We start from the raw sequence: 56,539 nt of genomic DNA on the forward strand, positions 1-56,539 counted from the left end.
TCCGGAACCACCTGACTCCATCCCGAACTCAGAAGTGAAACGGTCCAGCGCCGATGGTAGTGTGGGGTCTCCCCATGTGAGAGTAGGTCATCGCCAAGCGCCTTATCCTGAGAAACCCCCGGCACACCGTGCCGGGGGTTTTTCGTTTGGGGCTCGGTAGGGTCTGATACGGTGGGCTTTTGCGCCTTTACGTTGGTCCCGGTGGTTTGAGAAAATTCCCGGAGCGGCGAGGAACAAATTTTCTCGAGTCGCGGTCTCGGTCTTGCGTTTCCCAAAATCTGTGAAATAATACTGGGCAAATATACAGTGTCTGGTCCTAGGTGATCTTTACTTTCTCGGGGTGTATTGATGGACGAAAACAAGAAAAAAGCGCTGGCGGCGGCGCTTGGGCAGATTGAGCGACAGTTCGGTAAGGGCGCGGTGATGCGCATGGGCGATCAGCCCCGTGAGGCGATTCCGTCCGTCTCCACTGGCTCTCTTGGGCTGGATATCGCGTTGGGTATCGGTGGGCTGCCCTTTGGCCGGATCGTCGAAATCTACGGTCCGGAGTCCTCCGGTAAGACCACGCTCACCCTGCAGGTAATCGCCGAAGCCCAGAAGCTGGGCAAGACCTGTGCCTTCGTGGATGCCGAGCACGCCCTGGATCCTATCTACGCCGAGAAGCTGGGGGTCAACACGGACGACCTGCTGGTCTCGCAGCCGGATACCGGTGAACAGGCGCTGGAGATCACCGACATGCTGGTGCGCTCCAACGCGGTGGATGTGCTGGTGATCGACTCGGTCGCGGCCTTGGTGCCCCGGGCGGAAATCGAAGGCGAGATGGGGGATTCCCACGTCGGCCTGCAGGCGCGCCTGATGTCCCAGGCGCTGCGGAAGATCACCGGCAACGTGAAGAACGCCAATACCCTGGTGATCTTTATCAACCAGATCCGAATGAAGATCGGGGTCATGTTCGGCAACCCCGAGACCACTACCGGCGGTAACGCCCTGAAGTTCTACTCCTCCGTGCGCCTGGATATTCGCCGTACCGGTGCGGTCAAGGACAAGGACGAGGTGATCGGCAATGAGACCCGGGTCAAGGTGGTGAAGAACAAGGTCTCCCCGCCTTTCCGTCAGGCCGAGTTCCAGATCATGTACGGCAAGGGTATCTATCACATGGGCGAGGTGATTGACCTGGGCGTTAAGCAGGGGCTGGTGGACAAGTCCGGCGCCTGGTACGCCTACCAGGGCAATAAGATCGGCCAAGGCAAGGCTAATGCCGCCAAGTATCTGGAGGAGAACCCGGCGGTGGCCGAGGAGATCGAAAGCCAGATTCGCGAGCAGTTGCTCAACCTTCCGGTGAAGGAAAACGTGGCCGACGAGTCGGCCGGCGAGCTGGAATTTTAACCGGACCTAGCTTTTTGCAGTGAAGAAAGCGGCCTCTCAGGCCGCTTTTTTTATTGCCCGCTGACAGCTTCTGACGGCGTTTGGCTGGCCTGCGTCGTTCTGCTTACTCCGCGTTCCTATGGTGTTTTCTGGCGCTTCTGTTCTGCGGCGATATGCCTGGAATGTCTCACTGCTCAAGTGCCTCCGCGCGCCGGCAGATCTCCCGGGTGAGGCCTTTGAAAATGACTAGGTGGGCCGGTTGCAGCGAAAACCAGTACGCCAGCCCCAGGGCGCCTGCAGGGTGCCAGTAGGCCGTGGCGGTGACCTGGTGGAGCTGAGCTTCCAATGGCTCGATCTCTATCTCCAGCACCCCCGCCCCGGGGGCCTTCATACCGAACGCCAGGGTTAGCCGACGCTCGTGCTCCATGCCGATCACTTCCCAGCTGTCCACCCGGTCGCCGACGCGCAGTTCTGTGGGATGGCGCCGCTGGCGCCGCATCCCCGGTCCACCGACCAGCCAGTCGAGCAGTTCGCGCAGGGCCCAGAGGCTGTTGAAGTAGTAGTAGCGGTTCTCGCCGCCAATTGCAGTGATCACCCGCCACAGCGCATCGGCCGATGCGCAGGAGGTAGCGTGGCCTGCGGCGCGCTTGGCGTAGTAGGCGTAATCGTTGCGTTGCCGACGGATACTGTAGGCGCCTTCCACCCAGCGGGCTTCGACGTCGTGCTGGCGTTCCCTGGCCAGGGCGGCGGCGACGCTGGCCCTAAAGTCCAGGCGCTCCAGGGGAACCAACGCCTGCAGGGGCTCTGTTTCGGCGCTGAAGTCGTACTTCAGCCCTTCGATCAGGGCCCGGGCCACGTTGGTGGGCACCGAGGTGACGAACTTGAGCCAGTAGGAGGAGAACCGCGGGGATAGCACGGGGGCGGCGAGAATACGCGGCGGGGGCTTGCCCGCCTCCTCCGCCAGGATCCGCATCATCGCCTCGTAGGTGAGCTGTTGCGGTCCGCCGGCTTCGAAGATCCCGCCTTGTGCCGCCGGCTGGTCTGGCAGGCGGATCAGGTATTCGAGCAGGTTATCCAGGGCGATGGGCGGCGATTTCGCCCGAACCCAGCGCGGTGTCACCATGACCGGCAGGTGGAGAACCAGATCGCGCATCACCTCAAAGGCAGCCGAACCCGGTCCGACGATGATTGCCGCCCGCAGCTCGATGACCGGCACCTGGCCCCGGCGCAGTGCCTCCCCGGTGTCGCGGCGGGAGAGAATATGGGCCGAATCCGCCCCTTCGGGCACCAGGGCGCCCAGGTAGACGATCTGGCGGACGCCTGCGGCAGCCGCGGCGTCAGCGAAGTGGGTGGCGGCCTGGCGTTCCAGGGAGGCAAAATCGGCGCCCGCCGTCATGGAGTGGATCAGGTAGTAGGCGGTATCCACACCCTCCAGCGCCGGGGCCAGGGTCGAAGGCGCCAGGGCGTCGGCCCCGACGACTTCTACTCCGGACCAGTCCCGAGCCCGCAGTACTTCGGGACGACGGGAGCAGGCGCGCACCGGGATGTTGTGGCGTAGGAGCGCCGGGACCAGATTGGAGCCGATGTAGCCGCTGGCGCCGAACACTAGGCGCAGGCCGGATTGGGGTGAGGCCGAGGGTGGGCTTCCGTCGCTGCTTGTTATCGTTCTACTGGCCATGGTGCTCTTCTCGGCTTCGCCCTTTGCGTTGGAGGAGGGGGAGGGCGGCCAATAGGTCACCGCTGTTGTATTCCGTGTTGCCAAGCATAGACCAGGGGGTGCGATGCTAGCCTGGAGGGGGAGCCGCGGACGGCCCTGGCTGTGGGCAGCAACTAGGTGGCGGAAGTAGGCGTGGAAGCCAGGTTGATCCCCCTCCGGTACGCTTGCAAGCGACTCCCGGGCGCTGCTTCAAAAAGCGATCGCAACGTATGCCGCCAGCTACTACAATGCGCTTTTTCCAACGGAATGTTCCCGTGCTCAGCTACCGTCACGCCTTTCATGCCGGCAATTATGCCGACCTGCTAAAGCATCTGATCCAGATCGAGATTCTTGACTACCTGGGCGAAAAGCCAAAGGGGTTCACTTACATCGACACCCACGCGGGCGCCGGAGGCTACCGCCTGGACAGTGCGCAGGCCAACAAAACCGAAGAGTACCGCGAAGGGGTTGGTCGTTGGTTCGGCCCGACAGCGCTGAAGCGAAAGAACTGGCCGGAGCTGGCCCGGTATCTTGAGCGGGTGGAACAATTCAATCCACAGGCGCGGTTGACGCACTACCCCGGCTCACCGGTCATCGCCGCCAACTGCCTGCGCCCGCAAGACAGCGCCTGGCTGTTTGAACTCCACCCCAGCGACTTCCCGCTGCTGGCCGAGCGTTTCAAAAACAATCGCCGCATCCGGGTCAGTCAGCAGGATGGCTTTCAGGGGGTGTTGGGGCTGTTGCCCTGCCCCTCGCGTCGTGCGCTGGTGCTGATCGACCCGCCCTACGAGCAGAAAGGCGACTATCAGAAGGTGGTCGCCACCGTCGGCAAAATCCACCGCAAAATGGCCAACACCATCGTTGCCCTCTGGTATCCGGTGGTGCAACGGGCGCAGATCAATCAGCTGGAAAAACAGCTGGTCGACAGCGGGGTTCGCCGGGTGCAGTTGTTTGAACTGGGCGTGCGCCAGGACAGCGACGGCCACGGCATGACATCGGCGGGAATGATCGTGATCAACCCGCCCTGGACCCTGTTCGCCAAAATGGAGCAACTGCTACCGCGACTGGCCGAGGCGCTCAGTCAGGACGGTCGCCCTCACTGGCGCTGCCAGCAGTTGGTGGCGGAGTAACACAGCGGGTGCCAGCCCGGAGGCCACCGGCGGCTCGCTATTGGCCCCGGCTTAGCGCCGTCCCCAGCCGGCTGAAATAATCCTGGAACGCCGCGTTGATTCGCGCTCTCTCGTCCCCCTGTGGGTACAACCCCCGTTTGGCTTCCTCGCTGGCCCGGGTGCCGGCCACCAGAAAGTTGTTGCGAATGCCCGCATCCTGGACAAAGGCTTCAAAAGCCCGGGCACAGACTTCCTCGGGTTGGCTGAAGTAGCGTTGTCTCAGGCGGCGGTCGGTGTCGACGGCGGTGCGAAACAGGGTGCTGGGGTTGTCCCCCGCGGCGTCCAGCAGGATGGCCCGAAAGCAGGCGAACAGGCGGTCATTGAGCGGGTGCACCACCGGGGTCGCATCCGATAGCCAGGCCTTGGAGGCAAACATACTGGTGGGGGTGTCGCTGAACGCCTTGTTTCCCAGGTAGTGGTCCAGGGCGTGAAACCATTCGTGGGCGATGCTTCCGGGGCCTGCGTTCTTGGCCAGGGAGAAACATCGCATGCCGGGCTGGTAGTGGGCGGCGACCCCGGGCTGCCCACCGATGCCGTACTTCAGGGAGAGGCTGCCCCTGAGGGAGATCAGCGCTTCAGGTCCTTGCAGGATATGCATCAGGTCGACCAGGGCGTCGTAGAAAAGGCCGCTGGCTCGGTCCCGCTCGGCCTCCGTGACCCAGCGGCCGATGCGGATCGAGCGGAAGTCGAACCGCCGGCGCACATCTGCGAAGGTGACCGGCTGCCCCCGGCGGGTATCGGGGCCGCGGCGGTAAAACTGGCGGGGTGGGGGCATGGATCTTGTTCGGCTTGAAGAGGGGAAAGGAGGGCTCGGGTGTCGCCGCAGCCTAACGGATTGGCGAGTGCAAAAAAAGTCCGGTGCGGCTCAGTCGGCTGCGGTCCCGGCCCGGCTTTCTCGAATAATGCGTATTCCCGTGCGCGCGACCACCCCGGCGATCAGGGCGCCGATGACCAGGTCTGGCCAGGGCGTACCGGTCCAGGCTACCAGCAGGCCCGCGGCGATCACCCCGAGGTTGGCCAGCACGTCGCTGGCGGAAAACAGCCAGCTTGCCCGCAGGTGGATCTCTCCATGACGGTGACGGTTGAGAAGGGTCAGGCAGGTGAGGTTGACCGCCAGCGCCAGCGCGGCGGTGGCCATCATCAGCAGTGACTGTGGCTCGCTGCCGTAGACCGTTCTGCGCAGCACTTCGGCGATGACTGCCAGCGCCAGCAGGAGCTGTGCGCCGCCGCTGAGTGCCGCGGCGCGGTTTTTCAGCGTCTCGGAGCGGCCCACGGCATAGAGGGCCAGGCCATAGACGCTGGCATCGGCCAGCATATCCAGTGCATCGGCGATCAGGCCGGTGGACTGGGCCAGCAGTCCGAGGCTGCCCTCGACGGCGAACATCAGGCCGTTCAGTCCCAGGAGCAGCCCCAGCAACCGACGCTGTCCTTCCAGTTCCCGGGCGTTTTGCCGGCATTCACAGTCACTCATGGTTTGGCAGCGTAGCAACCTCCGATCGTTGTATTTATATATTAGGGTAATCTTAATTAAAATTAGTCGGGGAACAGGGAACAGGGAACAGGGAACAGGGAACAGGGAACAGGGAACAGGGAACAGGGAACAGGGAACAGGGAACAGGGAACAGGGAACGGGGAACGGGGAACGGGGAACGGGGAACGGGGAACGGGGAACGGGGAACGGGGAACGGGGAACGGGGAACGGGGAACGGGGAACGGGGAACGGGGAACGGGGAACGGGGAACAGGGAACGGGGAACAGGGAACGGGGCGCTGGTCGGGGAATTACCTTTTGTTACCGGTGCTTTCGGTCAAATCGGCGGGGATGCGTGCCCCGGGCATGAGAACGCCTGGCCCCCTTGCAACCAACCCCATCGACAAAGAGTAATCCTGTTTTGTGCTTTACGTTAACGTAAACGGGATTTATTCTAGGCGCTTGTTCACATCGATCTATAACCCTCTCCCATGTCCGGGCTTGGCGTGGGGGAGAAGGAGGCAAGAGCCCTATGCAACTGACGTTGACCGAAGAGCAGGCATTGATTCAGGACACGGCGCGGCGTTTCGCCCAGAGCGAGCTGGCGCCCAATGCCGAGCGTCTCGATCAGACCAAGGACCGCGATATTCTCACCGGCCACTGCCGCCAGCTGGCCGAGCTGGGCTTCATGGGTCTCAACATCGACGGCCAGTACGGCGGCACGGAAGCGGGTCCGGTGGCCTTCAGCCTGGCCATCACCGAGCTGGCCAAGGGCTGCGCCTCCACCGCCGTGACCGTCTCCGTGACCAACATGGTGGCCGAGGTGATCCAGGCCAAGGGCAGCGAGGCGCAGAAGAGCGCCTGCCTGCCCAAACTCTGTGACGGCACCTGGCTGGCCGGTAGCTTTTGCCTCACCGAGGCGGGCGCGGGCTCTGACCCCGCCGGAATGCGCACCCAGGCGCGCCGTGACGGTGATGGCTGGATCATCGACGGGGTCAAGCAGTGGATCACCAGCGCCGAATTTGCCGGCGTGTTCGTGGTCTGGGCGGTGACCGACAAGGACGCGCCCAAGGGGCGCGGCATCACCTGTTTCCTGGTGGAGGCCGACACCCCCGGTATCACCGTCAACAAGGCGGAGAAGAAGATGGGGCAGCACGGCTCGGCCACCAACGAGGTGGTTTTTGAGGGGTGCCGGGTGCCCGACAGCGCCATCCTGGGCGAGCTTAACCAGGGCTTCAAGCTGGCGGTCACCGAGCTGGCCGGCGGGCGCATCGGTATCGGCTCGCTGGCCCTGGGCGTGGGCCAGGCGGCGATGGAGTACGCGGTCGACTACGTCAAGGAGCGCAAGCAGTTCGGCCAGCCGCTGGCGGATTTCCAGGGGCTGCAGTGGATGATCGCTGACCGGATGACCGAGCTTGAGGCGGCCCGGCTGCTGCTGATGAGCGCCGCCAGCCGTAAGGAAGCGGGGCTGACCTACGCGAAGGAGGCCTCCATGGCCAAGCTGTTTGCCTCTGAAAAAGCCAACGACGCCTGCTACACCGCGCTGCAGCTGCTGGGCGGCTACGGCTATATGCAGGAGTACCCCCTGGAGCGCTATGCCCGGGATGTGCGCATCACCTCCATTTACGAGGGTACCAGCGAGGTGCAGCGACTGATCATCGCCCGCGAAGTGCTCAACGGCCAGCGAGGCTGAGCGTGTCCGCGAAGCCGCTGAAGGGGCTGCGGGTGCTGGATTTCAGCACCCTCTTGCCCGGCCCCTACGCGACCCTCAACCTGGCGGACCTGGGGGCCCGGGTGCTGCGGGTGGAGTCGCCCACCCGGGCCGACCTGGTGCGCGAGTTCGAACCCCAGGTGGCAGGTCAGTCCGCCGCCTTTCAATACCTTAACCGGGGCAAGGCGTCCCTGGCCCTGGACCTCAAGCACCCGCAAGCGAGCGAGGTGATCGAGCGACTGCTAGCAGATTACGACATCCTGGTGGAGCAGTTCCGGCCCGGGGTGATGGCGCGGCTGGGGCTCGATTACGATACCCTCAAGGCGCGCCACCCGGGGCTGATCTACTGCTCCCTCACCGGCTACGGCCAGGACGGCCCCTACGCCCAGCGCGCCGGGCACGATATCAACTACCTGGCCCTGGCCGGGATCAGCGGCTACAGCGGGCGTAGTGGGGAAGCGCCCGCGCCCTGCGGCATCCAGATTGCCGACCTCGCCGCCGGGGCGCAGAACGCCACCATCGCCATTCTGGCCGCGGTGATCGAGCGGCAGCAGACCGGGCAGGGGCAGTGGCTGGATATCAGCATGCTGGATGGCAGCCTGGCCCTCAACGCCCTGTTCGGTCCCGGCGCCCTGACCGAATGCCGTGACCCCGCCCCCGAAGGCAACCTGCTCAATGGCGGCGGAATCTATGATCATTACCGTACCGCCGATGGGCGCTACCTGGCGGTGGGGAGCCTGGAGCCGGTGTTTCGCCGGCGCCTGTGCGATGCGCTGGAGATCGAGAACGGTGCCGCCATGCTGGACGGAGAACTCAAGCCGCGGCTGGCCGAGTGCATCGCGGCTCGCCCCCTGGAACACTGGCAACAGGTTTTCGCCGATGTCGATGCCTGTGTGGAGCCGGTGCTGACCCTCAACGAGCTCGAATCGCACCCGCAGGTTCGGGCCCGGGGGCTGCTGGAAACCCGACAAGTGGGCGAGCAGGCCCTGACCCGCATCGCCAGTCCTTTCCGTTTCGACGGCGAGCGTCCCGGCAGGCAAGGTTTGGCGCCTAGGTGCGGAGCGCAGAACCGGGCGGTGATGAACGAGCTGGGTTACAGCGAGGCACAACTGGAAGCTTTTGGTCGGGACGGACTCTTCGGCCCCAGCAGCGATTGAAGCCCACCGATTAACGGGCCGCGTTAAACCGTCGCTTCCGGCGCCTGGATGCGTTCGAAATAGCGCCGGTACTCGGCGGGAATCTCGATACTCTTGAAACTGTCGGCATCGATGCAGACGGTGGTGGTGCGGGCATCCACGCACACCTTGCCGTCGACCTCGAAGACGTAGCGCAGCTTCAGCGAGGCGCGGCCGATCTTCAGGCAGCTCACCTTCACCAGGGGGCGATCGCCGAACTGCAGCGGGTGAGTAAAATCCACATCGGAATGGGCCATGGGAAAGGCCACCCGCTCGTTCTGGATCAGATGGTAATAGCGTACCCCGATATACTCTTCCCAGAGGTTCTCAAAGGACTCGTGGATGAAATTGTGAATCCGCGGGAAGTAGGCGATGCCGGCCGGGTCCACGTCGCCGAAGCGCACCAGGTGGCGGGTGATAAAGACCTCGTGGTCGCCGTCGCAGGCCAGGCTGAGAATATCGCTCATGCTGGGGGCTCCGTTAAGCGCCGGGCTGAAGCGCGGCAATGGCCGGGTCGTAGGCCGGCTCGCGGGTGATCTCGGGGACCAGCTCGGTGTACACGACCCGGTCGGCTTCATCCAGCACCACCACTGCCCGCGCGGTCAGCCCCGCCAGGGGGCCGTCAGCCAGCAACACGCCATAAGCTTCGGCGAAGGCCTTGGAGCGCATCATGGAAAGCGGGTGCAACTGGTCAAGCCCCTCGGTGGCACAGAAACGGTTCTGGGCAAAGGGCAGGTCGGCGGAGATGACCAGCACGGCCGTGTTCTCCAGCTGGCCAGCGCGGCGGTTGAACTGGCGCGCCGACTCCGCGCACAGGGGGGTATCGAGGCTGGGAACGATGTTGAGCAGCTTTCGCTGCCCGGCGAAGTCGGCGAGGCTCACATCCTGCAGCTGCCGGTTCACCAGCACAAAATCCGGGGCGGGTGCGCCGATAGCGGGTAGCTCGCCCACCGTGTGCAGCGGCTCGCCCTTGAGGGTTACATTGGCCATACGCGTTTCTATCGTCCTTGATCGGGATAGGGAAGCGCTTTCATAGTGCCAGAGGGGCCGATGCTTGGGAATGCTTAGTTGGGCTAAGGTGAGGGGCGAAAACAGGTGCGGGGAAAAAGAGGTGCGGGGAAAAAGAGGTGCGGGGAAAAAGTGGGCGGGGTAAAAAAGGGCGCTGCGGCGAGCGCCCCTTGGGCTGAGCGCTTCAGCCGCGCTTGTCCACCACCCGGACCGCCTTGCCCTCGGACCGGGGCACCTCGCCGGGCGCTTTGATGATCACCTTGCAGCTGATGCCGACGATGGACTTGATATGCCGCTGCACCTTCTCGGCCACCGCCGGGTACTGGTCGGCGTTCAACTCCGGCGCGGCTTCAACCTCGGCGTCCAGGGTGTCCATGACGCCCTCGCGACGGATCACTAGTTGGTAGTGGGGGGCGATATTGGGGAAGCCCACCAGCACCGCTTCGATCTGCGACGGATAGACGTTGACGCCGCGGATGATCATCATGTCGTCGTTGCGGCCGGTGACCCGCATGATCCGCACGTGGGTGCGTCCGCAGCTGCAGGGCTCGGCGCTGAGTCGGGTGATATCGCGGGTGCGATAGCGGATCATCGGCAGCGCTTCCTTGGTCAGGGTGGTAATCACCAGCTCACCGGTCTCACCCATGGGCAGCGGGATGCCGGTATCGGGATCAATCACCTCGAAGAGGAAGTGATCCTCCCAGCCGTGCAGCCCCGCCTGGGCCTCGCAGCACTCCACCGCCACCCCGGGCCCCATGATTTCCGACAGCCCGTAGATATCCACCGCCTTGATGTTGAGGCGCTGCTCGAGCTCCGCCCGCATCGCTTCGGTCCAGGGCTCGGCGCCGAAAATGCCGATCCGCAACTCGCTATTGCGCAGGTCGATACCCTGGCGCTCGGCGTGGTCGGCCAGGTTGAGGGCGAAGGAGGGGGTGGCGCAGAGCACGTTGGCGCCGAAATCCCGCAGCACGATGTTCTGTTTTTCCGTGTTGCCCCCGGACATGGGGGTCACCATGCAACCCAGTTTCTCGGCGCCGTAGTGGGCGCCCAGACCGCCGGTAAAGAGCCCGTAGCCATAGGCGTTGTGCAGGGCGTCGTCCGGGGTGCCGCCGGCGCAGGCGATGGAGCGCGCCATCAGCTCGCCCCAGCGATCCAGGTCGCCCTGGGTGTAGCCGACCACCGTGGGTTTGCCGGTGGTGCCGCTGGAGGCATGCACCCTCGCCACCTGTTTGCGGGGCACGGCGAACATGCCGAAGGGGTAGTTATCCCTCAGGTCGGTCTTGACCGTAAATGGAAACCGGGCGATATCCTCCAGGCTCTTGAGGTCCTCGGGGCTGACCCCGGCCTCGTCAAAGCGACGGCGGAAGTGGGGGACCTTCTCGTAGGCGCGGCGCAGGGTATCCTTCAGCCGGTCCAGTTGCAGCGCGGCCAACTGGTCCCGCGGCAGGGTTTCGATCTCCGGCTGGTACATGTAGGTCGAAGTTTTGTAGGTCGAAGTGCTGGTGACAACGGCCTCGGCGGCCAGACTGTTCGCGACACTCATCGGGGCGTCTCCCTGTTATTTTTGTTTGAATACGACTCACACCACGTAAGGTAAAAAGCCTCAGTGCGGCATCCCGGCCCAGTGCGCCGGGGCCTGTTCAGCCGGCGGCGCTCATGTGGGTGAACGCCTGCAGGCTCCTGACCTGATCCTCGACCCGGCGCTGCAGGTGGTCGACCTGGGCCTGGTCCAGATGTTTGTACTTGCCGATCTGCTTGAGATAGACGCTGATCGGCGCCGGCCGCTCCACCGATCGGGTGAAGCGCAGTCCCTGCTCCGGGGTGAAATCCCAGAGGGTGACAAAATTGGTTTCTACCTGCTTGCGGCAGACCTCGATGGTGTCCGAGGCGGGAAAGCGCCAGCCCGTGGGACAGGGCGCGTAGACATGCAGGTAGGCGAAGCCGCGGCGGGAGGCCTCCAGGGCCTTGTCCAGCTTCTCGTAGTAATCATCCATGAAGGCGAGAGAGGCGGTGGCCACGTACTCGCAGTTATGCATCATCATGATCTTGGCCATGTTCTTGGCATCGGTGCGCTTGCCCTGCATCGCCTCGCCCACCGGGGTGGTGGAGGTCCAGGAGCCGGCGGGGGTGGAGCCGGAGCTCTGCATGCCGGTGTTCATGTAGCCTTCATTGTCGACGCACAGAAACAGTTGCTGCTCGTTACGCTCGGCGGCCCCGGAGAGGGACTGGAAGCCAACGTCGCCCACGCCCCCGTCACCGGCCAGGGCCAGCATGGTGACGTCGCGCCCCAGGCGGTTGTACTGCTTCTTGAGCCCCGCCAGCATGGAGGCGGTGTTGGTCAGCAGGGGGTGAAAGACGGGCACCTTGGTGCCGGTCCTGCCGTTGTAGCCCACGGTGCCCATGCCCGGAATACACCCGGGGGGCGTCGCCACCACCACATTGGAGCCCACGTTGCGCAGGGTGTGGCGGATCAGCAGTTCCGAGTTGCAACCCTGGCAGGCGGAGAGGCCGGGTACGAAGAGGTCTTCCCGCTCGCTGATACGCCGGTAGAGGCTGCCGGCGGTGCTGTATTCAAGGGCGCCGGTGGGGCAGACCTTGACGCAGGCGGGGTCGCCGTCGCAGCCGTCGCACTTGCTGACGTGGCCCACCGCGGCATCAAAGGTGATGCCCCCGTAGGCGCAGCCGACGGTGCAGAGCAGGCAGTTGACGCACTTGTTTGCGTCCCAGTCGATGACGCCGGATTCCGGGTTCTTGTTGAGGGCCCCGGCGGGGCAGTTGGAAACACACTTGGGGTCGCCGCACTGCCGGCACATGGCCAGCTCCACCGGGGCGTCCTCCCGGGCCAGAATCTGGATCCGCGCGTGAATCAGGTCCTCGGAGCCCGCCTTGGCCTGGGCGCAGGCGCGCATGCAGTCGCCGCAGCCGTCGCACTTGGCCTGGTTGAATGTGATGCTGTTGTACGCTGTACCCACGTTGCTCTCCCCTTTAGCGCCAGGTGTCGGACATAAGGCGGCGACCGGTTTCCAGGGGCTGGGCGAGAAATTCCGCCTTCACCTCGCTCAGGTCGGTGCGACGCAGGATCAGCTGCCAGAGAATACCGGGGTCCAGGGCGGCGTTGATCGCTGAAATGCCCTGCAGGCGGCCGTCCTTGAGAATGATCTTCTGGAAATATCCCCGCTCGGCGTCGAAGTCCACCGCGACCTGCGCCGCCGTATCCGCGGTGTCGCTGATTCCCACGGAGATCGCCTGCTGTCCGTAGAAGGTATAGGTGTTGATCGGCACGCCGCCCCGGTAGGGCTGAAGGGCGGGATCCTCCACCATGGCCATGCCGGCGATTCGCCCCTGTTCCACCGCATCGGGCAGAATCCCGGTGACCACCTTGGCATCGCTGTAAAAGTCCCGGGCCTGGGCGACATCGCCCGCGGCCCATATATTCGGCAGGTTGGTGGCCATGTGATCGTCCACCAGGATGCCCTGGTCCAGGTCCAAGCCGCTGCCCTGGCAGTAGTCGGTGACCGGACGCACCCCGGTGCCGACCAGGAGCAGATCCGCGTTCAGAACCTCCCCGTTGTCCAGGTGCACTCGGCAGCCGTCCGCTTGGGGCTCCACCCGTTGTGCCCGGCGGCCCATCTTCATGGTGACCCCCTGGCGGTCAAAGGCGGCTCGAATCAGCTCGGCGGCCTGTGCATCGAAATAGCCGGGCAGCACCTGCGACTGCATCTCCACCACGCTCACCGCGATGCCGGCCTCAGCCAGGTTCTCGGCCCCGTGCATGCCTACCAGTCCCGCGCCCAGCACTACGGCGTTGGCGGCCTTGCCCGCCGCGTCGCGCAGGGCAATCGCATCATCAAGGGTGCGCAGGACCCGGTAGTCGATGCGATCAAGGCCCGGCACCGGCGGGATCACCGGGGTGGCGCCGGTGGCCAGCAGCAGCTTTTCATAATGCCAGCGTTGCCCATCCTCCAGTTCCACCGCCTGCTCGGCGGGCAGGAGTCGGGTCAGGGCCTGGCCGGTCACCCGGTTGATGGCCTCTGCCTGGAAGTAGTCCGGTGTCCGCAGGCTGACACGGTCGGCGCTGGAGCGCCCGGACACCACGTAAGGCAGTACCGTGGGCGAGTAGGGGGCGTGGGTATCCCGGCTGATCAGGGTGATGCTCCCCGCGTCATCCTGCATGCGGATGGCCCTGGCCGCCTCCAGGGCGGCGTGGGAGCTGCCGACTATCAGATATTTACTGGCGTTCATGACCTCTCCCAGGGTTAATCGTTGCGGTTGATCCAGCGGGGGCCGTCAAAGCGGTGCCCCTGCAGCAGTCGGGCGGTGTCTTGAATGACCCCGCTGAAGTCGTCGACGGTGATGTCCGCTCCCGCCAGGCCGCCGATAAAGCTGGCGGCGGGCAGGAAGCGCTCGGTACTGTGCAGTGCGGCGAGGGTCTCCTGGTAGAGGGGGCCGGCATTCCAGCCGAAGGCGACCGAGCGGTCCACCACCCCGATCGCCCGCACCTTGCTCAGCGCCCGGGCCATGGCCTTGACCGGGAAGGGGCGGAAGGTCTTGACCTTGATCAGGCCCACCGCTTCGCCGCGGTCGCGGGCGGCGTCCACGGCGTCCTTGGCGGCCCCGGTCATGCTGCCGATGGTCACCAGGGCGTAGTCGGCATCCTCCAGGCGGTACTCCTCCACCAGGGGGGCATAGTGACGGCCGATTCGATCGCCCCAGTCCCGGTGCGTCTCTTCGATGATATCCAGGGCTTTTTGCATGGCATCGCACTGCCCTTGGCGGTAACCGACGAACAGGCCCGGTCCCGGGCCGCCGGCGCCGCCGGTGAGCGGATCCACCGCCATCGGCCGCTCCGGGTCCAGGGCTGCGTGCCAGTTGATGTTGCGCTCTCCCAGGAAGGCATCCACCAGCACCGGGGGCGGCACCTCGATGCCGGTGACCCCGTAGGAGAGGTAGTTGCCGTCGCTGTTGACGTTCACCGGCAGCATCACCTGCGGGTGTTCCCCGATGCGGTAGGCCATGACGGTGGTGTCCAGCACCTCCTGCACGGTCTCGCAGTACATCTGAATCCAGCCAGCTTCCTTGACCAGCATGGCGTCCTGGTGGCCACCCCAGACGCACTGGGGGGTGAGGGTGTCCCGGGTCACCAGGTTGGCCACCAGGGGCAGGCGCAGGCCGGGGGTGCGGATATAGGGCTCGAACATGAAGGCCAGACCGGGACCGCAGGTGGCGGTGTAGGTGCGCGCGCCGGCCAGGGCCGCGCCCTGCAACGCGGAGAGGACGCTGTGCTCCCCCTCCACGTTCATCAGTTCGGCGTCGATAATGCCCTCGGCTACGAACTGGGAGACGTACTCCACCAGAGATGACTGGGGCGTGATCGGGTAGACGGCGATGACGTCCGGGCGGGCCAGGGCGACGCCCCAGGCCGCGGCCTCGTTGCCGTCGCAGACCAGGGAACGGCTTTGATAGCGAGGGTCGATGGCGGTTTCAATAGCGGTCATGGCTTACTTTCCCCGCTCTTCAATCATGGTAATGGCGCCGTGGGGGCACTCGTGGGCGCAGATGCCGCAGCCCTTGCAGGTGGCCAGGTTGATGTCGAACCAGGCGGTTTTTTCGACGATGCACTGCACCGGGCAGTAGAGCCAGCAGGTGGCGCACTTCACGCATTTTTCCCGGTTCACCAGGGGGCGCTCGGCGCGCCAGTCCCCGGGCAGCATGGTGGTGCATTCGGTGGCGACCGGGCAGAGGTTGTCGGGCACCTTGTCCGGATAAACGGGGCGGTAGGGAATCAGCTGTTCCGGTTTGATGGAGCTGCTCATCAGCACGCCTCCCTGTCCGGTTGGGCCAGATGGTGTACCCGGGTCTCTGCGTAACCCCGCTCCACGGCAAGCAGGTTCTGCTTGAGCCCGGCATCGCGGAAATTGGCCGACGCCAGGCCCCGCTTCAGCGCGTCCAGGGAGACCGCTCCGGTGGTTTTGGCGAAGGCGCCCAGCATAATGGTGTTGGTGATGGGCCGGCCGAATACCTCCATGGCGATCCCCACGGCGTCGCACAACCCCAGGGTGTCGATATGCTCGGGCACATCCAGCTGCTCGGCGGAGTCTCTGGTGGTATGAACCCAGGTGCCGCCCGGCTGCATGCCCTCGAAAATGTCGACGGCGCGGATCACCGAGGGATCGATGCTGATCACCGTGTTGGGGGTGTAGATATTGTTGATGCGGCGGATGGGAGCCTCGTCGAAGCGCATGAAGGCGGCGACCGGGGCACCGCGCCGCTCAAAGCCAAAGGCGGGAATGGCGGTGACGAACTTGCCTTCCTCGACCAGCGCCTTGGCCAGGATCTTGGAGGCGATCACCGCCCCCTGGCCACCGCGTCCGTGAATACGAATTTCGTGCATCGGGAGGTCCTCTGCTGTGAGTCCCGGGTGGTCGGCAGCCTGCGCTGCGCTCACGCCGGGACAACGGCTACCGGTGGGATCTAAGCCGGCAGCGCGGCAACCTTGGCCGCTTTGGCTTGCAGGCGCTGGGCGGTCTGCTGCACATCCACCACGAAGCGGTTGTGTTTGCCCATGGCGACTTTTTCCAGGGGATCGCTGACCAGGATATCGAAACTGACCGCGCGTCCTTTCACCTCGGTGACGGTGACCTGGATATCGACCCACATGCCTTCCAGGGTGGCGCCGATGTGATCCAGCTCGATACGGGTGCCCACCGAGTCCTCGCCGGGGTCGGAGAATTCCAAGAGCAAGTCGCGGCAGGCCATCTCGATGTCGTAGAGCAGGTTGGGGGTGGAGTAGACGCGTCCCTCGTCACCCATGAATTCGATGGTGCGGTCGCGATCGACGTGGACGCGGCAGGTTGAGGTGGTGCCGGTGGTAAGCGTGTCCTTCACAGTCGTGCCCTCTTTTATTCTTGTTGGCAGGGTCGGTGGCCGACGTTCGAATCCAGGAACGGAGGCGACGCGGCTTATGCTGTTTAATGCACGTTAATAAATTGTGTGTTTTATAGTGCATACTCGTTTCCGGTGTTGCAATATAAACGGAACGGCAATGTTCCATCAGGTGGAACTGGCAGCGGGGCGGCTTGACCCAGGGAGGAGCGGTATGGAGACGGTAATTCGGGCGCTGGCCCGGGGGCTAGAGCTGATCGAGCATCTGCAGGACCACTCACCGGCCTCGCTGGCCGCGCTTCACGCGGACCTGGGGTTGCCCAAGGTGACCTTGTTGCGGCTGTTGCACACCTTGCAGGAGGAGGGCTGGGTCTATCGCAGCCTCGGGGATGACCGCTACCGCCTCTCCTGTCATCTGCAGCACATCGGCGACAACCTGGTGATGGTGGACGCCCTGGTCGAGGCCGCCGGGCCGGTGCTGGATAGTCTGCAATACACCCTGGGATGCCCCTGCGAGGTGGCCGTGCGCAAGGGGTTGAGCATGGAAATCGTGGAGACCACCGGCAAAAAATCCCGGGTGGGTACGCTGCTCAAGGGGGTGGAGGAGCGCCCCTCCTTGCTCTCATCTGCCGTGGGCCAGGCCTATGTCGCCTTCTGTTCCCAGACCGAGCGGGAGGAGATTCTGGAGCGGCTGGCCCGGCTGCCGGGGGAGCCGGGCCGGCTCGCCCGCGACAGCGAGCGGGTGGCGCAGGCGCTGGAGGCCGTGCGCCGGCGCGGCTACGGGGAGCAGCAGGCAGCGGATGCGGAGCCGGGCTGGATCATCGCCGTGCCGGTGTTTGTGGAGGGGCGCATCAAGGCCTGTATCAGCCTGCACGGTGTGGGCTCGGCGGCAGCCGGTCAGTCGCCCGGTGAGCGCTTTTATTCAAGGCTCGAGGTCGCCGCCCGCACCCTGTCCTGGGAAGTGGAGGCGGCCTGCTACGGGGAGCAAGTCCTGGCGCAAGGGGCGCAGGCTCTGGGGCAAGGGGAGGGGTGACCAAATGGAAAAGAAAATTCGCGTACTCTCCCGTGGTTTGCAGATCATCGAGTGCCTGGGTAGCGAGAGCCGGGTCTCGCTGGCGCAGCTGAACCGGGTGACCGGGCTGCCCAAGAGCACACTGCTGCGGATTCTGCATACCCTTCAGGTGCTGGGCTGGGTCTACCGCAGCCGTCGTGACGACTGTTACCGGCTCTCCTACCGGCTGCAAGGACTCGGGGATGGTTTGCTGGCCGCCGATGCCCTGGCCGAAGCCTCCGGTCCGATTCTCGACGAGCTGCAGCGCCGCCTCTTCTGGCCTTCCTACCTGGCGGTGCGCCGGGGCCTGGCCATGGAAGTGGTGGAACGCACCCGCACCAAGCGGGTGCTGGTGGTGAACCCCGAGGTGCTGGGGGTGCGGGCGGAGATGCTGCGTTCAGCCATCGGCCACGCCTACCTGGGCCACTGCAGCGAGACCGAGCGTGAGGAGATTCTGGAGCGCCTGGCCAGCGGGGGCGGCGAAGCGGGGCGCCTGGCGCGGGACCGGATCTGGGTGGAGGAGACCCTGGCCCAGGTCCGTAAACGCGGCTACGGGCGACGTGAGCCCAACCAGTGGCCGGCTCCGGCCACGGATCTCTGCGCCATTGCGGTGCCGGTTTTCGTGCAGGGCCGGGTCAAGGCCTGTCTTAACCTGGTCTGGCCGGAGGGCGCGGTCGAATCCGGGCGGGAACGCACCCATCTCTTCCCCCAGTTGCGCGCGGCGGCTGACCGCCTGGCCGAGGCCCTTGAGCAAAGCGCGCTCGCCTTCTGAGAACACCCCGCCCCCTTCAAGCCCTGTTCCCCGCGTCGACCCGCTTTACGCGGGGAAATCGCGCTGCGCATGGGATATGTCAACGCATGCCGGCATGGAATTCCGCCTAGTGGAATAGTGCACGGAAGGCGCCTTCACTTTATTTAAAGCCTGATGCACTATAAATCACGTTGCGCACCGTATTGGTCAGAAGGACCTGTCTCAAAGAGGAGGTTTTGAAAAGGTTCTGAATTATATTTCCTGTTTCGAGTTGTATTACAAAAATAAATAACCACTCAAGTAAGGATTAGAATCATGAGAAAGCCCAGCAAGTGCCTGATCGGGATGGCGGCTGCCGCCATGACTACCACCCTGGTTGTGTCCCCGACCCAGGCCGCCAGCGACGCGATCAAGGTCGGCACCTTTCTAGCCGTGACCGGACCGGCCTCCTTCCTGGGGGACCCGGAGCTGAAAACCCTGCAGCTCTATATTGACGAGGTGAACGCCCAGGGCGGCGTGGATGGCCGTCCCGTGGAGCTGATTCACTACGATACCGGCGGCAACGCCAAAAAGGCCGTTAGCTTCGCCAAGCGGCTGATCAAGAACGACAAGGTGGATGTCATCGTTGGGGGCTCCACCTCGGGCAGCACCCTGGCTGCGATGCCAGAGATCTCCAAGTCCGGCGTGCCCTTCATCTCCCTGGCGGGCTCGGTGAAGATCATCGACCCGGTCGACAAGTGGACCTTCAAAACCCCCCACACCGACCGCATGGCAGCGGCCAAGGTGTTTGACGACATGCGCAAGCGTGGCATCAGCAAGGTGGCCTTGATCAGCGGCGACGGCGGCTTCGGCAAGTCCGGCCGGGCCCAGTCCCTGGCGCTGGCGTCGGAATATGGCATCGAGATCGTGGCAGACGAGTCCTACGGTAGCAAGGACACCGACATGACCACCCAGCTGACCAAGATCCGCGCCACCGGCGCCGAGGCGATCCTCAATTTCGGTTTCGGTTCGGGGCCGGCCATCGTCACCAAGAATATTCGCCAGCTGGGCATCGAGTTGCCGGTCTACCAGTCCCACGGCGTCGCTTCCAAGAAATACATCGAGCTGGCCGGTGATGCCGCCGAAGGGGTGCGCCTGCCTGCCGCCGCACTGCTGGTGGCCGACAAGCTTGATGACGGTGACGCCCAGAAACCGGTGTTGATCTCCTACAAGACCAACTACGAATCCAAGCACGGCCCGGTCTCCACCTTTGGTGGGCACGCCTACGACGGACTCAAAATCGCCCTGGAGGCGATCGACCGCGCCGACTCCACCGACAAGGAGCGGGTGCGCAGCGAGATCGAGGCAACCCAGGGCTTCGTCGGTACCGGCGGCATCTTCAACATGAGCCAGAACGACCACCTGGGGCTGGACCAGAACGCGTTTCGGATGCTGGAAATCCGCAACGGGGACTGGGTGCTGGTGGATTAACACCGGCGCGCTTCTTCTCAGCGACAACCTGAACGCCGCTTCTGCCCCCGAGCGCGGAAGCGGTTGCCGGGTGGGGTAAGGCTTATGTTTGATCAGATCATCCAGTTTCTGGTGACCGGCCTTTCGGTCGGCTCCACCTATGCCCTGGTGGGCTTGGGGTTCGCCATCATCTACAACGCCTCGGGGGTGGTGAATTTCGCCCAGGGGGAGTTCGTGATGCTGGGGGCGATGTCGGCCATCGGCCTGCTGGCGGCCGGGGTTCCCTATCCCCTGGCGCTGTTGGTGGCCATCGCAATCGTTACCCTGGTGGGGCTTGCCCTCAACCGCTTTGCCATTGAGCCGGCGCGGGGAGCGTCGGTGGTTGCCACCATCATCATCACCATCGGCGCCTCGATCTTCCTGCGCGGCGCCGCGCTGCTGATCTGGGGTAAAGACATTTTCAGCATGGCGCCGTTTTCCGGCAGCGAGCCGATCGAAATCGGCAGCGCCACGGTGGTGCCCCAGAACCTCTGGATCATGGGGGTCACGGTGGGCCTGGTGCTGCTGGTGCGCTACTTCTTTGACCGCACCCTGCTGGGCAAGGCCATTCTCGCCTGCTCCTGCAACCAGACCGCGGCCCAGCTGGTGGGGGTCAACGTCAAGCTGATGCTGCTGACCTCCTACGGGCTCTCTGCCGCCATCGGTGCCATCGCGGGACTGTTGATTGCGCCCATCGCCTTCACCTCCTTTGACGCCGGCACCATGCTCGGTCTCAAGGGCTTCTCAGCGGCGATTCTCGGCGGTATGGGCAGCTCCATGGGCGCCGTGGCGGGCGGCCTGGTGCTGGGGCTGCTGGAGTCCCTCGGCGCCGGACTGATCTCTTCCGGCTACAAGGACGCCATGGCCTTCGTGATCATCCTGGCGGTGCTCTTCTTCCGGCCCAGCGGGCTCTTCGGACACAAATCGGTGGATCGCGTATGAAACGTCTCGGCGGATTTTACAGCTATGCGGCCCTGGTGGTGTTGCTGCCGGTGTTCTTTCCGGAGAACTACTTCGTCACCGTGGTGGGGGCCACCATCCTGCTCAACGTCATTCTGGCGGTGGGGCTGAATCTCTTTATCGGTTACGCGGGGCAGATTTCCCTGGGCCACGCTGCCTTTTTCGGCATCGGCGCCTACAGCTCGGCGATCCTGACCACCCGCTTCGGCTGGAGCCCCTGGCTGGCTATGGTGGCGGGGCTGGCGCTGGTCTATCTGATCGCCAACCTGGTGTCGCGGCCGATTCTCAAGCTCAAGGGGCACTACCTGGCGATGGCGACCCTGGGGTTCGGCATCATCGTCAATATCATTCTGGTGCAGGAGGCCCGGTGGACCGGCGGCCCTGACGGGTTGGGGGATATTCCCACCCTCTCGCTGTTCGGTTTTGAGATCGACAGCGACCTGCGCTGGTACGGCCTGATCGCGGCGGTGTCGCTGATGGTGGTGCTGATCTCGCTGAATATCATCGACTCCCGGGCGGGGCGCGAACTGCGGGCGGTGCACGGCTCCGAGTTCGCCGCTCAGATGATGGGGGTGAACACGGTGCGCACCCGCACCAATGTCTTCGTGCTCTCGGCGATGCTCGCTTCCCTGGCGGGAAGCCTGTTCGCCCACCAGCAGGCCTTCGTCAGCCCCGAATCCTTCGGTTTCTTCTTCTCCATCGAGATCGTCACCATGGTGGTCCTGGGCGGCATGGCCTCAACCTTCGGCGCGGTGTTCGGCGCCATCGCCCTGACGCTGCTACCGGAGCTGCTGGTGGTGTTCGAGGATTACGAAATGCTGATTTTCGGCGCCATCCTCATGGGCGTCATGATTTTCATGCCCCAGGGGCTTTTTGTTGCCATCGCCCGCTGGCTGCGGCCGCGGCTCAAGCAGTTGCGGCCGCCGGGGCTGGCACCCAAGCCGCTGGCCAGCCGGGAAAAACTGGAGTGTGACCTATGAATATTCTCGAGGCGGCGCACCTGGACAAGTATTTCGGCGGTGTGGCGGCGGTCACCGACTTGAGCTTCCAGGTGCCCAAGGGCTCCATCTATTCGGTGATCGGTCCCAACGGGGCCGGCAAGACCACCCTGTTCAACATGCTCTGCGGTTACTACGTCCCCAACGGCGGCTCCATCACGTTTGCCGGCAAGGAGCTGGTGGGGCTGGAAACCCACGAGATCGCGGCCCGGGGGATCTCCCGCACTTTCCAGAACCTGCAGGTGTTCTACAACATGACGGTGCTGGAGAACGTGATGGTCGGCTGCCATTTGCGCACCCACACCGGGCTGATCAAGGCGGCATTGCGCCTGCCGTCGGTGGTGCGCGAGGAGCGCCGGGTGCGGGAGTGGTCGATGGAGGCGCTGGAACTCTGTGGCCTGGAGCACCTGGCCGAGCGAGAGGCGGGCGCGCTGCCTTACGGTGAGCTCAAGCGCCTGGAAATCGCCCGGGCCCTGGCCTCGGCGCCGGAGTTCCTGGCCATGGACGAACCGGCGGCGGGGCTCAACGACACCGAGACGCTGGAGATGCGGGCGCTGATCCAGCGCCTCAAGGGGCGCGGCATCACGATCCTGCTGGTGGAGCACAACATGGGGCTGGTGATGGAGGTCTCCGACCGGGTGCTGGTACTGGGCTTTGGCAGCCTGCTGGCCGAGGGCACCCCCGAGGAGGTGCAGAACAACCCGGATGTGATCAAGGCCTACCTGGGGGAGGAAGTCTGATGGGCGCTGAATCGTTATCCCGCGAATCGGCGGCCGCCGTCGAGAACCCGGCCCCGGCCCTGGCGGTGCGCGGCCTTTGCAGCCACTACGGCCCGGTGCAGGCGATTGCCGATATTGACCTTGACGTCTACCCCGGCGAGCTGGTGACCATTGTCGGGGCCAACGGGGCGGGCAAGACCACCCTGCTCCACACTCTTTCCGGGGTACAGGCTGCCAGCGGCGGCAGCGTCACCTTTGACGGCAGCGACATCACCAATCGGCCGGCCCACCGCATCACCGCCCGCGGCATCTGCCACTCGCCCGAGGGGCGCCAGGTGTTCGCCCCCCTGAGCGTGGAGGACAACCTGCTGCTGGGCGCCTTCGCCCGCCGCGAGGACAAAGCGGCGATTCAGGCGGAAATAGCGCACATCTACGGCCTCTTCCCGGTACTTGAAGAGAAGCGGGCCCTGGCGGCCGGCACGCTCTCCGGGGGCCAGCAGCAGATGCTGGCAATCGGCCGGGCGCTCATGGGACGGCCCAAGCTGTTGTTGCTGGACGAACCCTCCATGGGCCTTTCGCCGCTTTTGGTCAGCGAGATCTTCCGGGTGATTCGGGAGCTCAATGACCAAGGGGTGACCATTTTGCTGGTGGAGCAGAATGCCCGTGCCGCGCTGCAGATTGCGGATCGGGGATATGTATTGGAGTCGGGGCGGGTGGCGCTTTGTGCCTCGGCCGCCGAATTGCTGCAAGACGAGTCCGTGCGAAAAGCTTACCTGGGGCACTGAGTCCCCGCCCGATAAGAGGATTGAGCCGATGTATGTGGAAACGATCATGACCACCGAGGTGCTGACGGTGGAGGAAGGGACCCGAATGAGCCACCTGGCGGGGCTGATGCAGGCCCGGCGCATTCGCCATATGCCCGTCGTGGACGGCGACGGGGCGCTCAAGGGAATCATCTCCCACCGCGACGTGCAGAAAGCCTCGCCATCGGATATCACCACCCTCTCCACCGGTGAGGTCAACTACCTGCTGTCGCAGCTCACCGCCAAGGACATCATGCACCGCAGTGTCACCACCTGCACGCCGGATACCCTGGTCGAGGATGCCGCCTGCCTGATGCGCGAGCAGACCATCGGCTGCCTGCCGGTGGTGAAGGAAGGGAAACTGGTGGGGATTCTCACCGGGGTGGACCTGCTCGACTTCTTCTTGGATATCACCGGCTGTCGCAGCAAGGATGCGTCACGCATCTGCATCCGCCTCGAAGACCGCCAGGGAGTGTTGTCCAAACTGCTGGGCTGTCTCAGCGAGCTGGGCGGCTACGTGGTGAGTGTAATGACCCCCCAGAACCAGTCGCCGGGTGTGGGGCTGGAGCGGCAGGTGATTGTCCGCTACCGGGCGGATAACCCCCGCGAACTGAATCGCCAGCTGCAGGAGCGGGGGTACGAGTTGCTCAGCGCAGAGCTTCCCGAGGGCTGAGAGTTACGGCCTCCTTCCCGCTTTTCCGGGGCGGTTGCCCCCGCCCTGAGCGGGGCAACCGCCCCCGTCCCCAAAAAACATCTTCATACCCTGGCTTTATGGAGGTGGGACGGTTTGGTGAAAGTCAGTCCGTTGGACACCCGCAGTCAGGTGTTTTGATGCCCTGCTGGTCGTGACCAACCAATGCCGGCTTATGGCCACCATTTCGGACCGTTAGATGTTGCGGATATTTGCTAACAGGAATGAGAGACAGCTCGCCAAAAGCGGACGCTTTTTTCCGCGGCTTGTGCTCGTTACGGGCACTTTGCCGTCATCGGCAACGTGAATCGATGGGAACAGGGTGATCTTAGCGTATGCGCCCAAAGCGCCACATTTAACACCTTGAATGACAATATCTTTCTACCTCTCTTCCCATTTATGAGAAATTCCCCCTCGTGCTTCCGAGCAGCGGTCCAGCAAAGATACTGGCGGGCTCTCGCACCAAGATCTACAAGGCATTGATTTTAATGTGTTTGCAGCCGAAAATTAGCCGCCAAGAGAGCACTCGGTTAATGCTGGTGTAAATATTGCCTTCAATTAGTAGGGATTCTAGTCGCTTGCGGCAGGCACAGGTCTTTTCTTAATAAAGGGAACTTAATCAGTGAATATCCAAGTTGTCTCAAAAATGACCTCAAGATCTCATCAATCAGTTTCCGTTCTCTCTTTTTTTGCGCTGCTATTCAACTCAGTCAATGCCGTCCGCGGCTGGCTTGCCCAACGGCCATTCAGGGGAAGGGTCTCGGGTTTTGCCAACGCCGCATTGGCACTGACCCTTGCCCTTGGCCTGCTGTTTCCTGCCGGTTCTGCCTATGCAGCGACGGTCACAGTCCTGCCGAATGCAAAGAATGGAAGTGACAGTAGCGGCGAGAATCTCAGCGAGATAACAACGCAAAATGGCCCTGGCAGTCCGTCCAATGTGCAATTGCAGGCAAACAATGACGGTATGTACACGCTCGGGGATGGTGGTGGTCGAATGTATCTGGACGGCTTCGATACGTCCGCCCTTAGCGGGACGATCACTGCCGTGACGCTTCATCTGAGATATGCGGTATCGAACGTCGACAAAAACTATGAAGGCACCAATAGAGTTCGATGGAGGTTACAGGGCGGGACGTTCGCGAATACGACAATACAGCCCACGAGTATAAGCGGCTGGAGCTCAGATCAGACCTACAACCTCTACGCTCAGGGGGTGGATACGATCGCCGAGATTCAGACGCTGGATATCGACTTTACCAATAACGATGGTCGCAAGGAGGCCGTTCACTTCGACTACCTCTGGCTTGAGGTTACCTATACGGAGCCCAACAGTGCGCCGACCTTGACGACGATCACGACGTTGACCGGTGCGACGGAGGACACGGGCTTTGCCATCAGCTACGCGGACCTGGCAGCAGCGGCCAATGAAGCCGATGCTGATGGTGATACCGTCAATTTCCGAATTGAAGCGATCAGTACCGGCACGTTGACCCACAGTGTGGGTGGGGCGGTTGTGGCGGGTACGACCCTCCTCGAGGCGGGCGAGACGCTGACCTGGACCCCGGCTTCGAACGCGAACGGCAGCGCTCTGAATGCCTTCACTGTGGTTGCGCATGATGGCACGACGGTCTCGTCACCCGCCGTCCAGGTGAAGGTCGATGTCGCAGCGGCGAATGATACCCCGACGTTGACGACGATCTCGACGTTGAGCGGAGCGACCGAGGACACGGCCTTTGCCATCAGCTATGCGGACCTGGCAGCAGCGGCCAATGAAGCCGATGTTGATGGTGATACCGTCAATTTCCGGGTTGAGGCAATCAGTACCGGCACGTTGACCCACAGTGTGGATGGGGCGGTCGTGGTGGGCACCACCCTTCTGGAGGCGGGTGAGACGCTGACCTGGACTCCGGATGCGAACGCCAATGGCAATGGTCTGAATGCCTTCACGGTGGTTTCGCATGACGGCACCACGGTCTCGTCACCCGCCGTTCAGGTGAAGGTCGATGTCGGTGCGGTGAACGATGTACCGACGATCTCGGCGATCTCGGATCCAGTGGCCTTTGCTGAAGATGGGAATACCGGACCGCTGTCGTTCACGGTCGATGAAGGAGGCGGCACGCCGGAGGACAGTCAGACGCTGACGGTGACAGCGACCAGTAATAACACCACGCTGGTGCCGAACAATGCAGCGAATATAACGATCGCGTACTCGGACAACGGTGCGGCATCAGCCGATGCGTTGACACCAACGATCACGATCACGCCGGCGGCCAACGAAAGTGGCACGGCAACGATCACGGTGACGGTTCAAGACAATGGTGGCGGTACGGATACCGTCACCGAACAGTTCACGGTGACGGTCAATGCGGTGAACGATGCACCGACGATCACGACGATCACGAATCAAACCATTGCTGAAGATGGGAATACCGGACCGCTGTCGTTCACGGTCGATGAAGGAGGCGGCACGCCGGAGGACAGTCAGACGCTGACGGTGACAGCGACCAGTAATAACACCACGCTGGTGCCGAACAATGCAGCGAATGTAACGATCGCGTACTCGGACAACGGTGCGGCATCAGCCGATGCGTTGACACCAACGATTACGATCACGCCGGCGGCCAACGAAAGTGGCACGGCAACTATCACGGTGACGGTTCAAGACAATGGTGGCGGTACGGATACCGTCACCGAACAGTTCACGGTGACGGTCAGTGCGGTAGATGATCCGTCAACTCTGACGATGTCCCAGCCAAGTGGTCAAACTGTTACTCCCGGAACCTTCAATATCACCTACACGCTGAGTGACCCAGAAGGGGTTGCGACAGTCAGTTTCTTTTATGACACCACCGGGTCCGGATTCAGCGGCACGCCCATCGGCGGTTGTGCGGACCAAGTTGCCGGTACCGACCAGATCTGTGCGTGGGACACCAGCGGCCTGTCGGTCGGTACCTACCATGTCTACGGCGTGCCCTCCGATTCCGGATCGAGTGCCTACTCGGCGGGGACACTGACAATTACCGCTGTAGATGATCCGTCAACGCTGACTATATCCCAGCCAAGTGGTCAAACTGTTGCACACGCAACCCCCTCTTTTGATATCACCTATACGCTGAGTGATCCGGAAGGGGTTGCGGAAGTTAATTTCTATTATGACACCACCGGGGCGGGATTCAGCGGCACGGCCATCACCGGTTGTCTGAACCAGGTTGCAGGTACCAACCTGACCTGTACGTGGGATACCAGCGGTCTGCCGGGCGGTACCTACCATGTCTACGGCGTGCCCTCGGATTCCGGATCGAGTGCCTACTCGGCGGGAGCCCTGACGATTCTTCCCAATGTTACTCCGAGCATTACCAGTAGTGCCGCCACGACAGCAACCGAAGATATCCAGTACACCTACGGCCCGACAGTCAGCGATTCGGATGGTCCGGGGGCAACCTGGTCGAAGCTGGGCGGTGATACCTGCCCGACTAGTACCATCAATAGCAGCACGGGTGCCTACGCCTTTACCGCAGCCGGGCCTAATCCGATCAGCAGCTGCACGTTGTCGATCCAGGTCTGTGATGGTGGTAATCCAAACGAGTGTGCTAGTGAGACGGTAACGGTTAATGTTTCCGCAGTGAACGATCCACCCACGATTACCTCCACCGCCTCGACGTCGGCGACCGAAGATATCCAGTACATCTACAACGCGACATTCAGCGATCCTGAGAATCAAGGGGGAACCTGGTCGAAGTTAGGCGGTGATACCTGCCCGAGCAGTACAATCAATAGCAGCACCGGTGCCTACGCCTTTACCGCGGCCGGACCGAATCCGATCAGCAGCTGTACGCTGTCGATCCAGGTTTGTGACGGTGGTGTGCCGAGTGAGTGTGCTAGCGAGACGGTAACGGTTAACGTGACCGCAGTGAACGATCCACCAACGATTACCTCGACTGCCCCGACGTCGGCGACCGAGGATACTCTTTACAGCTATACACCTGCTGTAAACGATCCGGACGGTCCTGCGACCAACTGGACAGTTCGCGGAACCGATACCTGTGGAGGTTCGTTCACCGGTGGTACTTACAATTTTACCCCGGCCGGTCCGACGCCACCGGCGAACTGTCAGCTCGATATCCAACTCTGTGATGGGGGCAGTCCGGACCTGTGTACGACAGAAACGCGTACAGTGACCATTACCGCTGTAGATGATCCGTCAACGCTGACTGTATCTCAGCCAAGTGGTCAAACTGTTACAGCCGGAACCTTTTTCAATATCACCTACACGCTGAGTGACCCGGAAGGGAGTGCGACAGTCACTTTCCGTTATGACACCAGCGGGTCCGGATTCAACGGCACGCTCATCAGCGATTGTGTAAACCAGGTTGCCGGTACCAACCAGACCTGTACGTGGGACACCAGCGGCATGCCGGAGGGTACCTACCATGTCTTCGGCGTGCCTTCCGATTCCGGATTAAGCGCCTACTCGGCGGGGCAGATCACCATCACCCCCAACAGCGCGGCGACACTGGTGGTGAACCAGCCCGACGGCGCGGGTGACACGATCGCCGAGGGCGGCAGCTTCACGATCCACTACGACCTGTCGGACAGTGACAGCGTGACGACGGTCGCGTTCTTCTACGATGCCAACAACAGCGGCGCCGACGGCACGCCCATCGATGGTTGCGGAGCCGAGCCGGAAGCGGCGGGCGGGACCTGCGTCTGGAATACCAGCGGTGTCGAACCGGGCAGCTACTACGTCTACGGCACGACCATCGGTGACGGGGCGAGCGCAGCGACGGTCTACTCGTCGGGCGTGGTGACGATCAACGCAGCGCCTTTGAATTACGCATCCGGTGATGACGGCACCAGCCCCGGGAGCGGAGATAGTATTCCCGGGGTCTCCAGAAGCGGCGGCGGTGACGACAGCAATAACTACCAGAGCGGCAAGCTGAAGATAAACGTCGAATACGAGTTCAGAGTCGACTTCATCGACGACTCGGGAGAGTCACCCGTGGTCGAGCCGAGGCTTTACATTGCGCACAGGGACTCTCCCACGGAGGGCCCGGGCGGGGATTTCTTTGCCTACCCGCTTGTCTGTACCGGGGTGACATGGGGCACCGGTAAGACATGCACCACCAAGATGAAACTCGGCCCGGCCGCTTCTCACAAGTTCTACTTTTACGCTGAGAAGAGCGATGGCACGGTTATACGTAAACCATCGAGCGGATATGCTGATGGGCCGGCGATACAGTTGATAGACGGTTACTCTTTGGTGGGCGTGTCAAGGGATATCGACAGCTCAAACTACGATGGCATTGCCGCTTTTAACAGTTCAGAGACCTATGGTTGGGTCTCCGCAGGTTTAGATACCGCCTTCGGCGCCACTTTCAACGGAAACTATGTGCCAGTCACAAGTTTCGGCAATCCGGCTGAAACCGGGAGAGGGTACTATGCATATCAGTGGGGCGATACGCTGCCTCAGCTTGAATCCAACCCCGATGTGACGGCCGCGTCTCATGCCATTACCCTCCAGGCGGGCTGGAACATCATCAGCAATCCTTATAACGGCAATGTGAAGTTGCATGATGTCCAGATAAGGCAGAACGGTGGCGCGACGGAACTCTGGTTGGATGCTGCCGGCACCCCGAACGAATGGATAGAGCCGGCCATATATTACTACCAGGGCAGGGAGTGGGGAGGCACCCATACATCGGAATTCGGTCCTGGAGCGGAGCTTGTTCCATGGATGGGCTACTGGATGTACGTAAAAGACGACATAAACAGTTACGAACTGATCATAACCAAACCTGCCCAGTAGTGATGGGGTACATAGCGATGATTACGATGAGAGGATCAATGGCGCGGATGTTTCTTGCGGTGCTTCTTGCATGGAGTGCATCGATACCTGCTTCGGCAGAAGAGTGGGAGGTAGAAATAGTCGCATCAACCCCCGATGGAGCAGAGAATAGCCTCCACTTCGGCCAAAAGCCGGATGCCACTGACGGCTATGACAGCCGATACGAAGTGCGAGCAATGCTGGGTGGCGATATCGAGGCTTCCTTCCCGCATGCGGAATGGGATGTTTTAGCCGAGCATTTCTGGCGCGACATCAAGGCAGCGGACCAGACGAAGTCATGGGTTTTCGAAGTGAATACTGCCCTTAGTGGGACTGAGACAACGCTCAAATGGGATCCATTGAAGCTCCCTGAAGGCTATGTCGTAGAACTCACTGATATGGCCCAGCACACTGTTATCGATATGACTTCCCAGAGTGAACATCACTTCTCCACGTATGGTGGGCCGAGACAGTTTACCATTAACACCAAAGCGCCTGATATGGCGGTGTTCCTGAAGTCGCCCTCCGGTCTTGAGGCTGCATGGGGTGAAAACAATGCGGTAATTCACCTTATCTGGACTGACAACTCGGAAGGCGAGTCGGGATTCAGGCTGGAGCGCAAGGTACCTGGAGAGCAGTGGACCTTGGTCGCCTTGCTCGATGCGAATACAACGGCTTACAGCGACGACACCCTAGCCCCCCTCACGGGCGGGAAGAAGAACAACGAGGTAATATTTCTTTACCGGGTGAAAGCGTACAATAGCCTGACTGAATCTGAATTCAGCAATACAAAACCGATCAAGTGAGGCGTTTCGCATGACACAAGGGCCGGGGCTTTACATTTTATTCAAGAGAACAGTGTCTGTCTGTTTTGTGTCTCTGATCTGCAGTTTCCTCCTGATCGAAGGCGCCTGGGCACAAACGCCTCCTCCTCCTCCGCCTGATCCTGTAGTTCCTGCAGGTGGCCCGTGGGGTTATCTGTCGCTTATTGCGGCAATTGCAGCGTATGCCGGATGGTCTAAGAAGAGGTCTAAGAAGAGCTCCAAGAAGCATCCTCCAGAGGACGAGCGTTAGCAGAACAGGGTTATCGGCGAGCTATTAACCTGGTGGCCAAATAGATATCCATACCGATTTGGCCATCGCCCTCTAAAGCTGGCGCAACTGCGCGAAGTTGCTGGCTTTCGAGGGCTCGCATTAGCCTCACGGCTAATGTTGACTCATCCATGAGTCAAACTATTAACCCACGGGTTAATAACCGCAGTTCGGCGCAGGCAACCGACTGCGCCTGAATTCTAAATTTGATCCTGAATACAATTCGCCCCGGAGTTTGTCGCTATTGAGGCGCCTTCCGGCGCCGACACCTTGCCCCTGTGACGGGTGGCTACAGCCAGCTTGAAATCTACCGCTCTTTCCTCAACCACGCCCATTTATTGGTGGACATGAGCGCCCAGAGCAATACTGGAATCGTGATAGAGTAAATTCTCATCAAAAGCAGCGTGTTGGTAGAGAGTTCACTCTCAATACTGACACCCTGGATAACAAGGTAGCCGACGACCATAGCGAAGATCAGATGTACAAGCCATAGAACGCCCAAACCACAAACGAGTTTCACTGCTAAACGCCCTATATCGTTTGCCTTCGCCGAGGCAATCGTGAGAGCGAAGAAAATAGATGAGTCGAAAATATCGACTGAGATGGGGAACGTCACGAAGCCCCCTAAATGATGGTAGGTTATCGCTTCATTTGCCGCTGTAACGGAGAAATAGCTGCTGCTTAAGAAGGCGTTAAATGCCCATTCGGAGACGCTGGCTAAAACATTTAAATAGAATCCCATCACAAGCCAAAGTCCTAAAATCGCAATGATCGATACAAAAATGGCCACACTGCAAAACGTCAGCAATGTTTTGCTGGCGGAAGGCCCCTGGTTCCATGAGAGCCATATGAAGAAGACAGCTATGGCAAATACGCCCTGCCACAGATAAGTGTGCATGAAATTGAAGATCGCGGGGAAATTCGCACCTGTAACGCCGAGGACAGCTATTCTCAGAACATTTAAGAAAATGATGATCACGCCGCCCGCCAAAATTCCCTTGATTTTGTGGCTGATATTGTGGGGCGGAGAGGTGATAACAGCTACAGAAAATATCAACAGAAAATAAAACGCCGTGCATTCTGGGTCGATAAGCATCTTGAAACCGGAGACTGTCACTGTCGCAAAAGTGTCTTCGTAGATGACAGGAACGCCGAAGGGTTTCAGTAAAACAACGACGAGAGAGCCCGTAAGGTCGATTAATCCGCCTATGAATAATCCGAATAAAGAGAAGACAGGGAGTAGACCGAGTGCGAGAAAAAGCGCACTAAGCAGCACCAAAAAACGGAAAGAAAACCTATAAGCGCTGATGGTTGAGTATTTCTCTTGAGCCAATCCAGATATCTCCATTAAATCTACAGCTAGTTGTAATAGTGTCACCTGGGGTCAAAAAAACCAGATAATTATAGCATAATTAAATGGGGGTTGCCTAGATGGAGCTAGCGCTGGACCAGCAGAAATGCTTAATTTTCAATATGCGCTTCCGAATTATTATTCCTGCGATATGGATTCTGAAACAATAAAACCTAAGGTAGTTCCCTCCGCAAAAGGTGTCGCTTGCTTAAACAAAGAAATGAAACCATCGCTGCAGTACGGAGGGGAATTTACTTTTATTATTCAGGGAAGGACGGCGTACTGATTGGGAGTTTCACTATTGATAGAAATGATTGTGGGTTGGGTCTCACATTTTCCTAACAGGTAAATGCCGCCGGCGCAAAAAACACGCGGCTGGTTAGGGAACCTACGACCTAGCCCTGTCTTCTGAGACGTTTTGCTGCTCAAGCAGCATTTGCGGCCTAATTGTCCGCTATTTGACTATTTTTTATCGCTTGTATGCCGATCTCTCAGCATACAGACGTACTCGCCCTACGCGCTGAGCATCTGACTTGGAGCGTACAGTTTTTGACCGTCGCCAGTGCTCCGGTACGCCCCGCGATGGTGTCTCGCCTTAGGTCAGCAGCTCGGCACAGGCCACGGGGTGGCTGGTCACCATAAAGTGGCTGGCCCCCTCAATCACGGCCTGGCGACTGTCGGGAATCAGCCGGTGCAGGTGATGGCCGATGGCCTGGGCGGCGGGGTGGGACTCGCTGCCCCACACCACCCGGGTTGGCACGGCAAGGCGGGTAATCGCATCGGCATCGTAGTCACCGCGGGTACAGATGTCCCAGTGACGCAGGTTGTTGCGCGCCAGCTTAGACAACGCCGGCCTGACGTGTTCGGGCAGGGCGTCGAAGGCGCCGGGGCCCCCCCAGAACTCCAGCACCTGTCCCCAGGCGTCCGCTACCTCGGCGGCACTGTCCCGCCGGTAGCCGGCCACGAACTGCGCTACATCCCGCGCCCGCGGATCCCCCACAGCGTCCAGTACCCAGGCAGCCACCGGCTCGAATAGGGTTAGCGCCGACAGCGGCAGGTTGCCCTTGAGGGCCTGCGCCAGGGCCACCACCCCGCCGTAGGAGTGCCCCACCAGGTGGATGGGCTGGTCGGTGAGTTCGGTCACCACCCGTTCAATCAGTGCCAGTTCGGTATTGATATCGGGGGCGGCGAAATCCCCGGGGTCGGCTGTGCCGCCGTGGCCGGGCAGGTTGATGGCGATGCAGTGGCGGTGGGGCGCGAGACGGGTGACGATTTTGCGCCAGGTGGCGGTGTTGGCGAAGGAGCCGTGAATAAAGACCATGGGCGCGCCCTGGCCGGACTGCTCGACGTAGGGGGGCGCGGACGTTATGGACATGCTGGGACTCCTGTTCTGCACAGGGGGCATTCAAACCTGAAGGAGAGCGGGGCGCAATCGGATAAAGGTGCACATCGAAGGGAACAAAAAGGCGACGGGGCTGGCCCGTCGCAACTACCCAAGGCGGCTAATCTACCTTCACGGGAAGGTCGCCATCATGGAAAACAGCGAACTCAGGCCGCAGAGGGTGTGCGTCGCGGCGCACGCTGACCTCGCACCGGCTGGTGCTGCAGGCGAAAGCCCTGGGTGAAGGCCGCCTTGCGGATCAGGGTGTATTTCATCGCTGCTCCTGCGCCCACGGCCAGTAACCCGGCCACCAGTGCGATCTCGGGCCGCAGGGTCGCCAGCAGCAACAGCACCGCCGGCAGCAGGTGACCCAGCCCCAGGAAGGTGGTGTCGATGCTGGCCAGGGTCTTCTGGCTGGGCAGAGGCGCCCGCTGCTCCTTGAGTCCCTCGCGGTAGCGTCGCCAGCTCCAGGCGCGCAGGCCCAGGAGCAGCAAGAGGGCGGCGGCGACGGGGACCAGCGGGCCGCCCACAAAGGCCAGCAGCACCAGCAGCAGGGCGCAGCCCTCGGTCAGCCCGGTGACGATCAGCAGCTGGGCGCAACGGGGGTGTCGCCAGGCGGGAATCCCCTTGTCGGCCCTGAGTATGCGCGACTGGCTGAAGAGAAACGCACCGGCCAGCAGGGCGGTGGGCCACACCAGGGCGGGCTGGAACAGCCAGGCGGCGGCGCCGCTGAGAAACAGCAGGGGGGCGACCAGGGCCTCGCGGGACATCCAGGAGGTGGCGAGGTGCTTGAAGACGTTGAGCGCACGCCAGGGGCGGCCGATCTCCAGCCAGACGCAGAACAGCCCGGCGGCCACCAGCGCCAGCCCCAGCAGGACCAGCGGCAGGCTCTCGGCCCCCAGGGGGCCGGCCAGGGTAGCGCTGACCACCAGGCCGCTGCCCGCGCCGCCGCAGATAAAGTTGCCGGCGGCGCGCCAGTCCCAGTTGCGTTGAACTTTGGAGGAGAAGCGTGGGTTAGCGGTTTTCATCGGCTTGGTCCCATATGTAGTAGACGCCGGGGCCGGTGCCCAGCTCTTCGTTCTGACGGAAGCTTTGGGTCTGGCGCAACAGGGTTGAAAGACGGCTCTCGGGGTCGTCCAGGTCGCCGAACACCAGGGCGCCGGAGATACAGGAGTTGACGCAGGCGGGGGTCACCTCGGGGTCTTCGCCCGGTGTCTGGCCGGTCTCCCGGGCCAGGTCGATGCGCTCGATGCAGAAGGTGCACTTGGTGGCGACGTTGATACGGTCGGGGTCGTGCAGTTTCAGCTCGTTGGGCATGGGTTTGTCGCCGTAGGCGAACTGCGCCTCGTGGACGATGGAGCGCGCCTCGAAGGGGCAGGCCATGACGCAGTTGGCGCAGCCGATGCAGAGTTCGTAGTCGATGCTGACCAGGCCGTCGTCGCGTTTCTGGGTGGCGGTGGTGGGGCACACCTCCTCGCAGGCCGGCGTGTCGCAGTGCATGCAGGCCACGGGCATAAAGCTGCGGCGCACGTCCGGAAATTCGCCGGTCTCGACGTCCAGCACCCGGCGCCACTGCACGCCGGGCGGGGTGCCGTTCTTTTGCTTGCAGACCGCGCTGCAGGTCTGGCATCCGGCGCAGCGGCGCAGGTCCACCGCCATGGCGTAACGGGTCATCGGGCTTCTCCTTCCACTTTGGCGATGGCAACGCGCACGATGTCAGCACCGGAGCCCGTGGCATCGGTGAGCTCCAGGGACATGGGCGCGATGGTGTTGAGGCTGGGCATCTGCAGATCTTTGGCGTAGGGGGTGGCCCAGTGGTCGAACTGGCCCACGATCACCAGGGTGTCGGGGCGTACCCCCTGCACCAGCTCGGCGCGGCCGTAGGTGACGCCGATATGGGAGCGGATCGCGACCCGGTCGCCATGCCCGATACCCAGGCGTTCGGCGCTGTCGGCGTTCATGATCACGCCGGTGTGGCCGCGCACGTTCTGCGACACCTCCCGCATCAGCTGAATGCTGACGTTGGCCCCGGTGTGGTACTGCATGCTCTTGGTGGCCAGCAGCCAGAAGGGGTAGTCGTTAGGGTCGGCGCCCTCGCTCTTCAGCGCGGTTTCCCAGCGCCCGGGGATGTCGTGCCACTCGGGCAGGGCGCTGTACTCGGACAGCTGCTTGTCCCACCAGGCGATGTTCTTCTCGTGGAGGCGGTTGCCCAGCTCCTTGCCGATGCGCAGCAGCCGCTCCTGGTAGGGCATCTCGTAGCGCAGCCCCTGGGCCTCCATGGTCGGGTGCAGGTACCAGCTGTGCTGGGGAATGGGCTGAAGGTCCAGGCCGTGCTCCTGGAACCAAGCCAGGTCCTTGACCCCATCACTGCCGTTGAGCTGGGCGCTGGCCGCCTTGCAGACCGCGTCCCAGATGGTGTCCGGTTCGTGGACCTGGGACTCGTCGAGGCTGAAATCGTAGTCCTCGCTCTTGAGCGGGGCGATGCCGCCGGCGCCCCGGTTGAGGGCCTTGTTGTACTTTTCCAGCAGCCCGGTGCGTTTGGCCAGCTGGGTGGAGATCCAGGTGAAGTCCTTGGCCTCGCCCTGGGGCTCCACCACCTTCTGGCGCAGGATGCTGCCCTTGTGGCGCCAGAACTGCTCGACAAACTTGGTGCCGCCGATGGGGATCAGCTGGTTGGCTTCCAGGTCGGTGGCGTCGGGGAGCAGCAGGTCGGCCATCCAGTTGGTTTCATCCAGGGTGTAGGCGAACGCCACGGTGTAGGGCAGATCGGCGATGGACTCGGTCAGGCTGCGGGTGTTCCAGAAGGAGATGGCCGGGTTGGAGCGGAACACGAACCAGATATCGGGCTTGGTGGGCTCGGGCATGTTCCACCCCTCGGGGCGCTCCTTCTGGAACATCCAGGCCAGTTGGGTCGGCCCCAGGGCCTGGCTCCAGGCGGAGTTGCCGACGATGGGCACCAGGGTTGTGTGGGCGTTGCGGCCGATGGGCTGGGCCACCCAGTGCTCCTTGTCGGTGGGGTTGAGCTTCTGGGCCATGAAACCGTCGACCCCGGGCTTGATGCTCTTGAGCCGGTCCTCGTGGGGGCGGTTGAGCCGCACCGTGGTGCCCAGGGTGCCACCGGGGGTTTCCAGGGCGCCAACCAGCACCGCCAGCAGGGTGCGGGCCCAGCAGCACTCGTAGGCGCCCCAGCCGTTGTTGACCGACTTGCCCAGGGTCACCGCCACGGGGCGGTAGGGCAGGGTGAGGCCGTCCACTTCCAGGGTCTCCCCCACGCAGGCGTTATCCAGGTACTCCGAGGCCAGCCGGCGGATGGTCTCGGCGGGCACATCGCAGATGGCCTCGGCCCACTCCGGGGTGTAGTCGGCCATGTGCGCCGTCAGTTTGCTGAAGCCGGTGGTGCCGGTGACCTCCTGCAGGTGGTGGTGCTGCTCGTCGGCATCGACACTGAGCGCCTGGGCCACCGTGAAGCTGCCCTCAAGCGCGGGCTTGACGCCTGAGGTGTCAAAGGGGACGGCCCGCTGGGTTTCGTCGTCCCACACCAAGGGTTTGGCGCTCTCGGGGTCGCGCAGGTAAAGCCCGTCCGGCCCCACCAGGTAGGGGGAGGCGGTGCGCTCGCGCAGGAACGCGATGTCCAGCCGCTCGCGTTTGGCTTCATGGAGCAGGCAGTGGATCAGGGTGAACAGGAAGGCGGCGTCCGTCTTGGGGCGGATCGGCACCCACTCCGCGGCGGTGGCCCCGGTGATCGACTGGTGGGGCTCCACCTGCACCCGCTTGTAGCCCCGCACCCGGGCGTCGGCGTGGCGGGCGATGGCGCAGGGGCCGCCGCTGGCATCCACGTTGCTGCCCATGGAGAGCACAAACCGGGTGTGGGGGGTGTCGGCCGCCACGGTGAAGGCCCGGTGCCAGAATTCGCCGTAGAGGTGCTCGGAGTGGACGCACTTGACCCCCTGTCCCGAGCCGAAGCTGAAGTCGATGGGACCCCAGGCGGCCAGGAAGGCGGGGAAGGTGCCCATGTAGTACATGGGGGTGCCGCCGTGGCCGAAGGTGGCGGCGGTACGCGGCAGGCCCGCCTCGTCCAGCAGTCCCTTGTCGCGGATGGTCTGCAGCTTGTCGCAGAGCAGGGTCAGGGCCTCGTCCCAGGAGATGGGCACGAACCCCGGGTCCTCCTTCATCCCCTTGTTGGGGTTGGTGCGCTTCATGGGCTGCAGGATGCGGTTGGGGTTGTAGGTTTTCTGGATCAGGCCGTAGGCCTTGACGCAGGGACGCCCCCGGCCGGGATGGCTGTCGCAGGTGTCGAAATTGGGGGTCACCTGGGTGGCGACCCCGTCGACCACTTCCACTTTCATCGGGTCGGGGCCGGCCACGCAGTTGTAGCAGTAGGTGGGTACCGCCCGGGTGTTGGCGTTGGCGCTTTTCATGCTGGTTTCCTTCTGCTGGCTGGCCATCACAGGATCCGCTCGGGGTGGGTGTAGATCGAGAGGCGGGAGTCGCGGGCGAAGCCGATCAGGGTCACGCCCAGTTGATCGGCCAGGCGCACCGCCAGGCCGGTGGTGCCGGAGAGGGCGGCGATGATGGTGACGCCGCAGGCGGCCGCCTTCTGCACGATTTCGTAGCTGGCCCGGCTGGTCATGACCACCAGTCCCGGGGTGGATGGCTGTCCCGCCGCAAGGCGCTGGCCCAGCAGTTTATCGAGGGCGTTGTGGCGGCCCACGTCTTCGCGCAGGCATTCGATGGCGCCGGCCGGGTTGCACCAGGCGGCGGCATGAACGGAGCCGGTCTTGTTGAAAAGGTCCTGTAGGGGCTTGATCCGGCCCAGCGCGGTTTGCAGGGCGGCGGCACTGATTCCGGGGCCGGCGGCGACGGGAGGCAGGTCGTGGCCCAGCTGCTCCAGGCTCTCCTTACCGCAGAGGCCGCAGCCGGTGCGGCCGGCCAGGTTGCGGCGCTGGGTCTTGAGCGCCCAGAAGCGGGACTGGGCGATCTGCAGGGAGACCTCGATCCCTTCGTCCCGGGGCTGGACCTGGATGTCGTAGATCTCCTCCGGACGCTCGACGATGCACTCGCTGAGGCTGAAGCCGCGGGCGAAATCTTCAAGATCCCGCGGTGTGCAGAGCATCACCGCGTGGGAGAGGCCGTTATAGACCAGGGCCACCGGCACTTCTTCGGCGACCCAGTCGCTGAGGGCTTCGGTACGTCCGTCCCGCCAGCGGCTGACCGGGTACTGGCCCAGGGCGGCGTCGGTCGGGTGGGGCTCGGGGCCCCTTTCAAGGCTCAACACATCCGCCTCCTTGTTATTGTTTTTGGGCCTTGTGAGGAAATAGGCACAGGTGCGGTATGGAATTATTCAATGATACGTATTCGGTTCTTTGTGTAAATCATTTTGTATCGTTTTTGTTCCGTCAGAAGGAATGCTCCGCAACGACTGTTCGCAGCACCGCCCGCTGCGCCTAGTCGCCAGGTTTACGACGCTTCACCTGCTTGGGGTCGACACAGATCGGCAGGTAGATCTCGACCCGATCGCCGGGGTTGAGCCGATGATCGAGGTGGGCCAGTTTGCCGAACACCCCCGTCTTATGGGTCTTCAGGTCGATCGTCGGACAGCGGTGCAGAATGCCTGAGTGACGGATCGCCTCCTTGAGGGTGCTCCCCTGCTTCAGTTCCAGGTCAAGCCACTGGGGGTGCTCGGGATCGGCGTACACCAAACTGACGGTCATGTTCATGCGGTCTCTCCATTGGCCGGGTCAAGGGTAGCGGTGGGCTGTGGGGACAGATGCCAGCGCTCGATGCGCCGGTCGATCAGGCGCTTGAGTACGATCAGAAAGCCCAGTACCAGAAACCCGCCCGGGGGCAGGAGCAACAGCACGATACCGGGGTAGTCGTCGAGCAGGGTGAACTCCAGGGCGCTGAATCCACTGCCCAGCATCAGGCTGGCATTGGCGAAGAGGGTGCCGCTGCCCAGTATCTCGCGTAGGGCGCCCAGGGCGACCAAGGCCAGAGTAAAGCCCAGCCCCATGCACAGGCCGTCGACGGCAGCGGGTAGCACGGCCTGCCGGGAAGCGAAGGCCTCTGCGCGACCGAGGATGGCGCAGTTGGTCACGATCAGGGGAATGAAGAGTCCCAGCATCTTGTGCAGCTCGTGCAGCCAGGCATTCATCACCATATCCACCAGGGTCACCAGGGTGGCGATCAGCAGCACGAAAAGCGGAATACGCACCTCCGGGCGGATCCAGTGACGAACGCTGGCGATCAGCAGGTTGGAGGCCAGCAGCACGGCGGTTGAGGCCAGCCCCATGCCCAGGCCGTTGGTGGCGGTGGTGGTGACGGCCAGGAGCGGGCAGAGGGCCAGCATCTGGCCGAACACCACGTTGTTACTCCACAGCCCCTGCTGAATAATCGAACGGTAAGTGCTCATGATCCGGCCCCTTCGGGAGTGGGTTCGGCACGGTTTTCCGCCGTGCCCTGGGTGATTCCGGTCGGCTCAAGGAGCGCGGCGCGACCCTGGTGGAAAAACAGCAGGCCCTGGTGCACGGCGCTGACCACCGCCCGCGGGGTCACCGTGGCGCCGGTAAACTGATCGAACCGGCCGCCGTCTTTTTTCACCGCCCAGCCGTCGGAAGCGGGGTCGTTGAGCGAGCGGCCGTCGAAGTCCCGTATCCAGTCGGACTTGAGTACGTCGATCTTGTCCCCCAGCCCCGGCGTTTCGCTGTGGGCGAGTACCCGCACCCCCAGCACCCGGCCATCCGGGGCGACGCCCAGGAGCAGTTGAATGGGGCCTCCGTAGCCGTCGGGGGCGGTAACGCGGTAGGCAAGGCCACGAATCTCGCCCGCCTGGGTGGCGCTGTAAATCAGGCGCTGGCCGCCGTCGGGCAGGGGCCATGCACGCACTGACGCCAGCAGGTCGTTGTCGCGCCGGGCGGCGGGGAGCACCTGGTCCAGTGAGGCAATCAGGTCTTCGGCCTCACGGGCCTGGATGCTGTCGCGGGTGGCCAGGTGGCCCAGGGCCAGCAGGGAGGTGCAGAGTAGAACGGCTCCACCCAGCAGCAGCGAGGGCAGGCTGACACCCCGCAGGCGGCGCTGGTTTGCCCCGTTCATGGGCGCCCCCTGCGGCTGGGCGCCATCTTCTCCAGAGGCGGCAGCGGCAACGGCTTTCCGCGCCGGGTTCGGCCGTACTGGCGGGGTTTGAAGTAGTGGTCGACCAGGGGGGTGAGGGCGTTCATCAGCAGTACGGCGAAGGCGACCCCTTCCGGGTAGCCGCCCCAGGTGCGGATGATATACACCAGCAGGGCGCAGCCGGCACCGAACAGCAGCTGGCCGGCGCGGGTGGCGGGCGAGGTGACCGGGTCGGTCAGGATGAAGAACGCGGCCAGCATCACCGCCCCAGAGCTCAGGTGGTAGAGGGGGCCTGCATAGGAGGTCGGATCCAGCTGCTGAAACACCCAGGCCAGCAGAGCCAGGGTGGCCAGGAAGCTGACCGGCGTGTGCCAGTTGATAATGTTCTGCCAGAGCAGGTAGAGACCGCCGAGAAGCAGCAGCAGGGTGGAGGTCTCTCCCAGGCTGCCGGCGGCATAGCCGATGCCTTGCCCGAGGGGAGAGAAGTGCGCGCCGAGAGCCTGGGGTAGGGCAAGCCCCCGGTCCAGGTCCGTCTTTACCTGGCCCAGCAGGGTGGCGCCGCTGAGGCTGTCGGGTACCGCAGCGCCATTGAAGGTGATCGTCAGAGACTGTGCAAAATCAGGCGCGGCGGGGCTGAACAGCGGCGCCGGCGCGACCCAGGTCGTCATCTGCAGGGGAAAGGCGAGCAGCAGGGCGACCCGGGCCAGCATGGCGGGATTGAACGGGTTCTGACCCAGTCCGCCGTAGACCTGCTTGCCGACGACGATGGCGAATCCGGTGCCGCCCACCGCGATCCACCAAGGAGCCCAGGGGGGCAGGGTCAGGGCCAGCAGCAGGCCGGTCAGTACCGCCGAGCCGTCCGCCAGAACCAGCCCCAGGCGCTTGTTCACCAGGCGCACGCAGAGCCCTTCAAAGAAGAGTGCGCTGACCACACAGAGCAACACGGTGTTAAGGGCCGGCAGGCCGAACAGGTAGATGCCGAACAGGGTTGCCGGCACCAAGGCCAGCACCACCTTGGCCATCAGCGAGGGCACCTTGCCGGGGTTGCGAACGTGTGGGCCCGCCTGGGGGGTAATGACAATCATAAGGGCTCCTTCGACGGGTGGGGTGGGCGCTTTTGCTGCGCCTTGGATGCCGCTCGTTCGGCGCGCAGGGCGGCTTTCTCGGCGGCCTCCCGGGCCAGACGTTCGCTGCGGGCCTGGGCCCACTGGCGGGTCTGCTCGCTCTTGGCCTTCTCCTGGCGGCGGTTCTGCAGTTCACCCTTGGCGTAGTTGAAGTAGTGCACCAGGGGAATCTTGGAGGGGCAGACATAGGAGCAGCAGCCGCAGCCGATGCAGTCCTGCACCCCCAGGGCTTCGGCGCCGTCCAGGTCGTCGTGGCGCATTCGAGCCCCCATCTCCAGGGGTAGCAGGCCCGCGGGGCAGGCCATGACACAGCGTCCGCAGCGAATGCAGGGGCGCTCGGGACCGTCGTCCACCTCATGGGCGCTGAGCGCCAGAACGCCGCTGCTGCCCTTGACGATAGGGACCCGTAAATGGGGCATGACCTGGCCCATCATGGGGCCACCCATGACCAGGCGGGCCGGCGGCTCGGTCAGGCCACCGCAGAAATCGATCAGCTCCTCCAGGCGGGCGCCGATGGGCACCTCCAGGTTCTGGGGATGGCGCACCGCGCCGCCGGCGACGGTGACGATGCGCGAGCTGAGCGGCTGACGGGTTCGCAGGCAGCGATGGATGGCGTAGGCGGTGCCGACGTTATGGACACAGACGCCGATGCCGCCCGGCAGCTGACCGTGAGGGATTTCGTGCCCGGTGACGGTCTTTACCAGCTGTTTTTCCCAGCCCATGGGGTAGCGGGAGGGAATGCGGATCACCTCGACCGCTTCGCTTTGCCGCGCGGCGGCGGCCATGGCGGCGAAGGCGGCCGGCTTGTTGTCCTCGATGGCCAGCACCGCGCGGCGGGCCTGGAGGGCGTGGCGGATCAGGCGGATGCCGTCGATGATCGCCTCGGGGCGCTCCTGCATCAGGCGGTCGTCGCAGGTGAGGTAGGGCTCGCACTCGCTGCCGTTGATGATCAGGGTGTGGATCGGTTGCTTGGGGTTGGGCATCAGTTTGACGGCGGAGGGGAAGGTGGCCCCGCCCATGCCGACGATTCCCGCGGCGCCAACCCGCTCGGCGATGGTCGCCGGGGGCAGAGTAAAGGGATCCTCCGTCGAGGGAACTGTTGCTGGCGGCTGCTCGGAATCGGTTTCGATCACCACGGTGCTGACGGGCAGTCCCGTGGGGTGGGGGGCGGGGTGTTCTTCAATCGCCACGATGCGCCCGGCCGCCGGCGCGTGGACTGGTGCCGAAATCAGTCCCTGGCTGCGGGCCAGCAGCTGCCCCGATTCGACGTGCTGGCCGGGTGCCACTTCGGCCTTGGCCGGCGCGCCTATATGTTGCTGCAGGGGAATATAGAGCCGACGGGGCAGGGGCAGGCGGCGGATGGGCCGGCGCTCGGTGTGGTGCTTGGCGGCTTCCGGGTGGACCCCGCCGCGAAACCCGAAGAGCCTCATGCCAGACCTTCCCCGGGGCAGAGCGGCCCCCGAAAGGGGTTGGGGCGGGGCGGTTTGCTCCAGCGCCAGTTGCCGAGGGTGATGGCTTGCTGTTGCAGTTGAATGCCTTCCGTGGGGCAGACCTCAACGCAGGCGCCGCAACCGGTACAGGCCTTCTCCAGTACCATGTGCAGTTGCTTGGGCGCGCCGACGATGGCGTCGGTGGGGCAGTTTTGCAGGCACTTGGTGCAGCCGATGCATTGCTCTGCGATCACCCGGGCCAGGCTGGGCATCGCCAGACCGCCCGGGGTCGGCTGCGCCAGGGGGCGTTCGAGCACCTGGGCCAGCTGGCGGGCGATTGCCGGCCCTCCTGGAGGGCATAGGTTCAGGGGGGCGGAGCCGTCGACCAAGGCGGCGGCGGCCTGGGCGCAGCCCGCATAGCCGCACTGCCCGCACTGGGTGCCCGGCAGTAGCGCGTTTACCTTCGCCACCAGTGGGTCTTCGCGAGACGGCAGCAGCCGGCTGGCGGCGCTGAGCAGCAGGCCGAGGCCGAGGCCGATCAGGGTCAGGGTCAGGATGGATATCAGCATAAACAGTGCTCCGGTTTCGAGAAGGTCTGCGGCCCCCTCAGCGCAGGGGGAGTCCGGTAAAGCCGAGAAACGCCATGGACAGCAGGCCCGCGGTGATAAAGGCGATCGGCGGGCCGGCGAACAGGGCCGCGGTATTGGCCCGGGCCAGGCGCTCGCGGATGCCGGCGAACATGACCAGTACCAGCATAAAGCCCAGCGAGGCGCCGACCCCGTACAGCAGGCTCTGGATAAAACTGTTGCCCTGCTGGCTGTTGAGCAGCGCAACCCCCAGCACGGCACAGTTGGTGGTGATCAGGGGCAGAAAAATCCCCAGCGCCTGGTAGAGCACCGGGCTGAGGCTGCGGATGCAGGTCTCGGTAAACTGAACCACCGCGGCGATGACCAGGATGAAGCTGAGAATGCGCAGGTACCCGACGTCCAGGGGGGCCAGCAGGTAGTGCTCGATCAGCCAGCTGGCCACCGTGGCCAGGGTCAGCACGAAGGTGGTCGCCAGGCCCATGCCCAAGGCGGTATCGATCTTGCCGGAGACTCCCATGAAGGGGCATAGCCCGAGAAACTGGACCAGCACCACATTGTTCACCAGGGCGGTGCCCAGGAGCAGGGCAACGTATTCGTTCATGGCGGGTGACCTCAGCGGTTAGCGGGGCGCCAAAGAGCGGCGTCTTTCCCTGGGGCTCAATAGCCGGCGGCCAGGGCCAGGGTCTGTGGCTGTGGTCTTGCGCGGGTTGCCGGCGCAGCGGTCAGCACACGGCGTAGCAGCGGCAGGTAGCTGCTTTCCACGGCCTGCAGGTAGCGGTTCAGGCGCTGGTTGAGTTCGGGGATCGTCTCGGCAAGGGCATCCCAGAGGGCTTCGCTCGCCGGCTGGACGGGGTGGCAGGAGGCGCCCCGGGGGGACGACGCGGCGTCGGCTCTCTGCAGGGCGGCCAGTAAGTGCAGAGCCTGCTCCAGCCATAGACGAAGCGCGGGCCGGTGGCCGGCCAGCGCTAGCAGCTGGTGTTGATGCCCTGCCTGGCGAACCCGCGGAAACAGAAACGCCTCTTCAAAGGCCAGCGCCCCCTCCAGTCCGGCGAGTCGTCCCTCCAGATCATTCGCCAGGCGGCGGACCTGCGGTGCCAGCCCGTCGAGGGTGCGGTAGTGGCAGCCGTTGCATTGCAGCACCGCTTCGAACCGGTCGAGTGAAGTGAGCGGGGCGAACAGCATCTGGTGAAAGTGCTCCGGCGTTTTGCGATTCAGTTTCATGACCAGCCTCGGTGTTTTTTGTTTTAGTTATTTGTTTGTAAAGCACTTTGTCTTGGTTCTTAGCCTGTCTAATCAGACCAAAGTAAAAGTTTACGTTCGCGTAAACATTGTAATATACTAGGCAAATGTTGCCGTTAACGTCAACATCGCCTTTTACCAAAATGTCGTGTGGAGTCAGGCAGCGGGTAGCGGGCGGCAGGAAGCAAACAATAATAATCAACGGGGAGAGAACCCTATGACGGTACCCTCTATATCCATCACACTGACCGGCAGCGGAGGCTCGGGGGTGATGACCGCCGGCAACCTGCTGCTGGAGGCCGCGGGCCGCGCCGGCTGGTACGGGCTGATGACCCGCTCCGCCGGGCCCCAGATCCGCGGCGGCGAAGCCGCTGCCATGTTGCGCCTGGCCGCTGAGCCGGTGCTTTCTCACCAGGACCGCTACGACATTCTGCTGGGAATCGACTGGAAGAACGCCGATCGCTTCGCCACCGAAATTCCCCTGGACGGCGACAGCCTGGTGGTCGGTGACGGCGAGCCGCCGGCGGTTTTTGCTGAAGCGGCCGGCCAGCAGCATCACCTGGAGTTGCAGAAAATCGCCAAGGAGATCCCCGGGGGACGGCCCAATATGGTGGCGCTCGGGGTGGCGGCCGCCATGCTCGGGTTGCCCGAGTCGGTCATCGCCGAGGTGCTGGAAAAAGCCCTGGGTCGCAAAGGGGAAGAAGCGGTATCGGCGGGGCTGGCGGCGGTCCGGGCCGGTATGGAGGCGGCGGCGACCCTGCCCCGGTTCGATACCCTGGCCGTGGGCGAGGCTTCCCAGCAGAGCGCGCGCGAGCCGCGTTGGAACATCTCCGGTAACGAGGCCTGCGGGCTGGGCGCGGTGCGCGGCGGAATCCGTTTTGTCGCCGCCTACCCGATCACCCCCGCCACCGAGGTGCTGGAGTGGTTGGCCCCGGCCCTGCCCAAGCTGGGTGGCGCGCTGGTACAGGCCGAGGACGAGCTGGCCTCGGTCAACCAGATCATCGGCGGCTCCTTTGGCGGCACCCCCTCGTTGACCGCCACCTCCGGGCCCGGCCTGGCCCTGATGATGGAATCGATCGGTCTGGCGGTCGCCTCCGAAACCCCCATCGTGGTGATCAACGTCATGCGCGGCGGCCCTTCTACCGGGATTCCCACCAAGTCGGAGCAATCCGATCTCAACATCGCCCTGTACGGCCTGCACGGGGATGCCCCGCACCTGGTGCTGGCCCCGCTCTCTATTGCCGACTGCCTGTTCACGACCCAGTGGAGCGTGGTGCTCGCGGAGAAATTGCAGACGGCGGCGATCGTTCTCTCCGACCAGGCACTGGGGCAGACCCGCACCCTGATTCCAGCCCAAGCGGATCCGGGGCTGGTGGCCGAGCGGCTGACCGCCCAGGCGCCGGTGGAAGGGAACTACGAGCGCTACGCCCTCACCGAGTCGGGGGTATCGCCCATGGCGATCCCGGGTCTGGCCGGCGCCCAGTACACCGCCGATGGCCTGGAACACACCGTCACCGGGATGCCTTCGAGCAAGGCCGATGATCATCACCGGCAGATGGACAAGCGTCAGCGGAAACTGGAGCAACACGATTTCGGCGATGACTGGGCGCGAATCGAGGGCGACCTTGATGCCGAGACCGCGGTGCTGACCTGGGGGTCAAGCTACGGCGCGGTATCCGAGGCGGTGGCCGGGCTGCGGGGCGAGGGGCAGAAGGTGCGGGTGGTGGCCATCCGCCTGTTGGCGCCGGCGCAACCGGAGCGCCTGGCGGAGGCGCTAAAGGGGGTGAAGCGGGTGCTGGTGGTGGAACAGAGCCACGGCGGCCAGTTCTTCCGATACCTGCGGGCCTTCTACGACATCGATGCCGAGATGCGTTCCATGGCGGTTCCCGGCCCGCTGGCCATCCGTCCCTCCGACGTCCGTAAAACCCTTAGCGACTGGAGTTGATCATGACCATGACCATGACTGAACAAATGCTGGCCGACGAGGGCTGCCCGGCGATGACCGCCAAAGATTATCGCTCAGACGTCAAACCGGTCTGGTGCCCGGGCTGTGGTGATCACGGGGTGCTGCTGGCCCTGACCAAGACCCTGGCCGAACTGCAGCTGGCGCCGGAGAAGGTCTCCGTGGTGTCGGGAATCGGCTGTTCCTCGCGGATTCCCGCCTACCTCAATACCTACGGTTTTCACGGCGTACACGGCCGCTCCCTGGCCCTGGCCACGGGATTGAAGGTGTCGCGACCGGACCAGACGGTGCTGGTCGCTGGCGGCGACGGCGACGGTTTCTCCATCGGCGGCAACCACTTCCTGCACGCCTGCCGGCGTAATGTGGACCTCACCTATATCGTGATGGACAACCAGCTCTACGGCATGACCAAGGGGCAGGCCTCGCCGACCAGCGCCCCGGACTGGGAAAAGGGCAAACTCACCCCGGGGGGGACCGGCATCAACCCCTTCCATCCCCTGGTGGTGGCCCTGGCCTCGGGCGCCAACTTTATCGCGCGGGTGTCTGGTACCAACGCCAACGGGGCCGTGCCGATTCTGAAGGAAGCGATCGAGCACCCCGGTTTTTCCCTGGTCCACGTGCTCAGCCCCTGCATCACCTACAACCGTGAGCAGCTCGACTGGAAAAAGATGGTGCGTCCGGCACCGGTGGAGGCCACCAACGACCCGGGCCGGGCGGCGCGGCGGCTGATGACCGACGACAACCTCAACCTGGGGGTGCTCTACAAAGGGGACCGTGCCCCCTACCAGCCGGACCTGCGCAGTCGCGGGGTCTCGGTGGCCGACCTGGAGGCGCCTTTCCAGGTCTAGCCCGCCAGGTCGCCCGGGGCCCGCACTCGCAGTGGGGCGCCGGGCCTGCGGGCCCCGGCTGCGCCAGGGGCCCTTTTTTCACTCCCTCCTTAGCTTCTTTGAACCCGCTGCGCCCTGTCGGGGTATCGTTACAATTCGTATCTTTACGTTGACGTAAAGAGGCGATATGTTCTTGGCCAAACTGAGCGAGTTCCATCCGCTCGAAATCGCCGCGGGGAATGCGGCGAATGTATAGGCCAATAACGATAAAAAGTGAGAGGACGAGGTTTATGGCGACCGACTATCAGACATTTATGGAGCAGTTTTCCGTTTCCGCGATCGAGGAACAGCTGCTCGGCGACCTTGAGCGGGGCTTCAACGTCTGCGAGGAAATCTGTGACCGCTGGGCCGAGGGGGATCGCGTGGGGCTGCGCTACCAGGCCACCGACGGCAGTGTCAGCGAACACAGCTTCAGCGAACTCAAGGAGAAGTCGGCGCAGTTCGCGAACTACCTCACCGCGCAGGGCGTGGGCAAGGGTGATCGGGTCGCGGCCCTGCTGCCCCGCACTCCCGAGCTGATGGTGGTGATCCTGGGCACCTTGCGTGCCGGTGCCGTCTACCAGCCTCTCTTCACCGCCTTCGGATCCGGTGCCATCGAGTACCGCACCGAGAGAGCCAAGACCAAGCTGCTGGTGACTGACGACGCCAACCGCCATAAGCTCGACGACGTCAAGAATTGCCCGCCGGTGCTGATGGTCAACGATCTGGACGCCGAGGTCTACAGCCTGAGTTCGGCGTTCGAGCCGGTGGTGATCGGCGCCGACGAGCCCTTCCTGCAGATGTTCACCTCGGGCACCCAGGGCAAGTCCAAGGGGGTGGCCGTACCCAGCCGGGCACTGCTCTCCTTCTACGTCTACATGCGTTACGCCATCGGCCTGCGCCCGGAGGATATCTACTGGAATGTGGCCGATCCCGGCTGGGCCTACGGCCTTTACTACGCCGTGGTCGGTCCCCTGTTGCTGGGTAACACCACCCACTTCAACGAAAGCGGTTTCACCGCCGAGAACACCTTCGAGTTCCTCCAGCGGCACAAGATCACCAACCTGGCCGCTGCGCCCACCGCCTATCGCATGCTGATGGCCAACGACCACCTGCTGGGTGAAAACGACCGCTTTGACCTGCGGGTGGCCAGCAGCGCCGGTGAGCCCCTCAACCCGGAGGTGATCAACTGGGTGCAGCGTCGCCTGGGGGCGCCGGTGATGGACCACTACGGCCAGACCGAGACTGGAATGACCGCCTGCAACCACCACGCGCTGAGCCACAAGCTGCGGGTCGGCTCCATGGGCTACTCCATGCCCGGTCACCGGGTCGTGGCCCTGAGCGGCAACTTCGAAGAAGTGGGCGAGGGGGAGACCGGCCAGCTGGCGGTGGATACCGAGCAGTCGCCGTTCTTCTTCTTCCAGGGCTACACCTGGAACGAGAAGAATCCCTTCTATGGTAAGTACTACCTCACCGGCGACGTGGTGCAGAGCCACGGGGACGGCGCGTTCTCCTTCGACGGGCGGGATGATGACATCATTACTTCCGCGGGCTACCGCATCGGCCCTGCCGACGTGGAGAGCACCCTGATCGAGCACGCCAGCGTCGCCGAAAGCGGCGTGGTGGCCAAGCCCGACGCCCAGCGTGGTTCCATCGTCAAGGCCTTCGTGGTGCTCAAGCAGGGCTACGATCCCGAAGAGGCGCTGGCCGACGAGCTCAAGCAGCATGTGCGCACGCGGCTCTCCACCCACGCTTTTCCCCGTGAGATCGAGTTCGTGGAGGAGCTTCCCAAGACCCCCAGCGGCAAGATCCAGCGTTTTATTCTGCGCAAGCAGGCGGAGGAGGAGGTCGGCGCTTAACGCCACCTTGCTTTGCTAACCGGCCTGCCTGGCGGCAGGCCCCGGCGGCACCCTGCGCTTTCGTTTTTGAAAGCGGCACGGTGCCGCCGCCGTTTCAGGAGATCCCGATGGCAAAGATGACGATTGAGGCGATGCACGCTTTTCTCGCCGAACACTTTCCCCAGGGAAAAGACTACTATGGCCGGGTCGAGTCGATCTTCCACCACGGCGCGCTGCTGCGCCTCTCCCCGGAGGACGCCCACCTGCGACCGGGAGGCACCGTTTCCGGGCCGGTGATGATGGCCCTGGCCGATGTCGCCATGTACGTGGCCCTGCTGGGGGAGATCGGTCCGGTCCCCATGGCGGTGACCACCAACCTGAATATCAACTTCCTCAAGCGCCCCGTCCCGGATGCGGACCTGCTGGCCGAGGCCAAGCTGCTGAAGCTGGGATCGCGACTGGCGGTGGGAGAGGTGACCGTCACTTCCGAAGGCGAGGAGATGCCTGTGGCCCATGTGACCTGCACCTATTCGATTCCCCCGCCCGATAAACGCTGACGCCTACTCGTCCATGCGAGGCGGGTCGGGATCCTCGTCCCATCCCGCAGGCGGCGCTGGCATCTGCGCCAACAGGCTGCGCAACCCTTCAAAGTGACGTGTCTGTTCCGCCAGGTAGTCGTGTCCCACCGGCGTGCGGCGCAGGGCGGCTTCGTCGAGGTTTAGATGGTTCAGCAGGGCGTGATGTGTTTGCTGCTCCATCGTCAGGGCCAGCTCAACCGCATGGTAGGGGGTCATCAGGTAGTGGGAACGGAGGAAAATCTCGTCGGCCGGTGATTCCGGCAGAGGGGCTGCATCGTCATCGGCGGGTGCCGGCCCCAGGTTATGCAGGTGACTGCGCAAGCGCCGGGCCAGCAGCTGAAAGGTGTCGGCGGCCGGCGAATTGTTGCAGTGCTCTAGCTGCTCGGCGACCTCGGCGTAACAGTCCGCAAGCTCGCCTTTCGCCGCTCGTGCAGGTGAGGCAAGGCGCCGGGCGGCAGGCTCTGCGGCGATAGGTTCAGAGACGGCCATGCTGCTCTCCTCGGGTCTTTGAACACCCCGCAGGTGCCTCCGGCGATCGCGCGCCTCAGGTGCTGCAAGCGGGGTGTTTGTCCAGGTTTTCCCGGCACTGTTTCTTGGCGCTGTCGATCTCTTCCAACAGCTCTTCAATGTCCTTTTTGTTCTGCAGCAGCCGCTCTTCGTGCTCGGTCAGCAGCCGGTACCAGTGTCGCAGCTGGGTCTCCTCGCCGGTTCCCGAGTCGTAGATGTCGAACAGGTCGCGGGTCTCGTCCAGGGAGAACCCCACCCGCTTGCCCCGCAGGATCAGCATCAGGCGCACCCGGTCGCGCTTGCTGTAGGCCCGCCGGTAACGGCTGCGATCCGGGTTGAGCAACCCTTTGGCTTCGTAATAGCGAATGGTGCGCGGGGAGATATCAAACTCCTGCGACAGCTGCGTTATCGAGTAGGTCTCCTTGGCGTTACGCGCGGGCTGGGTGTCTTCGGCAGTTTCCGGTTGATTCAGGACTTCACTCACGGTTGGCTGATCCACTCTCGTTGTACTGGGCTCCGGTGGCCGGTCGCGGGAGGCAGCCGGCCCTAAAACTTACAGTCTACGTTAACGAGGGGCGCCAAGTAACCGCCAGACCCAGAGGTCGCTGCTCGCCCTAGAGGTACTGGCCGGCGTCCACCCGAATCACCTCGCCGGTAATCATCCGCGCCGCGTCCGACAGCAGGAAAAGCACGCACTGGGCGATATCCTCGGGTCGCGCCAGCTCGGGAATCAGCGCCTCCCCCTGGGCCTTGTCGATAAACGCCGGCGGCAGTTGCTGCGCCATCTCGGTCATCACCATGCCGGGGGCCACCGCGTTGACGGTGATGCCCTTGGGACCGAGCTCCCGGGCCGCGGTTTTGGTGAGGCCGATCAGGCCGGCCTTGGCGGCGGTGTAGTTGGCCTGCCCGAACTTGCCCCGCAGGCCGTTGATCGAGGTGATGTTGACGATGCGCCCGTGACCGCGCTCGCGCATGCGCGGCGCCAGGGCGCGGATCAGGTGAAAGGCGCCGCTGAGATTGACGTCGATTACTGACTGCCACTCGTCGTCCGCCATCTTGACCAAGCTGCGATCCCGGGTGATGCCGGCGTTGTTGACCAGCAGGGTGGTGTGGACGGGAAGCCGGTCCACGGCGTTGCGGACCGCCTCCGCATCACGGATGTCCACGCGATGGTAGGTGAACGGAGGGAAGGCGTCGGGTGCCGCGTCGACGACGTCGAACAGGTGCACCTCGGCGCCCTGGGCATGCAGGGCCTCGGCGACGGCGCGGCCGATGCCGCGGGTGCCGCCGGTGACGACGGCCGCCTTGCCGCTCAGATCGTATAAAGCGTCTAGGGACATGGGATCAGGGCCTCCTTGGATGGGCAAACGACGGCCGCCTCAGTCGAGGCGGCAGCTCAGGGCCAGGCGCTGGGCCGGACGGAACCCGCACTTGCACAGGAAGGTGTTCAGGGCGAAGTTGTCCCAGGGCACCTCGGTGCGCACCGACTCGACCCGCAGCCCCTTGAGGTTGGTCACCAGCTGGGAGATCAGCGCGCGGCCAATCTCCTGGTCCCGAAACGCCGGGTCGACCCCCAGGGTGTCGATCACCGCCTCGCTGCCGGCCTGGCCGAACTCGCCGAAATCCACCCGGGCCATGACAAAGCCGCGGATGCGGGCCAGGTTGTCCTTGACCGCATCGTCCTTGTCCGCCACCAGGGAGACTCGAATGCCGGTCTCTTCCAGCGCCTGGGTGAACATCCGCTGGAAGTAGGCGCTGCGATCGCGCCCGGTGCTGTGGCGGTCGATGCTGACCACCGATTCCAGGTCCTCCGTCTCCAGGCTGCGCATGGGGGTGCGGTCCCGGGAGAGATCCACTCCTTCGCCGCTGCCTTCGGCCAGCCCATCGGTGGGCAGCTCCAGCACCAGGCGGTCAGCCAGCTTAAAGCCCGCGTCGGCGAAAAACTGCAGCAGCGCAGGCTGATCCCAGGTGACCACCGAGTGCAGCTGGCGGCCGCCGCGGGTGCGCACTTCCTCTATCAGGCGCGCAAACAGGCGCTGGCCGACGCCGCGGCGCTGGTATTCGCGATCAACCCCGATGGCATCCAGTACCGCCACCGGCTCGGTGGCGCCGAACTCCCCCTCCAGCAACTGGCAGGAGACGAAGCCTGCGACGCGACCCTCAATGGTCGCGGTCAGTGACACGAAGGTTTCGGGGTGGGCCGCCTGGGCCCGCAACCGCTTGCTGAAAAAATCGCTGCGCGGGGCGCCGCTGAACTGCTGGTCGAGGGCGACGATGGCGCCGAGGTCTTCCGGGCTCAAGGCCCGGACCTTCACAAGGGTATCGCTCATGGTGCTTGAGTCCTTTATTGGCGATCGATCAGCCGTGGAGGCGGTCGTATTTTTCCTGGAGCGCTTCCGGGCTCTCCTGGTGGTTGGGGTCGGGCACGATGCACTCGGCCGGGCACACCAGCTGGCACTGGGGCTCGTCGTGGGCGCCGACGCACTCGGTGCAGTTGTCGGCATCGATCACGTAGAGGACGCCGTCGTTTTCGGAGATGGCGTCATTGGGGCATTCGAGTACGCAGACGTCGCAGGCGGTGCAGTCTTCTTGAATCATCAGGGCCATGGTCTTTCTCCTTCAGGGTTGGGTGCCCGGCCGCAGCCGGGGCGACGGGGCTGGCTCAGGATGCCTGGGCCAGCGCCTCCTGTTGCTGTAGTTTCTGGTGCCGGTAGGCGCCCCAGAGCGCCGCGCCGATGGCGCCGGCATAGGGTGAGTCTTCGTGGGCGCGGGCCTCCACCTTCAGCTTCATCTTGTCCAAAGACTCGTTGAGGGCATCGATCATGCCGCTGTCCAGGGCCAGGCCGCCGGTGCAGAGGCAGACCCCGTCGGTGGCCTTGATCACCCGCAGCAGCTTGGCCAGGCGACCGGCCATGGAGAGGTGGATCCCCTTGAGGATGTTGGGGGCTGAAATCCCCCGGGACACCATGTTGATCACGTCGGTCTCGGCCAGTACCGCGCAGATGCTCGAGACCACCTCCGGATCATCGGCCTCCTTGGAGAGGGGGCCGATCTCGTCCTGGGCGATCCCCAGGTAGCGGGAGATGTTCTCCAGAAACTGGCCGGAGCCGGAGGCGCACTGGCTGGTCATGCGGTAATTGAGTACCTTGCCCATGGAGTCGGTCTTGACCGCCCGTCCATGCAGGGCCCCCATGTCCAGCACCGAGGTGGTGTCCGGGTCCAGGTAGATGGCGCCCCGGGCGTGGGTGGTCATGGAGTAGAAGTGGCCGGTGCGAAAATCGATGTTCTCCCCTTCGCCGGTGGTGGCGCAGTAGGTGACGTCGTCGCGGCTCAGCCCGTGCTCGGCCAGCAGCTGGTCGTAGGCCTGGGCGCAAAGCTCCAGGGGGTCGCGCTGGCGGATCCGGTGGTTGCGCTTGCCGAGCCACTCGGTCTTGCCGTTCTCGTGCTTGAACAGCACCGCCTTGACGGCGCCGGTACCCAAATCAATGCCTGCAGTAATCATGGTTAAGCCTCCACTGCACGGCGGGCGAACTCGGCCGCCCCCAGTGCGCCGGTGAAAATGGAATCGGGGTCGATGTTGATCTTCAGGTCGCCGTAGTTGTCCTCGACCAGCTTGCGCAGCTCCTTGACCGCGGCCTCGTTCTTGGCCACGCCGCCGGTGAAGGTGAGCTCGTTGTCCACGCCGCCGGAGCGGGAGAGGATCGACATGGCGCGCAGGATGATGGCCCGGTGCAGACCGGCCATGATGTCTTCGCGCTTCTCGCCGAGGGAGAGGCGGTCGCGCAGCTCGGCGCCGGCGAACACGGTGCAGGTGGAGTTGATGGTCACCTGCTTGGTGGACTTCATCGCCATGGGGCCCAGCTCGTGCAGCCCCAGCTGCATCTCGTCGGCGATGTAGCCCAGGTAGCGGCCACAGCCGGCGGCGCAGCGGTCGTTCATCTGGAAGTTGACCACGATGCCGTTCTCGTCCACCTGGATGCCCTTGGTGTCCTGGCCGCCGATGTCCAGCACCGTGCGGGTGTTGGGGTACATCAGGTGAGCGCCCAGGCCGTGGCAGAGGATCTCGGAGCGGATATGCTCCTTGGGAAAGGGCAGCCGGGCGCGGCCGTAGCCGGTGCCCACCACGTAGGTCTCCTCCAGCTCGATCGCCAGCACCGCCTTGAGGGTGCGCTGGACTTCGGCGTAGTCCTCGGGGCCGATCTCGCCGGCGTTGAGCAGGTCGTCCAGGGCGGTGAGGAAGGTCTCGCTCATGTCCACCTGGGGCGGAATGTTCTCCACCTCGATGATCGACTTGTCATAGATGTTGATCAGGGTGTCCTGATTCACTTTATGCGCATCCGCCTGCGTCTCGGCCACCTCCATGTAGACGGAGCCGGCCAGGTCACGGAAGAAGTCCGACTTGCGGCTGGCGCCGGGGTCGAACAGCTTGGCCAACTCCACCTTGAGATTGGTGAAGGTGTCGTCGAGGGCGCCCTGCAGGTCGCTTTCGCCGTGTCGGGCCTGGTTTTCCTGAACCTTTTCGCTGCACAGGCGCTCCAGGTTGCCCAGCTGCACCATGAACTGCGCCAGGCGGAAGCGTCGCTCCAGCCCCTCGAGGATGGCGTCAATCGCCAGGGTCAGCTGGGCGTCGCGCTCCAATGCCTTGCGCAGCAGCACCAGGCGGGCGCTGATCAACGCCTCGGTCTTGGCCACCAGCGCCGCCGTGTCGTAATTGGAGCGCGAGTTGGTGATGCCGTGGCCCAGGGGCTTGCCGGTTTCATCCATGACCACCGACTTGGTGGTCGTGGAACCCAGATCAATTCCAATAAAACATTTCATGACGGACTCCTTAGGACGCAGTGGCGATCATGCGCCCCTGACGGCGCTGTTCGATCATCTGGAAGTAGCTCTCCAGGCGGTTCTTGACGTTGGCCGCGGAGAAGTAGCGGGGGTCGACCAGGTCGGTCTCGACGAAAGCCCCGGGGGCCCCGGTGCGTTTCTCGATCTCCTGCATCATCATCAGCTGACCGGCGGAGAAGCTGTTGCAGCTCTTGATGGAGTTGATCAGCAGGCCGTCGGCCTCGTACTCGTTGACGTACTGCTCGAGCAGTTCGACCCGCTTGGGCAGGTTGCGGTTGGTGTAGCAGCCCAGGCAGTAGTCGGCGAGGGACTCCAGGGGATTGTCGGCGTCATGGCGGAAACCCTGGTCGTAGACGCCACCCACCTTGGTGTAGGTGCTGGCCACCACCACGGCGCCTTCCTCGTAGAACATCTTCCAGAACTCGCGGAAGTTGGTCCAGTTGGGCGGCCCTTCCACCACCAGGCGGTAGCGCTCCTTCTGGATTTCCCCTTCCGGGGTGATGGGGCCCTGGCTCTTGGCGATCCGCTCTTCGATCTCTTTACGCAGCACCTTGTAGTAGTCCACCGCTTCCTGGGTACCGCGGAAGGCGGTGAACATGGGCCCTAGGTAGTAGATGGCGCCGAAGTAGGCGTCGATGGGGCTGGGCTTGTTCTTGGCGCTCTCAAGGACCCACACCAGGTCGTCTTCGGCCTGGGCCGAGCGACGCATGTTCTCGCGCAGGCGGTCGATGTCGAACTTGACCCCGCTCACCTGCTCCATGGTGGGGATCACCTCCTCCTTGAGCTGCTTGACCACGAAGTCGCGCATGTTCTGGGTGATTTCGCCGTCCCCCTGGTAGGGCACCTGCAGCATCACCGTGGGGCACTTGTACTCCT

The 56,539-nt window shown here is 63.5% G+C and carries 52 protein-coding genes and 1 rRNA gene (1 of these 53 cut by a window edge); 19 read left to right on the forward strand and 34 right to left on the reverse strand.

The window, feature by feature from the left end:
- A 5S ribosomal RNA gene (gene rrf / locus JGZ97_RS13505) occupies window positions 1–99 on the forward strand; the annotation flags it as partial.
- 249 nt (window positions 100–348) lie between these two features.
- Window positions 349–1,386, forward strand: coding sequence for a recombinase RecA (gene recA, locus JGZ97_RS13510; protein ID WP_207063175.1), 1,038 nt, complete (start codon window positions 349–351; stop codon window positions 1,384–1,386).
- Window positions 1,387–1,552: 166 nt separating this feature from the next.
- Here recA and JGZ97_RS13515 read toward each other — a convergent pair whose 3' ends face one another.
- Window positions 1,553–3,043 carry an SDR family oxidoreductase gene (locus tag JGZ97_RS13515; RefSeq protein WP_207063176.1) on the reverse strand — a complete coding sequence of 497 codons (1,491 nt, stop codon included), beginning with the start codon at window positions 3,041–3,043 and terminating at the stop codon, window positions 1,553–1,555.
- A 293-nt stretch (window positions 3,044–3,336) separates the two neighbouring features.
- On the opposite strand from JGZ97_RS13515, the gene JGZ97_RS13520 reads away from it, so the two are divergent.
- Window positions 3,337–4,191, forward strand: a complete 855-nt coding sequence (locus tag JGZ97_RS13520; RefSeq protein ID WP_207063177.1) for a 23S rRNA (adenine(2030)-N(6))-methyltransferase RlmJ — start codon at window positions 3,337–3,339, stop codon at window positions 4,189–4,191.
- A gap of 37 nt (window positions 4,192–4,228) precedes the next feature.
- On the opposite strand, the gene JGZ97_RS13525 is transcribed toward JGZ97_RS13520, so the two are convergent.
- Both JGZ97_RS13525 and JGZ97_RS13530 read right to left on the reverse strand, forming a co-directional pair.
- On the reverse strand, window positions 4,229–5,005 hold the full coding sequence (locus JGZ97_RS13525; RefSeq protein ID WP_207063178.1) for a CLCA_X family protein: 777 nt from the start codon (window positions 5,003–5,005) through the stop codon (window positions 4,229–4,231).
- A 90-nt stretch (window positions 5,006–5,095) separates the two neighbouring features.
- Window positions 5,096–5,701, reverse strand: a complete 606-nt coding sequence (locus tag JGZ97_RS13530; RefSeq protein WP_207063179.1) for a cation diffusion facilitator family transporter — start codon at window positions 5,699–5,701, stop codon at window positions 5,096–5,098.
- Window positions 5,702–6,232: 531 nt separating this feature from the next.
- On the opposite strand from JGZ97_RS13530, the gene JGZ97_RS13535 reads away from it, so the two are divergent.
- Window positions 6,233–7,393, forward strand: coding sequence for an acyl-CoA dehydrogenase family protein (locus tag JGZ97_RS13535; RefSeq protein WP_207063180.1), 1,161 nt, complete (start codon window positions 6,233–6,235; stop codon window positions 7,391–7,393).
- A 2-nt stretch (window positions 7,394–7,395) separates the two neighbouring features.
- The gene (locus JGZ97_RS13540) at window positions 7,396–8,568 is read left to right on the forward strand and encodes a CaiB/BaiF CoA-transferase family protein (RefSeq protein ID WP_207063181.1); all 1,173 of its coding nucleotides are present in this window, start codon (window positions 7,396–7,398) and stop codon (window positions 8,566–8,568) included.
- A gap of 23 nt (window positions 8,569–8,591) precedes the next feature.
- On the opposite strand, the gene JGZ97_RS13545 is transcribed toward JGZ97_RS13540, so the two are convergent.
- The 9 genes from JGZ97_RS13545 to JGZ97_RS13585 all read right to left on the reverse strand — a co-directional run bounded on the left by JGZ97_RS13545 (window position 8,592) and on the right by JGZ97_RS13585 (window position 16,479).
- Window positions 8,592–9,053 carry a thioesterase family protein gene (locus JGZ97_RS13545; protein WP_207063182.1) on the reverse strand — a complete coding sequence of 154 codons (462 nt, stop codon included), beginning with the start codon at window positions 9,051–9,053 and terminating at the stop codon, window positions 8,592–8,594.
- 13 nt (window positions 9,054–9,066) lie between these two features.
- On the reverse strand, window positions 9,067–9,576 hold the full coding sequence (gene tpx / locus JGZ97_RS13550; RefSeq protein WP_207063183.1) for a thiol peroxidase: 510 nt from the start codon (window positions 9,574–9,576) through the stop codon (window positions 9,067–9,069).
- Between the two features lie 202 nt (window positions 9,577–9,778).
- A complete protein-coding gene (locus JGZ97_RS13555; protein WP_370584069.1) occupies window positions 9,779–11,137 on the reverse strand; it encodes a phenylacetate--CoA ligase family protein in 1,359 nt (452 codons plus the stop codon).
- Between the two features lie 97 nt (window positions 11,138–11,234).
- Window positions 11,235–12,566 (reverse strand): NADH-dependent phenylglyoxylate dehydrogenase subunit beta, encoded by a 1,332-nt coding sequence (padI, locus tag JGZ97_RS13560; protein ID WP_207063184.1) that lies wholly within the window; start codon window positions 12,564–12,566, stop codon window positions 11,235–11,237.
- Window positions 12,567–12,579: 13 nt separating this feature from the next.
- Window positions 12,580–13,836, reverse strand: coding sequence for an NADH-dependent phenylglyoxylate dehydrogenase subunit epsilon (gene padH / locus JGZ97_RS13565; protein ID WP_207063185.1), 1,257 nt, complete (start codon window positions 13,834–13,836; stop codon window positions 12,580–12,582).
- 14 nt (window positions 13,837–13,850) lie between these two features.
- On the reverse strand, window positions 13,851–15,089 hold the full coding sequence (gene padG / locus JGZ97_RS13570) for an NADH-dependent phenylglyoxylate dehydrogenase subunit alpha (protein ID WP_207063186.1): 1,239 nt from the start codon (window positions 15,087–15,089) through the stop codon (window positions 13,851–13,853).
- A gap of 3 nt (window positions 15,090–15,092) precedes the next feature.
- Window positions 15,093–15,407, reverse strand: a complete 315-nt coding sequence (gene padF, locus JGZ97_RS13575) for an NADH-dependent phenylglyoxylate dehydrogenase subunit delta (RefSeq protein ID WP_242521778.1) — start codon at window positions 15,405–15,407, stop codon at window positions 15,093–15,095.
- Window positions 15,407–15,985 (reverse strand): NADH-dependent phenylglyoxylate dehydrogenase subunit gamma, encoded by a 579-nt coding sequence (gene padE, locus JGZ97_RS13580; RefSeq protein ID WP_207063187.1) that lies wholly within the window; start codon window positions 15,983–15,985, stop codon window positions 15,407–15,409. The genes padF and padE overlap by 1 nt, the downstream gene beginning before the upstream one ends.
- Window positions 15,986–16,065: 80 nt before the next feature.
- Complete coding sequence (locus JGZ97_RS13585) at window positions 16,066–16,479, reverse strand: thioesterase family protein (protein WP_207063188.1); 414 nt, start codon at window positions 16,477–16,479, stop codon at window positions 16,066–16,068.
- Window positions 16,480–16,690: 211 nt separating this feature from the next.
- Here JGZ97_RS13585 and JGZ97_RS13590 point away from each other — a divergent pair, with 211 nt between their 5' ends.
- The 10 genes from JGZ97_RS13590 (at window position 16,691) to JGZ97_RS13635 (ending at window position 30,567) form a co-directional block, all read left to right on the forward strand.
- The gene (locus JGZ97_RS13590) at window positions 16,691–17,509 is read left to right on the forward strand and encodes a helix-turn-helix domain-containing protein (protein WP_207063189.1); all 819 of its coding nucleotides are present in this window, start codon (window positions 16,691–16,693) and stop codon (window positions 17,507–17,509) included.
- A gap of 4 nt (window positions 17,510–17,513) precedes the next feature.
- On the forward strand, window positions 17,514–18,299 hold the full coding sequence (locus tag JGZ97_RS13595; protein ID WP_207063190.1) for a helix-turn-helix domain-containing protein: 786 nt from the start codon (window positions 17,514–17,516) through the stop codon (window positions 18,297–18,299).
- A 294-nt stretch (window positions 18,300–18,593) separates the two neighbouring features.
- Window positions 18,594–19,748: an ABC transporter substrate-binding protein gene (locus JGZ97_RS13600; protein ID WP_207063191.1), complete on the forward strand. Its 1,155-nt coding sequence runs from the start codon at window positions 18,594–18,596 to the stop codon at window positions 19,746–19,748.
- Window positions 19,749–19,832: 84 nt separating this feature from the next.
- A complete protein-coding gene (locus JGZ97_RS13605; protein WP_207063192.1) occupies window positions 19,833–20,708 on the forward strand; it encodes a branched-chain amino acid ABC transporter permease in 876 nt (291 codons plus the stop codon).
- Window positions 20,705–21,706: a branched-chain amino acid ABC transporter permease gene (locus tag JGZ97_RS13610; RefSeq protein ID WP_207063193.1), complete on the forward strand. Its 1,002-nt coding sequence runs from the start codon at window positions 20,705–20,707 to the stop codon at window positions 21,704–21,706. The genes JGZ97_RS13605 and JGZ97_RS13610 overlap by 4 nt, the downstream gene beginning before the upstream one ends.
- The gene (locus tag JGZ97_RS13615) at window positions 21,703–22,464 is read left to right on the forward strand and encodes an ABC transporter ATP-binding protein (protein ID WP_207063194.1); all 762 of its coding nucleotides are present in this window, start codon (window positions 21,703–21,705) and stop codon (window positions 22,462–22,464) included. Before JGZ97_RS13610 ends, JGZ97_RS13615 begins: the two co-directional genes overlap by 4 nt.
- Window positions 22,464–23,228, forward strand: coding sequence for an ABC transporter ATP-binding protein (locus JGZ97_RS13620; RefSeq protein ID WP_207063195.1), 765 nt, complete (start codon window positions 22,464–22,466; stop codon window positions 23,226–23,228). Before JGZ97_RS13615 ends, JGZ97_RS13620 begins: the two co-directional genes overlap by 1 nt.
- Window positions 23,229–23,256: 28 nt before the next feature.
- Complete coding sequence (locus JGZ97_RS13625) at window positions 23,257–23,919, forward strand: CBS and ACT domain-containing protein (protein WP_207063196.1); 663 nt, start codon at window positions 23,257–23,259, stop codon at window positions 23,917–23,919.
- A gap of 640 nt (window positions 23,920–24,559) precedes the next feature.
- Window positions 24,560–29,743, forward strand: a complete 5,184-nt coding sequence (locus JGZ97_RS13630; protein WP_207063197.1) for a tandem-95 repeat protein — start codon at window positions 24,560–24,562, stop codon at window positions 29,741–29,743.
- Between the two features lie 17 nt (window positions 29,744–29,760).
- On the forward strand, window positions 29,761–30,567 hold the full coding sequence (locus JGZ97_RS13635; RefSeq protein WP_207063198.1) for a hypothetical protein: 807 nt from the start codon (window positions 29,761–29,763) through the stop codon (window positions 30,565–30,567).
- A gap of 593 nt (window positions 30,568–31,160) precedes the next feature.
- Here the strand turns inward: JGZ97_RS13635 and JGZ97_RS13640 are convergent.
- From JGZ97_RS13640 to JGZ97_RS13705, 14 genes are all read right to left on the reverse strand, one after another.
- On the reverse strand, window positions 31,161–32,186 hold the full coding sequence (locus tag JGZ97_RS13640) for an archaeosortase/exosortase family protein (protein ID WP_207063199.1): 1,026 nt from the start codon (window positions 32,184–32,186) through the stop codon (window positions 31,161–31,163).
- 613 nt (window positions 32,187–32,799) lie between these two features.
- Window positions 32,800–33,579 carry an alpha/beta fold hydrolase gene (locus tag JGZ97_RS13645; protein WP_207063200.1) on the reverse strand — a complete coding sequence of 260 codons (780 nt, stop codon included), beginning with the start codon at window positions 33,577–33,579 and terminating at the stop codon, window positions 32,800–32,802.
- Between the two features lie 173 nt (window positions 33,580–33,752).
- Window positions 33,753–34,613, reverse strand: a complete 861-nt coding sequence (locus JGZ97_RS13650; protein WP_207063201.1) for a DmsC/YnfH family molybdoenzyme membrane anchor subunit — start codon at window positions 34,611–34,613, stop codon at window positions 33,753–33,755.
- On the reverse strand, window positions 34,600–35,259 hold the full coding sequence (locus tag JGZ97_RS13655; RefSeq protein WP_207063202.1) for a 4Fe-4S dicluster domain-containing protein: 660 nt from the start codon (window positions 35,257–35,259) through the stop codon (window positions 34,600–34,602). The genes JGZ97_RS13650 and JGZ97_RS13655 overlap by 14 nt, the downstream gene beginning before the upstream one ends.
- Window positions 35,256–38,003, reverse strand: a complete 2,748-nt coding sequence (locus tag JGZ97_RS13660; protein WP_207063203.1) for a molybdopterin-dependent oxidoreductase — start codon at window positions 38,001–38,003, stop codon at window positions 35,256–35,258. Before JGZ97_RS13660 ends, JGZ97_RS13655 begins: the two co-directional genes overlap by 4 nt.
- Before the next feature lie 26 nt (window positions 38,004–38,029).
- Window positions 38,030–38,857 (reverse strand): formate dehydrogenase accessory sulfurtransferase FdhD, encoded by an 828-nt coding sequence (gene fdhD / locus JGZ97_RS13665; RefSeq protein WP_207063204.1) that lies wholly within the window; start codon window positions 38,855–38,857, stop codon window positions 38,030–38,032.
- A 172-nt stretch (window positions 38,858–39,029) separates the two neighbouring features.
- Window positions 39,030–39,302: an RnfH family protein gene (locus tag JGZ97_RS13670; RefSeq protein ID WP_207063205.1), complete on the reverse strand. Its 273-nt coding sequence runs from the start codon at window positions 39,300–39,302 to the stop codon at window positions 39,030–39,032.
- A complete protein-coding gene (locus JGZ97_RS13675) occupies window positions 39,299–39,994 on the reverse strand; it encodes an electron transport complex subunit E (RefSeq protein ID WP_207063206.1) in 696 nt (231 codons plus the stop codon). The genes JGZ97_RS13670 and JGZ97_RS13675 overlap by 4 nt, the downstream gene beginning before the upstream one ends.
- Window positions 39,991–40,674, reverse strand: coding sequence for an electron transport complex subunit RsxG (gene rsxG / locus JGZ97_RS13680; protein WP_207063207.1), 684 nt, complete (start codon window positions 40,672–40,674; stop codon window positions 39,991–39,993). The genes JGZ97_RS13675 and rsxG overlap by 4 nt, the downstream gene beginning before the upstream one ends.
- Window positions 40,671–41,777: an RnfABCDGE type electron transport complex subunit D gene (locus tag JGZ97_RS13685; protein WP_207063208.1), complete on the reverse strand. Its 1,107-nt coding sequence runs from the start codon at window positions 41,775–41,777 to the stop codon at window positions 40,671–40,673. The genes rsxG and JGZ97_RS13685 overlap by 4 nt, the downstream gene beginning before the upstream one ends.
- A complete protein-coding gene (gene rsxC, locus JGZ97_RS13690) occupies window positions 41,774–43,246 on the reverse strand; it encodes an electron transport complex subunit RsxC (RefSeq protein ID WP_207063209.1) in 1,473 nt (490 codons plus the stop codon). Before rsxC ends, JGZ97_RS13685 begins: the two co-directional genes overlap by 4 nt.
- On the reverse strand, window positions 43,243–43,815 hold the full coding sequence (locus tag JGZ97_RS13695) for an RnfABCDGE type electron transport complex subunit B (RefSeq protein ID WP_207063210.1): 573 nt from the start codon (window positions 43,813–43,815) through the stop codon (window positions 43,243–43,245). The genes rsxC and JGZ97_RS13695 overlap by 4 nt, the downstream gene beginning before the upstream one ends.
- Window positions 43,816–43,852: 37 nt before the next feature.
- Window positions 43,853–44,434 carry an electron transport complex subunit RsxA gene (gene rsxA / locus JGZ97_RS13700; protein ID WP_207063211.1) on the reverse strand — a complete coding sequence of 194 codons (582 nt, stop codon included), beginning with the start codon at window positions 44,432–44,434 and terminating at the stop codon, window positions 43,853–43,855.
- Between the two features lie 56 nt (window positions 44,435–44,490).
- A complete protein-coding gene (locus JGZ97_RS13705; protein ID WP_207063212.1) occupies window positions 44,491–45,054 on the reverse strand; it encodes a hypothetical protein in 564 nt (187 codons plus the stop codon).
- 235 nt (window positions 45,055–45,289) lie between these two features.
- Here JGZ97_RS13705 and JGZ97_RS13710 point away from each other — a divergent pair, with 235 nt between their 5' ends.
- The 4 genes from JGZ97_RS13710 (at window position 45,290) to JGZ97_RS13725 (ending at window position 50,296) form a co-directional block, all read left to right on the forward strand.
- Window positions 45,290–47,017, forward strand: coding sequence for a 2-oxoacid:acceptor oxidoreductase subunit alpha (locus tag JGZ97_RS13710; RefSeq protein WP_207063213.1), 1,728 nt, complete (start codon window positions 45,290–45,292; stop codon window positions 47,015–47,017).
- Window positions 47,018–47,019: 2 nt separating this feature from the next.
- Window positions 47,020–47,883 carry a 2-oxoacid:ferredoxin oxidoreductase subunit beta gene (locus JGZ97_RS13715; protein ID WP_207063214.1) on the forward strand — a complete coding sequence of 288 codons (864 nt, stop codon included), beginning with the start codon at window positions 47,020–47,022 and terminating at the stop codon, window positions 47,881–47,883.
- Window positions 47,884–48,152: 269 nt separating this feature from the next.
- Window positions 48,153–49,760, forward strand: coding sequence for an AMP-binding protein (locus tag JGZ97_RS13720; protein ID WP_207063215.1), 1,608 nt, complete (start codon window positions 48,153–48,155; stop codon window positions 49,758–49,760).
- Window positions 49,761–49,867: 107 nt separating this feature from the next.
- A complete protein-coding gene (locus tag JGZ97_RS13725) occupies window positions 49,868–50,296 on the forward strand; it encodes a PaaI family thioesterase (RefSeq protein ID WP_207063216.1) in 429 nt (142 codons plus the stop codon).
- 3 nt (window positions 50,297–50,299) lie between these two features.
- Here the strand turns inward: JGZ97_RS13725 and JGZ97_RS13730 are convergent, their stop codons facing one another.
- From JGZ97_RS13730 to bcrB, 8 genes are all read right to left on the reverse strand, one after another.
- Window positions 50,300–50,806: a hypothetical protein gene (locus tag JGZ97_RS13730; protein ID WP_207063217.1), complete on the reverse strand. Its 507-nt coding sequence runs from the start codon at window positions 50,804–50,806 to the stop codon at window positions 50,300–50,302.
- 55 nt (window positions 50,807–50,861) lie between these two features.
- The gene (locus tag JGZ97_RS13735) at window positions 50,862–51,308 is read right to left on the reverse strand and encodes a MerR family DNA-binding transcriptional regulator (protein WP_207063218.1); all 447 of its coding nucleotides are present in this window, start codon (window positions 51,306–51,308) and stop codon (window positions 50,862–50,864) included.
- Between the two features lie 130 nt (window positions 51,309–51,438).
- A complete protein-coding gene (locus JGZ97_RS13740) occupies window positions 51,439–52,164 on the reverse strand; it encodes an SDR family NAD(P)-dependent oxidoreductase (RefSeq protein ID WP_207063219.1) in 726 nt (241 codons plus the stop codon).
- Window positions 52,165–52,203: 39 nt separating this feature from the next.
- Window positions 52,204–53,154 (reverse strand): GNAT family N-acetyltransferase, encoded by a 951-nt coding sequence (locus JGZ97_RS13745; protein ID WP_207063220.1) that lies wholly within the window; start codon window positions 53,152–53,154, stop codon window positions 52,204–52,206.
- 28 nt (window positions 53,155–53,182) lie between these two features.
- Complete coding sequence (locus JGZ97_RS13750; protein WP_207063221.1) at window positions 53,183–53,431, reverse strand: YfhL family 4Fe-4S dicluster ferredoxin; 249 nt, start codon at window positions 53,429–53,431, stop codon at window positions 53,183–53,185.
- 55 nt (window positions 53,432–53,486) lie between these two features.
- Window positions 53,487–54,326 carry a benzoyl-CoA reductase subunit D gene (gene bcrD / locus JGZ97_RS13755; protein ID WP_207063222.1) on the reverse strand — a complete coding sequence of 280 codons (840 nt, stop codon included), beginning with the start codon at window positions 54,324–54,326 and terminating at the stop codon, window positions 53,487–53,489.
- 2 nt (window positions 54,327–54,328) lie between these two features.
- On the reverse strand, window positions 54,329–55,642 hold the full coding sequence (gene bcrA / locus JGZ97_RS13760; protein ID WP_207063223.1) for a benzoyl-CoA reductase subunit A: 1,314 nt from the start codon (window positions 55,640–55,642) through the stop codon (window positions 54,329–54,331).
- Between the two features lie 10 nt (window positions 55,643–55,652).
- Window positions 55,653–56,539 carry the 3' portion of a benzoyl-CoA reductase subunit B gene (gene bcrB, locus JGZ97_RS13765; RefSeq protein ID WP_207063224.1) on the reverse strand. It continues 427 nt past the right edge of the window, so the window shows 887 of its 1,314 coding nt (coding positions 428–1,314); the start codon falls outside the window, past its right edge; it ends in the stop codon at window positions 55,653–55,655.

The sequence above is a fragment of the Motiliproteus sp. SC1-56 genome (assembly GCF_017309075.1).
In the GTDB taxonomy this organism is placed as follows: domain Bacteria; phylum Pseudomonadota; class Gammaproteobacteria; order Pseudomonadales; family Balneatricaceae; genus Motiliproteus.

Bases quoted from the DNA above. Each gene is read 5' to 3' on its own strand.
- padG (WP_207063186.1), bottom strand. From the start codon at position 15,089: ATGACCGCTATTGAAACCGCCATCGACCCTCGCTATCAAAGCCGTTCC.
- JGZ97_RS13715 (WP_207063214.1), top strand. From the start codon at position 47,020: ATGACCATGACCATGACTGAACAAATGCTGGCCGACGAGGGCTGCCCG.
- JGZ97_RS13535 (WP_207063180.1), top strand. From the start codon at position 6,233: ATGCAACTGACGTTGACCGAAGAGCAGGCATTGATTCAGGACACGGCG.
- padF (WP_242521778.1), bottom strand. From the start codon at position 15,407: ATGAGCAGCTCCATCAAACCGGAACAGCTGATTCCCTACCGCCCCGTT.
- JGZ97_RS13650 (WP_207063201.1), bottom strand. From the start codon at position 34,613: ATGAAAACCGCTAACCCACGCTTCTCCTCCAAAGTTCAACGCAACTGG.
- rsxG (WP_207063207.1), bottom strand. From the start codon at position 40,674: ATGAACGGGGCAAACCAGCGCCGCCTGCGGGGTGTCAGCCTGCCCTCG.
- JGZ97_RS13625 (WP_207063196.1), top strand. From the start codon at position 23,257: ATGTATGTGGAAACGATCATGACCACCGAGGTGCTGACGGTGGAGGAA.
- JGZ97_RS13705 (WP_207063212.1), bottom strand. From the start codon at position 45,054: ATGAAACTGAATCGCAAAACGCCGGAGCACTTTCACCAGATGCTGTTC.
- JGZ97_RS13615 (WP_207063194.1), top strand. From the start codon at position 21,703: ATGAATATTCTCGAGGCGGCGCACCTGGACAAGTATTTCGGCGGTGTG.
- JGZ97_RS13750 (WP_207063221.1), bottom strand. From the start codon at position 53,431: ATGGCCCTGATGATTCAAGAAGACTGCACCGCCTGCGACGTCTGCGTA.
- JGZ97_RS13745 (WP_207063220.1), bottom strand. From the start codon at position 53,154: ATGAGCGATACCCTTGTGAAGGTCCGGGCCTTGAGCCCGGAAGACCTC.
- JGZ97_RS13600 (WP_207063191.1), top strand. From the start codon at position 18,594: ATGAGAAAGCCCAGCAAGTGCCTGATCGGGATGGCGGCTGCCGCCATG.
- padH (WP_207063185.1), bottom strand. From the start codon at position 13,836: ATGAACGCCAGTAAATATCTGATAGTCGGCAGCTCCCACGCCGCCCTG.
- JGZ97_RS13725 (WP_207063216.1), top strand. From the start codon at position 49,868: ATGGCAAAGATGACGATTGAGGCGATGCACGCTTTTCTCGCCGAACAC.
- JGZ97_RS13590 (WP_207063189.1), top strand. From the start codon at position 16,691: ATGGAGACGGTAATTCGGGCGCTGGCCCGGGGGCTAGAGCTGATCGAG.
- padE (WP_207063187.1), bottom strand. From the start codon at position 15,985: ATGCACGAAATTCGTATTCACGGACGCGGTGGCCAGGGGGCGGTGATC.
- JGZ97_RS13595 (WP_207063190.1), top strand. From the start codon at position 17,514: ATGGAAAAGAAAATTCGCGTACTCTCCCGTGGTTTGCAGATCATCGAG.
- JGZ97_RS13695 (WP_207063210.1), bottom strand. From the start codon at position 43,815: ATGCTGATATCCATCCTGACCCTGACCCTGATCGGCCTCGGCCTCGGC.
- JGZ97_RS13675 (WP_207063206.1), bottom strand. From the start codon at position 39,994: ATGAGCACTTACCGTTCGATTATTCAGCAGGGGCTGTGGAGTAACAAC.
- JGZ97_RS13610 (WP_207063193.1), top strand. From the start codon at position 20,705: ATGAAACGTCTCGGCGGATTTTACAGCTATGCGGCCCTGGTGGTGTTG.
- JGZ97_RS13605 (WP_207063192.1), top strand. From the start codon at position 19,833: ATGTTTGATCAGATCATCCAGTTTCTGGTGACCGGCCTTTCGGTCGGC.
- JGZ97_RS13720 (WP_207063215.1), top strand. From the start codon at position 48,153: ATGGCGACCGACTATCAGACATTTATGGAGCAGTTTTCCGTTTCCGCG.
- JGZ97_RS13545 (WP_207063182.1), bottom strand. From the start codon at position 9,053: ATGAGCGATATTCTCAGCCTGGCCTGCGACGGCGACCACGAGGTCTTT.
- bcrD (WP_207063222.1), bottom strand. From the start codon at position 54,326: ATGATTACTGCAGGCATTGATTTGGGTACCGGCGCCGTCAAGGCGGTG.
- JGZ97_RS13525 (WP_207063178.1), bottom strand. From the start codon at position 5,005: ATGCCCCCACCCCGCCAGTTTTACCGCCGCGGCCCCGATACCCGCCGG.
- JGZ97_RS13655 (WP_207063202.1), bottom strand. From the start codon at position 35,259: ATGACCCGTTACGCCATGGCGGTGGACCTGCGCCGCTGCGCCGGATGC.
- rsxC (WP_207063209.1), bottom strand. From the start codon at position 43,246: ATGAGGCTCTTCGGGTTTCGCGGCGGGGTCCACCCGGAAGCCGCCAAG.
- tpx (WP_207063183.1), bottom strand. From the start codon at position 9,576: ATGGCCAATGTAACCCTCAAGGGCGAGCCGCTGCACACGGTGGGCGAG.
- JGZ97_RS13660 (WP_207063203.1), bottom strand. From the start codon at position 38,003: ATGAAAAGCGCCAACGCCAACACCCGGGCGGTACCCACCTACTGCTAC.
- JGZ97_RS13730 (WP_207063217.1), bottom strand. From the start codon at position 50,806: ATGGCCGTCTCTGAACCTATCGCCGCAGAGCCTGCCGCCCGGCGCCTT.
- bcrA (WP_207063223.1), bottom strand. From the start codon at position 55,642: ATGAAATGTTTTATTGGAATTGATCTGGGTTCCACGACCACCAAGTCG.
- JGZ97_RS13555 (WP_370584069.1), bottom strand. From the start codon at position 11,137: ATGAGTGTCGCGAACAGTCTGGCCGCCGAGGCCGTTGTCACCAGCACT.
- JGZ97_RS13635 (WP_207063198.1), top strand. From the start codon at position 29,761: ATGATTACGATGAGAGGATCAATGGCGCGGATGTTTCTTGCGGTGCTT.
- JGZ97_RS13710 (WP_207063213.1), top strand. From the start codon at position 45,290: ATGACGGTACCCTCTATATCCATCACACTGACCGGCAGCGGAGGCTCG.
- JGZ97_RS13530 (WP_207063179.1), bottom strand. From the start codon at position 5,701: ATGAGTGACTGTGAATGCCGGCAAAACGCCCGGGAACTGGAAGGACAG.
- JGZ97_RS13620 (WP_207063195.1), top strand. From the start codon at position 22,464: ATGGGCGCTGAATCGTTATCCCGCGAATCGGCGGCCGCCGTCGAGAAC.
- JGZ97_RS13670 (WP_207063205.1), bottom strand. From the start codon at position 39,302: ATGAACATGACCGTCAGTTTGGTGTACGCCGATCCCGAGCACCCCCAG.
- JGZ97_RS13685 (WP_207063208.1), bottom strand. From the start codon at position 41,777: ATGATTGTCATTACCCCCCAGGCGGGCCCACACGTTCGCAACCCCGGC.
- JGZ97_RS13515 (WP_207063176.1), bottom strand. From the start codon at position 3,043: ATGGCCAGTAGAACGATAACAAGCAGCGACGGAAGCCCACCCTCGGCC.
- JGZ97_RS13740 (WP_207063219.1), bottom strand. From the start codon at position 52,164: ATGTCCCTAGACGCTTTATACGATCTGAGCGGCAAGGCGGCCGTCGTC.
- rsxA (WP_207063211.1), bottom strand. From the start codon at position 44,434: ATGAACGAATACGTTGCCCTGCTCCTGGGCACCGCCCTGGTGAACAAT.
- recA (WP_207063175.1), top strand. From the start codon at position 349: ATGGACGAAAACAAGAAAAAAGCGCTGGCGGCGGCGCTTGGGCAGATT.
- JGZ97_RS13645 (WP_207063200.1), bottom strand. From the start codon at position 33,579: ATGTCCATAACGTCCGCGCCCCCCTACGTCGAGCAGTCCGGCCAGGGC.